Below are 53775 nucleotides of genomic sequence, written 5' to 3' on the forward strand. Positions count from 1 at the left end.
ACCTCCGCGTCTCCGGCCGTCTCCGCGCCGCCTACCGGCCCCGCCACCTCCACACCTCCGGCCGTCTCCGCTGCTACCGTCCTCGCCTCCTCTGCCGCACCCGCGGCTTCCGGCACATCACTCGCTCCTGACACACCTGTCACCCCCGGCACACCGTCCACACCCGCCGCCTCGGCCGCCCGGACGAGCATGTCCGGATCCGCGTTTCCGGGCGGCTCGGATCCCGGCCCGCTCTTGACCCCACCCACGCCGGAAAGTATACGAACCATTACTCTGAGCGTCCGAGACTGGCCACGGACTGTCCGAGAACGGCGCGCCGGTGGCCTGTTCCGGACGAGTTCGCACGAGTCCGTCCGCCTCCCTGTTGGACACCCCGGCGGCACCGGTCAACTGGCACTGCGCCGCCCCGGAAGCCTCCGGACCGCGGCCCGTTCACACACGGTCGTTCACACATAGGGAGCAGCAACCACCATGAGCGAGCACAGCGAGAAGGCCACCCGCATCACCCGGCTCGGCAAGGCCCTCCTCTCCGGCGGAGTCACGGCCCTGGCCGCCGTGGCCCTGATGTCCGGGCCGGCCGCCGCCGCGCCGGGGCACCTGAATGCCACGGAGCTGCAGCGGGCCAGAGCGGCATGCCCGTCCGGGTACGTGTGCATCTACCCCGACCAGGGCTCGGGCGGCAACCCGGCCACCTACTACCGGTACGGCTCGTACAACCTGAGCAACGTCTTCGGTAACCGGCTGGTCGTCAACAACCAGACCGGCGGCGCGGGTCTGCGCCTCTGCACGTCCTACGGCGGGCAGAACTGCGGCGCGCGTCTCGGCCCCGGCCAGTACGTGCGCAACCTCTCGCCGATCAACTCCATCCTCCTTGAGCCGTAACCACCGGCGCCGGTGAGCAGGCCGGGCCGGACCCACCCCTCGGGTCCGGCCCGGCCCTTCGCGCGTGCGGGTCCGGACAACGGCGCGGGGTTCACCGGCGGTCGTCCGCGTCCGGGATCGGCGGGCGGGCGTGCTCGATCCACCGGCGCAGCAGCCGGGCGAGCAGGGCGGCGTCCTGCCGGCGGGCCGTCGCGTGGACGGCGAAGTACGTGACGAGCGGCCCGGCGACCGGGTCATCGGCGTCGCAGCGGCCGCAGAGCAGCACCTCGCCGGCCCCGTGCACGACGCGGCCGGCGGCGTCCGGCCGGGTGTGCGGCAGGCGCAGGACGGCGAGGACCTCGCCGGTGCGGCAGCGCGGGCACGCGTCCTCCCGGGCGGCGCTCACCCGCCGCCGATCGCCGTGGCCCCGAGCAGGGCCTTGATGTCGCCGTAGAAGGACGGCCCCGGGGTGACCTGGAAGGGGACCAGGTCGAGCAGCACGTTCGCGGCCTGCGGGCGACGCAGGTGCACGTGTACGGGCGCGCGCCCGGGGTGGGCGGTGAGGATGTGCTTGAACTCCCGCACGACCCGCGCGTTCAGTTGGCCTTCCTGGATCGAGATCACCACGGGCTGCTCGGCCCCCGACATGGAGACGTCGAGGACGGCGATGTCCTCGCCGTAGACGCTCAGCGACTCGTCGCGCACGTTGATCCGGCCCCGCACGGCGATCACGCGGTCCTCGGCCAGGGCCTCGCCGTACAGGGCGTACGTCTTGGGGAAGATCAGGCACTCCACGGCGGCGTCGTGGTCCTCAAGGGTGACGATCGCCCAGGGGCTGCCCTGCTTGGTGACCTTGCGTTGCAGGCCGGAGACGATGCCGCTCACCCGGGCCGCGCCGTCCTGGCGTCCGGAGGCGAGCAGGTCGGCGATCGTGGTGTCGCGGTTGGCGTCCAGGACGCGTTCGGCGCCGTCGAGGGGGTGGCTGGAGACGTACAGGCCGAGCATCTCCCGTTCGAAGGCGAGCAGGGTGGCCGGGTCCCACTCCCCCTCCGGGACGGCGACCGAGAACGCGCCGCTGTGGCCCGGCTCGCCGAACAGGGTGTCCTGGCCGTGGGCCTCGTTGCGTTTGACGTCGATGACGGTGTCGATGGCCTGCTCGTGCACCGCGACCAGGGCCTTGCGGTGGTGGCCGAGGCCGTCGAACGCCCCGGCCTTGGCCAGCGACTCGATGACGCGCTTGTTGCAGACGACCGGCGGCACCTTGGTGAGGAAGTCGTCGAAGTCGGCGTAGGGGCCCTTGGCCTCGCGGGTGGCGACGACGGCGTCCACGACGTTGGCGCCCACGTTGCGGACGGCGCCGAGGCCGAAGCGAATGTCGGAGCCGACGGCGGCGAAGTCGAGCCTGCTCGCGTTGACGTCGGGCGGCAGCACCTTGATGCCGAGGCGGCGGCAGTCGGACAGGTAGACGGCCATCTTGTCCTTGTCGTCGCCGACGGAGGTGAGCAGCGCGGCGAGGTACTCGCAGGGGTGGTTGGCCTTGAGGTAGGCGGTCCAGTAGGAGACCAGGCCGTATCCGGCGGTGTGCGACTTGTTGAAGCCGTACCCGCTGAAGGGCACCAGCACGTCCCAGACCGCCTTGACGGCCTGGCCGGAGAAGCCCTGCTCGCGCATGCCGGCCGAGAACCTGTCCCACTCGGCGTCCAGGACCTCTTTCTTCTTCTTGCCCATGGCCCGGCGCAGCAGGTCGGCGGCGCCGAGCGAGTAGCCGGCGAGCTGCTGGGCGATGGCCATCACCTGCTCCTGGAAGACGACCAGGTGGTAGGTGTCGCCGAGGATGGGTTCGAGAGCCTGTTCCAGTTCGGGGTGGATGGGTTCGACCTGCTGCTTGCCGGTCTTGCGCAGCGCGTAGTTGGTGTGGGCGTTCATCTCCATCGGTCCGGGCCGGTAGAGGGCGTTCACGGCCGCGATGTCGGTGAACGTGGTGGGCTGCATGAGCCGGAGCAGCACCCGCATGCCGCCGCTGTCGAGCTGGAAGACGCCGAGCGTGTCGCCGCGGGCGAGCAGCTCGTACGTGGTGGCGTCGTCCGTCGGGACCTCGAAGATGTCGATGTCGAGGCCCTTGTTGGCGCGGACGTTGGCGATGGCGTCGCCGATCACGGTCAGGTTGCGCAGGCCGAGGAAGTCCATCTTCAGCAGGCCCATGTCCTCGGCCTGCGTGAACGGGAAGCCGGTGATGACGGGGCCGCCCGCCTTGGGCTTGACCAGCGGCAGCACGTCGAGCAGCGGCTCGCTGGACAGGATCACGCCGGCGGCGTGCACGCCGGTGCCGCGGGTCAGGCCCTCGATGCCGGTCGCGGTGTCGATGACGCGTTTGACGTCGGGGTCCTGCTCGTACATGGTGCGCAGTTCGGCGGCCTCGCCGTGGCGGGGGTGGCCCTGGTCGTGGATGGCCGCCAGCGGGATCTCCTTGCCGCCGACGGCGGCGGGGAACGCCTTGGTGATGCGGTCGCCGACGGCGTACGGCAGGCCCAGCACCCGGCAGGAGTCCTTGACGGCGGCCTTGGCCTTGATGGTGCTGAACGTGACGATCTGGCAGACGCGGTCGTCGCCGTACTTGCGGGTGACGTAGTCGATCATCTCGTCCCGCCGCCGGTCGTCGAAGTCGAGGTCGACGTCCGGCATGGTGATGCGCTCGGGGTTGAGGAAGCGCTCGAAGATGAGCTTGTGCTCGATGGGGTCGAGCTGGGTGATGCCGGTGCAGTACGCCACCATCGACCCGGTGGCCGAGCCGCGGCCGGGGCCCAGGCCGATGCCCTGCTCGCGGGCGTGGCGGCAGATGTCGGCCACCACGAGGAAGTAACCGGGGAAGCCCATGGCGTCGATGACGCCCAGCTCGTAGTCGATGCGGTCGAGCACCTCGCGTGGCGGGTCGCCGCCGTAGCGGCGGCGGGCGCCGTCGAGGGTCTGCGTGCGCAGCCAGCTCGCCTCGCTCTCGCCGTCCGGGACGGGGAAGCGCGGTGTCAGGTCCCGGTGGGCGAACACCTCGGCGTAGTCGCCGACCCGTTCGGCGATGAGCAGGGTGTTGTCGCACGCGCCGGGCACCTCGGCGTCCCACCGGGCGCGCATCTCGGCGGCGGGTTTGATGAAGTAGCCGCTGCCGCTGAACCGGAAGCGGTCGGCGTCGGCGAGCCGTTTGCCGGTGCCGACGCACAGCAGCGCGTCGTGCGCCTGGGCCTGGCCCTCGGTGACGTAGTGGGAGTCGTTGGTGGCCAGGGGCGGCAGGCCGAGTCTCCTGCCGAGGGACAGCAGGTCGTCGCGGACCCGGCGCTCGATGGCCAGACCGTGGTCCATCAGCTCCAGGTAGTAGTCGCCGGGGCCGAAGATGTCGCGGTAGCGGGCGGCGGCCTCGACGGCCTGCTCGTACTGGCCGAGGCGGAGCCGGGTCTGCACCTCGCCGGAGGGGCAGCCGGTGGTGGCGATGACGCCGGCGCCGTGCTCGGCGAGCAGTTCGTCATCCATGCGCGGATATTTCTGGACGTGCCCTTCGAGCCAGGCACGGGACTGGAGGCGGAACAGGTTGCGCAGGCCCCGGGCGTCGGCCGCCCACATCGTCATGTGCGTGTACAGGCCGCGCCCGGAGACGTCGCCGCCCTCGCCGGTGTCGTCGTTCGAGCGGCGCAGGGTCAGGTTGTCGCTGTAGTACACCGGCCCGCGGTGGTGCCGGGAGACGGGGGCGACGTACGCCTCGATGCCGATGACAGGCTTGACGCCCGCCCGGCGTGCGGCCTGGTGGAACTCGTACGCCCCGTGCACGTTGCCGTGGTCGCTCATCGCGACGGCGGGCATGCCCTGCCGGGCCACCTCGTCCATGAGCAGCCCGACCTTGGCGGCGCCGTCGAGCATGCTGTACTCGGTGTGCACGTGCAGATGGACGAAGGATTCCACCGGCTGATCACTCCTGCTGGTTGTAGTCTCCGGGGGTGGCCCGCGACATTCGACCCGAGAGCAGGTGGGGTTGTCCAACAATCGACACACCGATTCATCACAACCAATGGTTGTCGCCGATGATGAGGCTGAGCTGGATCTCGGCGCGGTGCGCGCCTTCGTCGCCGTCACCGAGGAGCGTTACTTCAGCGAGGCCGCGGCCCGTCTGGGGGTCACCCAACAGGCCGTCTCGAAGCGGATCGCGAAGCTGGAGTCCGACCTGGGGCTGAGGCTGCTCTCCCGCACCCGCACGGGTGCCGAACCGACCGAGGACGGCCGGACGTTCCTGCCGCACGCCCGCGCCCTGATCGGGATCGCCGACCAGGCGCGGGAGGTGCTGCGCGGCCGGCGGCGCGCGCTGCGGGTGGACGTCCTGGACACGAGGCTGGCCCCGGTCGACCTGATCAGGGCCTTCCACCGGCGCAACGAGGGCGTGGACGTCGAGATCGTCACCTCCGACGGACTCAGGAGCGTGCGCGGCGCGCTCGATCGCGGGTCCGTGGACGCCGCCTTCTGCCGGGTGAGCGGCCCGCTGGAGGAACTCGACGCCGTGCCGGCGTTCCTGGAGCCGGCGCGGCTGCTCGTCAGCCGGCGCCATCCGCTGGCCGGACGCGCGGCGGTGCGGATGGCGGAGCTGTCGGGGTCGGTGGTGTGGATGCCCGGCAACGTCCCCGGCAGCGAGTGGACCGAGTTCTACCACCTGCTCGGGGCCGCGTTCGGCGTCGAGATCGACACATCGGGGCCCGACTTCGGCTGGGATCACTTCGTGACCGACGTCGGCGCGGGGCGCGGGGTCAGCCTCGTCGGCGAGACGATGCGGCTGCCCTGGCATCCCGACACAGTGCAGGTCCCGCTCGTCGAGCCGGTGCCCACCTACCCGTCGTCGCTGCTGTTCCACCGGCGTAACCGGCATCCGGCGCTGGCGGCCCTGGTCGCCTTCGTGGCCGGCAACCGCCCGGTCTTCGATCCGCGGCGTCAGTGGCTGCCCGAAGCCGATCGGGCCGCCTTCAGCCGCCGCTGAAAGATCACAAACGTCGCCCTTGCCCACCGCGGCCCCGGCCCGGCTCCCTGTCGGCCCTTCAGCCGATCGCCACTGACATGCACGCGCCGTCCCGCTCCGGTGACCTCTGGTGAGAAGGGGGACGCGCGTCTACGCTTGGCACAAGATCCCCTGTAGCTGGGAGGCTCCGCCATGCCGACCGAGATCAGCGGCTCGACGCCCACCGGGCCGGAAGACCGGGACGCCACGCGGTTCGTCATCGACGAGGCGCTCGGGTACGTCTACGCGGGCGCGCTACGGGCGGTCGCCGCCCTCGGCGTCGCCGACCTGCTGGCCGGCGGGCCGCTCACGGTGGCGGAGCTGGCCGGGCGCGCGGAGGTGCACGAGGTGCCCCTGCGCCGGGTCCTGCGGGTGCTGGCCACGCGCGGCATCTTCGAGGAACTGGCCGACGGGCGCTTCGGCCTCACCGCGGCCGGGCAGGCGCTGCGCTCGGACGCGCCCCTGTCGGCACGGCCGGCCGTCCTCATGCTCACCGACACCACCCTGTGGCGGCCCGTCGGCGAGGTGGAGCTGTCGCTGCGGCGGGGCGGCTCGGTGTTCGAGGACATCTTCGGCATGTCGTTCTTCGACTACGTCGCCAGGAACCAGCAGACCGCGACCGCCTTCCACAGCGGCATGGCCGCCTTCTCCGACCAGGAGAACGAGCCGCTCGCCGCCGCGTACGACTTCCCGGCGTCCGGGGTCGTGGTCGACGTCGGCGGCGGTCACGGCGGGTTCCTGCTGGAGGTGCTGCGCCGGCACCCCGGCCTCGACGGCGTGCTGATGGACGAGCCGCACGTGGTGGCCGAGCACCGGCTCGACGTCGAGGAGGTCAAGGGCCGCTGGCGGCCGGCCCCCGGCGACTTCTTCGCCGAGGTGCCCGCCGGTGCGGACGTCTACATGATCAAGCGCATCCTGCACGACTGGGACGACGAGAGCTGCGTGCGCATCCTGCGCAACTGCCGCCGGGCGATGAACGACGGCGGGCGCATCCTGGTCCTCGACGCGGTCATCCCGCCCGGCAACGAGCCCCACCAGGCCAAGGCCGTGGACATGATGCTGATGACCGCCTTCCCCGGGCGCGAGCGCACCGAGGCCGAGTTCGCGGAGCTGTTCACCGCCGCCGGGCTGCGGCCGGCGCGGATCATCCCCACGGGGACGGTGGTCTCGATCGTCGAGGGCGTCGAACCGTAGCGATCGCGGGCGGCCCGTTGCGGCCTCACAGGCAGGAGAGCCGGACGGGGCCGGCCGCCATCGCCTGGTCGCCCGTCGTGTTCCCCTTGCCGGTGTCACGTATCTCCACCATGACCAGGCCGCCGGCGACCGTGACCGGCGACGGCGCCGCCACCCACGTGCCCTGCCGCATGCGCTGGTCGAGGGTGAACTCCGCGACCGTGCGGGCGCCCTCGTCGAAGCCGTCGCTGACCGTGTACCAGACGCGCTGGGCGGCCAGGCCGGACTTGGGCACGTACACGCCCACCGCGCACCGGTGCCGGCCGCGCAGGCCGGTGGTGAACCGCCACTGGAACGCGTTGCCCCGCACGCCGACCGCCTTGGGGTCGTACGTCCGCTCCGAGAACAGGAACCCGTTCCCGCAGCCGGCGCCGGTCCAGCCGGGCGCCTTGGCGTCCTTCCAGCCGTTCCGGCCCGGGGCGCCGATGATGCGCACGCTGCGGCTGCCGTCGCGTGGGCAACTGGGACCGGCGACCGCCGTGAACGCGATCCCGGCCCCGCCCTGGCGCGCCGCCGCACCCGGCGCGGCGCTCTGCTGCCCGGTCGCCCGGGTCGTGGCGGACGCGGGCGGCCGGGACGGCGCGGCGGAGGCGGCGGTGGGCTCCCGGCCCTGGTTGACCAGGATCGCCGCGACCAGCCCGGCCTGCACGAGCACCCCGGCGATCACCCACACCGAGCCGCGCGGCCATCGCCTCGGCGGCTTTTCCGCCGGTCGTGCCGGCTCGGTGGGAGCCTGCGCCTCGGACGTGGCCGGCTGTGGTGGACACGCCAAGGTCGCGGCTGCCCGCGGTGGGCTCATCGGGGTCGCGGCTGCCTGCGGCGGGTGCGCCGGGGTCGCGGAGAACGGTCGGACCTGGCGGAACCGCACGGTGTCCGATGCCTCATCGCCTGTCGCACCGGCCTGTCCGACCGGTCCCTGCCCCTGCGCCTGTTCGCTCGCTGGTGCCTGCTCGTGCCCCGGCACCCGTTCGCTTCCCCGTGCCCGTTCACTCCCCTGCCCCTGTTCGCCGCCCTGCGTCCGGCCCTGCCGGTGCCGCCCGGCCGGAGTTTTCCTGCTCGACATCGCGCCCCCTGGAAGTCGGCTGCCGCTCTCCCTCGGAGCGGCTCTCCGCTTCTGGATACGCCGGGGCATGATGACCAGCCTGGCCACGGTGATGACCAGTGTTGACCACCTGACCGGCCACGCGGGCGAGCGGCGTCAGGACGGGGTGAGGCAGACCCCGGGCAGCGGGAACCAGCGCAGCCGCTCGAGCTCCTCCGGCAGGCCGGGCGGCCCGGCGTCCGCCGCGCCGGTGCGGGACTCCAGCAGGGCGCGAGCCTGGTCGAGATAGCCGGGCAGGGCGTCGTCGCCCGCCCGCTCGCGGGCCGCCGACCCCGCGTACGGGTCGTCGAACCGCAGGTCGGACAGCCGCACCGGCGGCTCGGCGGGGCCGTGACGGTGCCGCCACAGGCCGGTGCGCGGGTCGAAGCGGTAGTCGGCCAGCAACCGGCGTCCGTGCCGGGCGAGCAGGTCGACGGCGTCGATCAGGTAGTCGCAGACGGCGTCGGAGATGAAGTAGTTGAAGTTGACCCGCACCCAGCCGGGCTTGATGCCCTCGCAGCCGTTCCCGATCTCCGCCTCGAACTCCCGGGAGCGGGCCGCGTCGATGGCCAGCAGGCGGTGCCCGTACGGACCGGCGCAGGAGCAGCCGCCACGCGCCTGGATGCCGAACAGGTCGTTCAGCACCGCCACCGCGTAGTTGTGGTGCAGGAACAGCCCGCCGCCCGCGCGGATCCTGATCGAGACGATGGACAGCCGGCCGGCGTCCCGGTCGCCGAGGATCTCGATGTCCGGGTTGCGCTCCCAGCGGCGCAGGGCCCGCTGCCAGAAACGTTCCTCGCGGGCGTGGATGAGGTCGGGGCCGATGGCCTGCTTGAGCCGGAACACCAGCCCGGCGCGGATCGACTCCACGATGGCCGGCGTGCCGCCCTCCTCCCTGGCGATCGGGTCGTCGAGGTAGCGGTGCCCGGTCGGGTCCACGAACAGCACGGTGCCGCCGCCGGGCGCGGTGGGCACCCGGTTGCGCACCAGTTCCCGCCGCACCGCCAGCACGCCCGGTGTCTGCGGCCCGCCGATGAACTTGTGCGGGGACAGGAAGATCGCGTCCTTGTGGTCGCCCGCGCCGGGCGCGCTCGCGGCCATCCGGATCGGCACGTACGGAGCGGCGGCGGCGTAGTCCCAGAACGACAGCGCGCCGTGCTCGTGCAGCAGCCGGGCGACGCGGTCGGTGTCGGTCAGGATGCCGGTGACGTTGGAGGCGGCCGAGAAGCTGCCGATGAGCAGCGGCCGGCCGGCGTGCCGGGCGAGCTGGGCGCGCAGGTCGTCGCAGTCGATGTGGCCGCCCGCGTCCTCGCCGACGGCGACGGTGTCGGCGATCGACTCGCGCCAGGGCAGCTCGTTGGAGTGGTGCTCGTACGGGCCGACGAACACGACCGGCCGCTCCCGCTCGGGGACGTCCCGGCCGGTGGCGCGCAGCTCCAGGATGCCGACGAGCTTGTTGACCGCGGCCGTCGCCCCCGAGCCGCAGAAGACGACGACGTCGTCCGGGCCCGCGCCGACGCCCTCGTGCACGGCCCGGCGGGCCTCCTCGCGCAACCGGCTGGTCTGCAGCCCGGTGCCGGAGCTCTCGGTGTGGGTGTTGGCGTAGCGGGGCAGGACGTGCTCGCGGATGAAGTCCTCGATGAAGGTCAGGGACCGGCCGGAGGCCGTGTAGTCGGCGTAGACGATGCGGCGGGGGCCGTAGGGGCCGTCCAGCACCTCGTGGTCGCCGATGATGGCGCCGCGGATGCGTTCCAGCAGCGGCGAGGTCGGCAATGCCTCCCTACGATTCGGACGCGTCGTCATGGCCTTTTCGGTCGCAATTTCTGACGAAAGACGAGAATCACGCGATCACATTCCTCGGACGACCCGCGTTTCAACCTACCAGCCCTTTACATTCTGTCCCCCTTTCACGGATCCGCGGCCACCTGGAAATGCTTGTCCGGTATCGGACGGCCGGCCGGGCGGGCCCGCCCGGCCGGAAACGCTGCGGAAACAGCGCACCGTCTGAATCTGGAGCCGCGCACATTTCAGCCGTCCAGGAGAAGCACGCCACGATTTCGCGTCGATCGACAACCGCACACGTCATCCCGGGGGCGGCTCGTCAGCAGCAGCCGGCCCGCGTCCCGGCGGCGGGGACGTCCTGCCCATCAGGCTGCTCCGGGCCCTGACCGCAGGCGCAGGCGTCCTGGGCCGCGGGGCCGGTGGCCGACCTGCCGAGCGTGCCGGCGTCGGCCTTGACCACGTAGACCTCCCACGGCTCGTGGCCGGGGCCGTGGACCCACACCTTGTCCTGCAGCGCGTAGCAGCAGGAGGTGTCGTTCTCCTCGAAGGTGGCCAGGCCGGCGTTCTTGAGCCGCTCGGTCGCGGCATCGACCTGCGCGGTGTCCTCCACCTCGACGCCCAGGTGGTCGATGCGGGTGTCCTCGCCGGCCTCGCCCTCGATGAGCACCAGCTTCAGCGGGGGCTCGGCGATGGCGAAGTTGGCGTAACCGGGCCGCAGCTTGGCCGGTTCGACGCCGAACAGCTTGGAGTAGAAGGCGATCGAACCCTCCAGGTCGGCGACGCGGAGGGCGAGCTGGACACGTGACATGACGATCTCCGATCGTTGTTTCGACGAACGTCTAAACAGCTCCGAGTTTGCGCTCCTGCTTAGGACTCTGTCAAATTAGAGATATGTCGAATCAGGTCCTCGCCTCCGGATGCTGCGCACCGCTGGTCGCCGAACCGATCGAGCAGGACGAAGCGGCCGGGCTGGCGCGCGTGTTCAAGGCGCTCGGCGACCCGATCCGGGTGCGGCTGCTGTCGCTGATCGGCGCGCACACCGGCGGGCGCGTCACCGGCGAGGGCGTCTGCGTGTGTGAGCTGACCGGCGCGTTCACGGTGACCGCGCCGACCATCTCGCACCATCTGAAAGTGCTGCGCGAGGCCGGGCTGATCGACAGCCGGCGGCGCGGCACCTGGGTCTACTACTGGATCGTCCCGGCCACGCTCGAACGCCTGACCGGCGCGCTCGCCCTGCCCGACCGGCAGGCATGAGCGGCCCTTGAGACGTCGTACGGCCCTACGGGAGATCGAAGGGGGCGGGGAAGTGGCCTTCCCAGATCTGGCGGGACGCCTGTTCGGGGTAGGGCAGAGTCTTCGACTCGGTGTCCAGGACGCGGGTGAGGTGCCCGCCGGGCCGGTGGGCGGGCCAGCCCGCGTCGCCGGTGGTGACGAAGCGGACCCATGCCTCCTGGAGTTCGCGGGAGAGCGCGACGGCCTCGGGAGCGGGCTCCTCGCCGATGAGCTGGGTGCCGACGGGGCTGTCCAGCGTGCCGAACGCCAGGGGCACGTCGAGGCTGTGGCAGGCGCCCAGGATGCCGCCGAGGGCCGGGGCGACCCAGCACAGTTCGAACAGGTACGAGGTGCCGCCGGCTGCGGTGTTCGCCTCGGCCAGCTTCTGTGACGGCATGCGGAAGAGGGCGTCGGAGTACACCGTCTCCACCAGTTCCTCCGGGCCTGCCTGCGGGAACGCGGCACGGTAGGCCCGCGCGCCGTCCGGCTGCGGGGCGTGCAGTTCCAGGGCCGCGCGGGCGTCCTCCTCGGTGAAGGTGCCGTACCGTCCGCTCACGACGCTGAAGTACCGGAATTCGTCCCGGGTGTGGCCGACGAGCAGTTCGGTCCCGCTCGCGCGCGCGCCGGTCAGCGCGGGCCAGGGCGTTTCCGGGAGAACCTCCCCGTCGACGACGGGACACAGCGCGGTGCCGGTCTCCGTGAGGCGTCCCCAGCTCTCCCGGTGCGCGTGAAGGCCGGCGTTGAAGGAGGTGAGCTCGGCGGCCAGGTGCCAGGGGTCGATGTCGCGCAGGGCCTCGGCGGTGGGGGCCGCAGCGCCGAGCCGGTCCGCGAACGCGGCGGTGACCTGCCGGGCCAGCGCGGGGGTGCTGTGCAGCCCCGGCACCGAATGGGCGATGGCCCGCCGGAACAGGCCGCGTGCCGGCTGCATCGTCAGCAGGGCGGCGACCGACCCTGCCCCGGCAGACACCCCGGCCACGGTGACCCGGCCGGGGTCGCCGCCGAAGGCGGCGATGTTGCGCTGCACCCACTCCAGCGCCGCGATCTGGTCGAGGAATCCGCGGTTGGGCGGCGCGTCGTCGAGGAACGCGAAACCCTCCGCGCCCACGCGGCAGTTGATGGTCACCACGACGAGTCCCGCCTCGGCCAGCGCTGCCGGGTCGAACATCGGGTCGCTCGACGCCGCCGAGAGGTAGCCGCCCACGGGGATCCACACCAGCACCGGCAGTCCCGCCGCGCCGGGATCCGGAGTGCCGACGTTGAGCGTCAGCCAGTCGGTGCCCTGCGGGGGCACGTCGATCGGCAGGGACAGCGGCACCACGGGGCCGAACTCGACCGCCTGCCTCGTCCCCTCCCAGCGGTGCGGCGGCGCGGGCGCGGCGAAGCGGAGCGCTCCGACCGGGGGCCGGGCGTAGGGGATGCCGCGGAACACCGCGTGCCCCTGCCGCCGGAGCCCCTGCACCACGCCTTCCGTGGTCCGTGCCGTTGGCTGTTCGGACATGACGCCGTCCTTCCTCGAAGGGGTTGTCGGTCAAGTGTATTATGTCAACTGTATGGGAAACGCTCCAGGGTGCGAGAGAGAGGCCGGCGATGCCGAAACAGGTGGATCACCGCGGACGCCGCGAAGCGATCGCCCGCGCGCTGTGGCGGGTGGTGGAGCAGCGCGGCGCCACGCACCTGACGATGCGGGTGGTGGCGCAGGAAGCGGGCATGTCCCTCGGGCAACTGCAGCACTACTTCGCCTCCCGGACGGCCATGCTCTCCTTCGCCATGGACTTCGCCTCCGAGCAGACCGCGCGGCGCGTCGGCCAGGGCCTGGAGCGGTTCGGCGTCCGTCCGCATCCCCGTGACGTGCTGCGCGTGACGCTCGTGGAAATGCTCCCCCTGCACGCCGACGCCCGCGCGACCAGCCGGATGAGCGCCGCCTACGTCCTGGAGGCGCTGCACGACGAGGCCGTCCACGAGCAGGCGCGCCGCGGCCTCGCCCAGGGACGCGCCCGCGTCGAGCAGTTGCTCCGCCAGGCGATCGCCGACGGGCAGATCGACGCCGGCCGCGACCCGGCGACCGAGACCAACCTGCTCCTCGCCCTCACCGGCCTCACCCCCCTGCTCGAACTGAACGTGATCGAGCCCCACGACGCGCTCACCGCGATCGACGTCCACCTGGACAGGCTGTTCAGCGTGGACGATCGCAGCCCGGTCGCGGTGGCCGGACCGCAGGGCACGGCCGGGCCGGTAGCCGGGGACCGCACGCCGCCGTCGCCGCCCTCATCCGCCTGACAGGCACGCGAGCCGTCAGGGAAGTCCTGATAGCCTGCCAGGCATGATCCAGAAGTTCATCCGTCTTCGCCAGAGCTGAAGCGGCCCGCTCGCCGGTCGTCCCGCGACCGGCGGCAGTCGAGGCGAACCCGCACACAGATGATCGGGTTGCGCCCGCAGCCGGCCGTCTGCTTCAGGTCGCGGCCTGCCCTGCCGCGTTCGCATCCGGCAACCCAGGCGTGTTCGTCATACCTGCCATCGAAACGGACTGTTCTTCATGCGATCCACTTCCAACCGCTCGTCATCGCCCACGTTCGTGCTGGTCCACGGCTCCGGGTCCAGCTCTTTCATGTGGGCCTCCGTCCAGCGTGAGCTGGCGCTGCTCGGTCACCGCAGCTTCGCCGTCGATCTGCCGGGCCACGGCCTCGACGCGCAGTACCCGCTCACCTACCAGGCTCCCCAGGACCTCGACGCGTGGGCGGTCGAGCCGTCCACGCTGGCGGGGGTCACCCTGCGGCACAACGTCGACGCGGTCGCCGACGTGGTCCGGCGCCTGGCGGAGCACGGGCCCGTGGTGCTGGTGGCGGCCAGCCTCGGCGGCCTCACCATCAGCGGCGTGGGCAACGCGATCCCCGACCTGGTCAGCCGGCTCGTCTACATCTCCGCCTGGTCGTGCGTGCGGCGCGCCAACCCGATCGAGTACATGCAGGAGCCCGAGTTCGCCGGCAACCTGATGGGCCCGCTGGCCGCGTTCAACGTCGGCGACCCCGCCCAGCTCGGTGTCGGCCGGGCCAACTACCGGACCGCGGACGCCGAACTGCTCGCCGCGCTCAAGGCCGCGACCATGGCGGACGTCAGCGACGAGCGGTTCCGCGCCTTCCTCAACATCCTGCAGCCGGACGAGTCGATCGCGGTGATGACGGCCGACGCCCGCGTCGACGCCGGCACCTGGGGCACGATCGCCCGCACCTACATCCGCCTCACCGGCGACCGCTCCCTGCCCGTGGCCATGCAGGACCGGCTGATCGCCGAAGCGGACGCCCTGACACCCGGCAACCCGTACGACGTGCACACCCTGGACACGTCACACGCGGGGTTCGTGTTCAGGGCCGGCGAGGTGGCCGCCATCCTGGACAAGGTCGCGCTCCAGCAGGGCCGGAAGGGGATCGCCGGACGGGTCAGCCCGGCTCCTGACCGTGCCGGGAGAGCTGCTGGGCGAGGTCGTGGTGATTGAGGGAGGTGCGACAGCGCGGCGTGCACGCGGCCGACCCCGGCGGCCGGGGCCTCGGGGGCGCCGAAGTCGTCGCAGCCGGCCAGGAACGCGGTCCAGCCGGCCGAACGGGCGGATCAGCCAGTGTGGCGGCGTCGGGGGTGCGGTCACACCCGCGGAACGTATCACGCGTTACATCGGCGCTCCGGTGCTTCCGGGTGACGATCTCCGTCACCCGGCGAATGACGTCGGATGGGCACGCGTGTTCGGGTCGCGGTAGAAGAGAGCACCACCGCCGGTAGGGATTTCCCTCTCCCCGAGTACGCATCCCACCCCCGGCGGGCGCGCGGAGGTGTTGAGGAGAAGGCGTCGCGCGACCTAACGTGGGGCGGGCGAAGGGCCTCCTACCTGCGGGGCGTGCGCATCCTTCAGCCGGCAGGAGGCCCTTCCCGCCTCAGATGAGGCGGCGCGGGTCGAATAACATCCAGATGATCCAGAGGATCACCCGGGCGACCGCCGCCGCGGTGCGGATCCGCTCACGACGCTCGTCCCGCGGGTGGCTGCCGTCCATCGGGTACTCCCTTCCTCGCCGGGCCGTCCGGCGAGCAGCCCGCACGGTCCGCGCGGAAGGCCGGGGCAGCCGAGCCCATGATGGCGGAGGCCCCTGCCCGGCACAGCGGTCCGGGGCGTAGCCGTTCCCACCCGGGAGGGAAGAATCAGTCCCGTGGAGGACGATCCTCAGCCGAAGGCGGCCCGGGACCCTGGACGCGGCGGCACGTGAGCGGCTCGGGCACGTCCGGCGGGGCGGCTCCTGAGGCGGCCCGTACCTGAGCGGGTTCGCGGCCATGGACGAGCGGTGGGCGGCCAGGTCCTCGGGTCGTGAGACACGCGGCCCCGTCCCCGGCCGGCTTGACCTGGAGCGGACTCCAGGGGCCAGGCTTGGTCCCATGCACACTGCCATGACGACGCGCACCATCGGCCACCGTCGGGTCGGGGTCATCGGGCTCGGGGCCATGCCGATGTCCGTGGCCGGCCACATGCCGGACGAGGCCCAGTCGATCCGGACGATCCACGCCGCCCTCGACGCCGGAATCACCCTGATCGACACCGCCGACGCCTACACCCCGTCGCACGAGGACGTCGGACACAACGAGCGGCTGGTGGCCCGCGCCCTGTCCCTGTGGGGCGGGGACTCCGGGGACGTGCTGATCGCGACCAAGGGCGGGCACACCCGCACGCCCGACGGCTGGGACGTGGACGGCAGCCCCACGTACCTCAGGCAGGCTTGCGACCGCTCGCTGAAGACGCTCGGCGTGGACAGCATCGGCCTGTACCAGCACCACCGTCCCGACCCGAAGGTGCCGTACGAGGAGACCATCGGGGCGCTGAAGGAACTGCACGACGCCGGCAAGATCGAGCTGGCCGGCATCTCGAACGCCGACCCGGAGCAGATCAGGATCGCCCACGGCATCCTGGGCGAGCGCCTGGTGAGCGTGCAGAACGAGTACTCGCCGCGCTTCCGCTCCAGCGAGCCGGAGATCGACGTGTGCGCCGAGCTCGGGCTGGCCTTCCTGCCGTGGTCCCCGCTCGGCGGCATCGGCCGCACCGGCGAGCTGAGCGAGCGCAACGCCGCCTTCACCGAGATCGCGGTCGCGCGCGGGGTCTCGCCTCAGCAGGTCTGCCTGGCCTGGGAGCTGGCCCGCAGCCCGGTCGTCATCCCGATCCCCGGCGCCAGCCGGCCGGAGACCATCGCCGACTCGGCCGCCGCCGCCACCCTGGAGCTGACTCCTGAGGAGCTGGCGCTGCTGGGCTGAGCCGTCCGCCGCCGTGGCGGCCCTCGCGGGACGGACGTCCGCCCGCGAGGGCCGGGAAACAGTCCTCAGCTCGCCTGCTCGCGCATCAGCTCGGTGACGGTGGTGGCTCGCATCATGTGCACGTCGAGCAGTTCGGCCCGCTCGCGCGGCATGCCGCCGGCCCGGGCGGCGGCGGCCAGGGCGGCGCTCAGCCAGCGCGCGTCCACCGGCCGGCCGTCGGCCTGGCGGAACAGCGGCTCCCCCTCGGTACGGGCGGCGGCCAGCACCCGCAGCAGCGGCCGGGCCGGCGGCGGCACCGGGAAGGCGACGAGGTCGCCCCGGCCGTCGTGCACGGTCACGATGGCGGGCTCGCCGGCGATGACCGCCCGCAGGTCCTGAAGGGTCAGGCCGGCCAGCGCGGACGCGGGTGCGCCGGTGCCGTCCAGCAGCGCGACGGCGGCGGCCTCGGCCTGCCTGCCCTCGTCCGCCAGCCGGGCGACGCCCGCGCGCAGCAGCCTGCGGTCCTCCCGGCTCACCGCGTCGGCGTCGCGGGCCCCGGCCGCCGGGCGCGGCGCGGGCGGGGCGGTGGCCTCGGTGGCGGTGGCGTCGTGCCGTACGACGCCGTTGCGCCAGGCGAAGGTGTAGAGCGACGACAGCACGGCGCGTTTCCTGGACACGGTCGCCCTGGACAGGGGCTTGCCCGGGTTGCGCACCCCGATGGTGAGGGTGCCGGCGCGGGCGGCCTCGCAGTAGGCGTCCAGGTGCGCGCCGGTGACGGCGAGCAGGTCGGGAGCCGGGTCCGTGCTGCGCAGCCAGCGCAGGAACGCGGCCAGCACCTGCAGACGGTTCTGCCGGGTGGCCGCGGACTCCTTGTCCAGCAGCCAGGCGACGACCGTGCGGCGGGTGTCCGGGGGCAGGTCGTCCACGAGATCGACGTCGGCGGCCGGTGCCGCGCCGCCGTCGCCGGGACGCCGGCGCGGGCTCAGCCCGTCGATCCGCCCGACGCTGGGCGCCGTCTCCCCCGCCGTCACCTCCGCGGCGTCCTCATCCTGGACGGCCCGCGGTTCGGCTTGCGTCGCGGCCTCGTGGGAGCCGCGGCGGGAGGCTGCCTCGCGACGCGCCACGGGCGGGATCGAGGCGGAGGCGTCGCCGATCCTGGACATGCTCAGCAACTGACCGCACCCGCCCTCGCCGCGGCGCCTGGAAGGCCCGCTCGGCCGAGCAGCCCCGACCGCGCCATGGACGTCACGGAGATGTCGGTGGCCGACACGCGGGCGGGGGCGCCCCGGCGGCCCGATCCAGGCAGTGCAATCATGATCTCGATCTTCTCACGGAGCGACCCTCCATCGCCCCCGATGTCGCGCTATAACCGCAGATGTCACACTCTGCCGACTCCGCTGGTCAGCGCGCTCCGCTCCCTTCCGCGTGCGATCTCGCCGTTCTCACATGTCCGCGGCACCCGCCCTGACGGCCTCCCGGATGCGGAAGTAGGTGCCGCAGCGGCAGATGTTGCGCAGGCCGTCGAGGTCGTCGTCGGTGATCGCCCGGCCCTCGGCGGCGGCGCGGCGGACCAGCGCCACGGCGGCCATGATCTGCCCGGGCTGGCAGTAGCCGCACTGGGCGACGTCGTGTTCGAGCCAGGCCCGCTGCATGGGGTGCAGCTCCTGCCCCGACGTGGCGGCCAGCCCCTCGATCGTGGTGACCTCGTCGGACGCCTGGAGCGCCTCGACGGGGATCGCGCAGGGGTTGACCGCCTTGCCGTTGAGGTGGCTGGTGCACGCCTTGCAGACGTTGATGCCGCAGCCGTACTTCGGCCCGGTGATGCCCAGGATGTCGCGCAGTACCCACAACAGGCGCACGTCGCCGGGAACGTCCACGGTGACCTGCTCACCGTTGACGCGGAAGGTGTACTCGGGCAACTCGGCTCCTCATCTCATCGGGCGTGGTCGAGGCCGTCGGCCGGGGACGGCGGGACGGGCGGGACGGTCGGCTTGGGAGTGAAGGAGAGGGTGCCGTGGTTGATCGGGAAGCTGGTCGGCATCGTCCCGGTCGCCCGGCCGTAGGCGCAGGCGACGGCGGCCATCGACGCCGCCACGCCGAGTTCCCCCGCTCCCCCGGGCTCGTCGGAGGTGCTGGGCAGGACGATGATCCGGAGCTCGGGCGGGGTGTTCCACTGCCGGGTGTAGAAGTAGTTGTCCCAGCTCGCCTCCAGGAAGTACCCGTCGCGAAGGTGCAGGCTGGAGGTCAGGGCGAGCGCGATGCCGTCCATGATGCCGCCCATCATCTGCGCCTCCAGGCCGCGCGGGTTGACGGCGAGGCCGACGTCCACGGCGAAGACGGCCTTGGTGACGCGCGGCCCGGCGACGCCGTCGCGGATCGGCCGGTTGACGGTCTCGGGCCGGCAGTCGATCTCCACCAGCGCGGCGCTGACCGACTTGTACTCGGAGTGGAAGGCGATGCCCTGGGCGGTGCCCGCCGGCATCGACCGGCCCCAGCCGCCCGCCTCGGCCACCGCCGCCAGCGCCGCGCGCGAGCGGGCGTCGCGCAGGAAGTCGTGCCGGAACCGGTACGGGTCCTTGCCCATCCGGGCGGCGAGCTGGTCGGTGATGAGTTCGCGGGCGCAGGCGACGTCGGGTGAGTAGACGTTGCGCATGCTGCCGGTGTTGAAGTCCTTGTCGGTCTCGCTGAGCAGGTGGCTGCTGGCGCCGAACTCGTACGGCATCGACTGGCTGAGGTGGAAGAACGTCTGGGAGAAGCCGATGTCCCCGACGGGGAGCCGGGCGGCCAGGGCGGTGATGATCTCGCCGAGCCCGTGGCCGAGGTCGGTGGCGACGCTGGTGTGGCGCTGCTTGTAGCTCAGCACGGTGCCGCCCAGGTAGGCGGCCCGCACCCGTGAGGTGGCCATCGGATGGGTGCGGCCCTGGCGGGAGTCGTCGGCGCGGTGCCACATGAGCTTGACCGGCTTGCCGATCTTCTGCGACACCTCGGCGGCCTCCAGCGCGGCGTCGAAGAACAGCTTGCGCCCGAAGGAGCCGCCGCCCTCGGTGACGTGCACCGTGACCTTGCCGGGCGGCAGCCCGAGCCGGACGGCGACGGCCTGCTGGGCGACGATCGGCGACTTCAGCGCCGACCAGATCTCGGCGCGGTCGGGCCGCACGTCGGCGATCGCGCAGTTCGGCTCCAGCGCGCTGTTGCTGCGGAAGTAGAAGGTGAACGCGCCCTCGACGACCGGGGTCGGCGGCCTGAGCCCGAGGGGCAGTTCGGCGGCGCGCAGCTCACCGAGCACGCTCTCGTCGGACTTGCCGGCCGCCGTGCCGGGTTTCCAGGTCACCCGCAGCGCGCGGACGGCGTCGATGCACTGGCCGAAGGTCGCGGCCCGCACCGCCACGCCGGTGGAGACGACCACGGCGTCGGTGACGCCCGGCATGGCGCGGACCTCGGCCAGGTTGGCGACCGAGCCGACCTTGCCGTTGATCGTCGGCGGACGGCACAACATCGTCGGCTGGGCGCCGGGGACGTCGAGGTCCATCGTGAACTTCTTGCGCCCGGTCACCGCGTCGAGCGCGTCGATGCGGTTGTGCGGCCGGCCGATGACGGTGAAGCTCTGGCGCGGCGCGAGCTCCACCGACACCTGCCGGGTGCGGGCGACGGCGGCCTTGTCCGCGAGCGCGCCGATGCCGACGGAGCCGCCGGACCGGTCGCTGATCACGCCGTCCTTCAGCGTCAGGCCGGCGACGGGCGAGCCGAGTTCGGCGGCGGCGGTCTCCAGCAGCCGCTGACGGGCGATGGCGGCGGCCACCCGGATGGGGGTGTAGGTGGCGATGGTGGTGTTCGACCCGCCGGTGAGCTGGTTGAAGATCAGCTCAGGACGGGCGTCGGCCAGCGTGATCCGCACCCGATCCAGCGGCACGGCCAGCTCCTCCGCGATCAGCATGGCCGTCGAGGTGGTGATGCCCTGCCCGACCTCGGCCCGCGGCAGCGCGAACGACACCGTGCCGTCCGGCCGGACCTCGACCGAGATGAGGCCCGAGGTCGGCAGCGCCGCCGCGGTCATCAGGTCGTTGAGGTCGATCAGCTCCGTCAGGTCCTGCGCCGGCAGTCGCGCGGGCGGTTCGGCGGCGGACGGCGACGCCGCCGGGCCCGCGGGAACGAGCCCGGCGGCGGTCACCAGGGTGGGGGCGGCCAGCACGTACCCGAAGAAGCGCCGCCGCCCGATGCCCTCGTCCAGCTCGTCGTGGGGTGCGGTCATGTGCCGGGGCGGTTGATCGTCGGAATCTCGATCTTGGTCTGCTGGCCCTTGGTGAGGAAGAACAGGATGTACTTGCGTACGGCCTCGTCGAGGATCCAGGCGGTCTCGGGCACCAGCGGCAGCGGGATGAGCCCCTCGCGGAACTTGACCAGCTTCGGCCAGAGCGAGCTGATCAACGGGTCCCAGATCGGCTCGCGCCTGATGCCGTCCCAGTCGGCCACCTGGTTGCCGACCAGGTAGCGGGCCAGCGCGTTGCACAGGGGCCGGCTGATGCTCAGCGGGCTGGTCTGCTCGGCGAGCTGGCCCAGCAGGATGTCGGTCAGCTCCACGCCCTCGGTCGTCGGGCCCATGTTGCGGGGCAGGACCTGGTCCGACTGCGCGTTGGCGGCGGCCCAGGTGGCGGGGATGTACTCGTCCTTGATGCCGAGCAGGTGCGCGGTCACCTGCCACACGTGCAGGTACGCCTCCGACTCCGCCGGCTTGATCGGCACCTTCCACTCGAGCATCTTGCGCATGGCGTAGGTCGGCAGGGTGTGCCAGGTGACGAGCATGTCCTCCTGGCTGATCGGGATCTCGCCGCCCCAGTGGGGGGACTGCTGCAGCAGGTGCCGCACCGCGGCGTGCACCAGCCGGGTCTTGACGCACTCGACGACGCAGGTGCCGTCGGGGCGGTAGGCGTCCAGGGCGCCGACCGAGAAGCCGAAGATGCTCGTCTTGGCGACGCGGTCCTCCATGTCCGCCCCGCCCTTGGAGTAGTAGACGGCGCGGGCCTCGTTGGGGATGGCGGTGGCCAGCATGCCGCCGCCCACCCCGTTGCACAGGTTGAGGTAGATCCCTCTGGCCTTGTTGAACTCGGCCGCGGTCGCCAGTTTGCCCTGGTCGGCCCAGGACGGGACCTGCCGGGCGTGCTCCATGAAGTCGCGCAGGTCGGCGGGCAGCCCGTCCGGTAAGGGCTGGTCGTTGCGGGTCCAGTTCCACAGCAGCCGGTTGACCTCGGGGATGGCTCCGCGATCGAGCAGCGAGGCGAGGAGCGGGTCGGCCTCCTCGTCCCACACCCAGCGCGGATCGGCGCCCGCGCCGGCGCCGGCGACCGAGCCGCTCGGCTGCCAGGTCCACTCCAGCAGCGAACCCGCGTGCGCCGGGGCGGCCATCCCCAGCGCTCCCAGCGCCCCCAGGGCGCCGCCCGAGATCAGCATCTTGCGCCTGCTCAGCTCCGTCATGGCCGGAACTCCTTTCTGAATGGTCGATACGCCGGCGGATGCGGGCGCCTCGATGCGCCGGCGGATGCGCCGATATCGTCGGGAATGGTGGGCGGGTGTTCGCCCGCCGCGCCCTGGCCCGTGCGTCCGGGCCAGGGCCGGAGGGTTTCTCCCGGAGTTCCGGAACCGCTCAGGACGGGCGGTTGCTCTGCGGGATCTCGATGCTGATCGGCCCCGCCTCCGACAGGAAGAGCAGCGCCGCCTTGCGCAGGAACTCGTCGAACAGCCAGTACGCCTCCGGCGCCAGCGGGAAGGGCAGCAGCCCCTCGCGCACGGCGACGAACGGCTTCCAGGAGAGCCGGAGCAGCGGGTCCCAGACCGGCTCCCTGGGGATCTTCAGCCAGCCGGCGATCTCGTCACCGAGCATGAAGCGGGTGAACGAGCCGAGGATCGGCTTGCTGAGGATGCCGGCGTCGACGGTGGAGCCGAGGTTGAGCAGGATGTCGGCCAGCTTGATGCCCTCGGTCGTCGGGGCCAGCACCGGGTTCAGGACCTGCTCGGCCTGGCTGTTGGCCTCGGCCCAGGACGCCGGGATGTACTCGTCCTTGATGCCGAGCAGGTGCGCGCCGACCTGCCAGGAGTGCAGGAACGCCACCGACTCGGCGCTGGGGATGGGCACCTTCCAGGCGACCATCTTCTGCATGACGGTCGTGGGCAGGCTGTGCCAGGTGACCATCATGTCCCGCTGGCTGATCGGGATCTCCTCGTCGGCGACGTCCGACCAGTGCGGGGACTGCGGCAGCAGGTGCCGGACCGCCGCGTGCACCAGCCGGGTCTTGACGCAGGTCACGATCATCCCGCCGCCGGGCTGGTAGGCGTCGAGCGAGCCGATGTCGTAGCCGAGCTTGGCGGTCTTGGAGATGCGGTCCTTCATGTCCGCGCCGCCCTGGGAGTAGTAGACGGCGCGCGCTTCCTTGGGGATGACCGTGCTCATCATCCCGCTGGCCAGGCCGTACAGGACGCCGAGGTAGAGCCCGCGCTTCTTGTTGAACTCGACGGCGAGGGCCAGCTTGGACTGGTCGGCCCAGGCGGGGAGCTGGCGGGCGCGCTCCATGAAGTCGCGCAGGTCGGCCGGCAGGCCGGCGGGTAACGGCTGGCCGTTCTTGGTCCAGGTGCGCAGCAGTTCGTTGACCCTGGGGACGTCGCCCCGGTCGAGCAGCGAGGCCACCAGCGGGTCGGCCTCCTCGTCCCACACCCATCGGGGGTCGAGGCCGGCCCCGGCGCCCGCCACCGAGCCCGCCGGCGACCACGTCCATGCGTGGGCGGGGGTCGCGATGCTCAGCGCACCGAGCGCGCCCAGCGCCCCACCCGCCTTCAACATGTTGCGTCTGCTGAGTTCGCCCATACCTTCGCTCCTCCTCCTAGTCGAGGCCGAGAACAGGCGTTGATACGATGAAACGCTGAACGCTTCCGCGTATCATGACAGCACAAGGTGTCGGCCATCACAAGACACGAAATCGGCCGTTAGCCGATTCAGGCACAATGGAGTCACCGGGGGTGATCGTGGAATCTGCATGGTCCGGGCTCATGACGCCGTCCGACTCGGAGTCGTTGCTGGAGCGCGCGTACCTCGACGCCGTCGAACAGGTCGACGACGCCGACGAGTCGCGCGCCCGCATCCTCGACGCGGCGTACGAGCAGTTCTGCCGGATGGGCATCCGGCGCTCGACCATGGAGGACGTGGCCCGGCGGGCGAAGGTCTCGCGGATCACCGTCTACCGGCGCTTCGCCACCAAGGACGTCCTGGTCGAGCACGTGGTGCGCCGGGAGTTCCGCCGCTACTTCGATCAGTTCCTCATCGACATCGAGCAGGCCGGCACCGCCGCCGACCGGGTGGTGCTTGGCTTCGTCAGCTCGCTGCGCGCGATCCGGTCCAACCCGCTGATCGGCGGCCTGATCGCGGCCGAACCCGACCTGCTCGTGCCCTCCATGTTCAGCGACGGCGGCCGGACGCTCGCCACCGTCCGGCAGTTCGTCGCCGGGCAGCTCCGCCGCGAGCAGCGTGCCGGCCACGTGCCCGGCGACCTGGACGCCGACCTCGTGGCGGAGATGATGGTCCGCGTCTCGGCCTCCTTCCTGGCGATCCCGAGCCAGGTGGTCGATCTCGACGACGACGAGCGGCTGGCCGAGGTGGCGCGGCGCTTCCTCGTACCCATGCTGCGAACCCCCAGGTGACGGCGCCCGACCGGCCGGGTGTCACCGGCCACGAGCAGAGGTTTCCCGCGCGGCACCAGTGGGAGCTGCTGGTCGAGCACGGAGAAGGGTCTGAGCTGGGCTTTCACGCCCTGTGGGTGGAGGACGAGGACGAGGAGGAGCTGGCGCGGCTACTCGGGGCCGATCCGGGCTCGCGGGTGGAGTGCGACCTGAAGGCGCTGGCCGGAATGGACGACGACCCGAACGCGCTGGGCGTCTGGATGGGCCCGCACGCGCCCGGCTGGACGCACGCCTTCGTCTTCGGCATGTGGTCGTTCCATCCCGCGATCCAGAATCTGGGAAAGCGGCGGGTGTTCGAGATCCAGTTCACCGGAGAAGCGGGCGAAGGGCTGGAGCCGCTGTATCTCAACTACGACGGCGAACAACTCGGCGATGTCACGCCGCCTTTCGAGGCGGGCGGGGAGATGATGTTGCCCGACTACCGTCCCTATACGGTCGGGCTGGAACTCGGCGGGAAGAGCACGCACGAGAACGTGCACCTGTTCTTCAGCGTGATGGGCCGCGTCACGGGGCGTTTCGCCGACCGCGAATGGTGGACGGCGCCCCGCGCCTTCTACCGCATCCCGGCGGGCTGAGCGGGGGGTGCGTGATGCGCGCGCGCCGTTGCAGGGTACCCCCGGGATATGGCACGTTCTGCGGTGCCCACGGTGGCGGCCTACCTGGCTGGGGCCGTCGGGGCACTGAACATCCTGCGCGCGGTGCATCCCGCGTTCCGGCGGACACATCTCGCCGAGACGCTGGGGGTGCTGCCGGGCGTGGCGGGCTCGCTCGCGGGCGCCACCTCGCTGGTGGCCGGGATCGTCCTGGTCATGCTCGCGCACGCGCTGCGGCGGCGCAAGCGGCGGGCCTGGCGGATGGTCGTCGTGCTGCTGTCGGTCAGCGCCGTGGTCGAGCTGCTGCGCTGGGGGCACGTGCTCAGCGGCGTCGTCACGATCGCGGTCGTGGTGATGCTGCTGTCGGCGCGCGAGGAGTTCTACGCGCTGTCCGACCCGCGCACCCGCTGGCGCGCGTTGTGGGTGCTGCTCGGCCTGGGGGTGACCGACGTCGTCGTGGGGTGGGCGCTGGTCACCTCCCACTCCCGGGCCGCGATCGGCACGCCCGACGCCGGCGACCGGTTGCAGGAGGTGCTGCTCGGCCTGGTCGGGGTGGACGGGCCGATCCTGTTCGCCGACCCCCGTACGGCGGATCTCGTCTACTTCTCGCTGCTCGGCCTCGGCGCGCTCACCGCCGTGACGACGATCTACCTGGCGCTGCGCCCCGAGCGGCCGGCCGCCAGGATGAACGGCGAGCAGGAACGCGAGGTGCGCAGGCTGCTCACCGAGCACGGCGCGCGTGACTCGCTCGGGTACTTCGCCTCGCGGCGCGACAAGAGCGTGATCTTCTCCCCGTCGGGCAAGGCCGCCGTCTCCTACCGGGTCACCGCCGGCGTGATGCTGGCCAGCGGCGACCCGATCGGCGACGTGGAGGCGTGGCCGGGCGCGATCGCGCTGTTCATGGACGAGGCGCGCCGGCACGCCTGGGTGCCCGCGGTGATCGGCTGCAGCCGGACCGGCGGCACGGTCTGGTGCCGGCAGGCGGGCCTGTCGGCGTGGGAGATCGGCGACGAGGCGATCGTCGACGTGGCGGGCTTCGGCCTGGAGGGGCACCGCATGCGCAACGTCCGGCAGATGGTGCACCGCGTCGAACGCGCGGGTTACGCCTGCGAGGTGCGCCGGGTCGCCGAGCTCGGCCCGGACGAGCGGCAGGCGATCCGGCACGCCGTCGCCGCCTGGCGCGGCCCCGGGAGCGAGCGGGGGTTCTCGATGGCCCTGGGCCGCCTGGCCGATCCGGCCGACCCCGGCTGCGTGGTGGTGACCGCGCGCCAGGCGGGCGACCCGGGCACGGTGCCGGCGCCGTGGGGTGACCTGAAGGCGGTCCTGCAGTTCGTCCCGTGGGGTTCGCGCGACCTGTCGCTGGACGTGATGTGCCGCGACCCCGCCGCGGACCCGGGGCTCAACGAGCTGATGATCGTCGAGCTGCTGCGGGCCGCCCCCGGTCTCGGCGTCACCCGGGTCTCGCTGAACTTCGCGTTGTTCCGTGAGGCGCTGGCGGGCGGCGAGCGGCTGGGCGCGGGGCCGGTGCTGCGGGCCTGGCGGGCGTTGCTGATCTTCCTGTCACGCTGGTTCCAGATCGAGACGCTCTACCGGTTCAACGCGAAGTTCCGGCCCGGCTGGGAGCCGCGTTTTGTCATCTTCCCGACCACGCGGGAGCTGCCCCGGATCGGTTTCGCGGCCTTGCAGGCCGAGGGCTTCATCCCCTCCGCGCTGCTGCGCGGGCGCTTCGCCAAGCGGGTCGGCTGAGGGCCGGGCGGTCCGTCGCCGCCGGGCTCACCAGCCCAGCTCGTCGCAGCCCCGGTGGTCGGCGGGCTCGACCTGGAGGGTGGCGTGTGCCACGCCGTGCCGGCGCAGCAGGTCGCGGGCCTGGTCCAGGACGGCGTGGTGGTCCTGCTGGTCGGTGGTGACGAGGTGGGCGGTGGCCACGTTCATGCCGGAGGTGAGGGTCCACAGGTGCAGGTCGTGCACGTCGCGCACGCCCTCGACGGCGGCCAGGTCGGCGGCGACCGCGGCGGCGTCGACGCCCTCGGGGACGTGCTGGCCGAGCACCGCGAACACCTGGCGGCCCAGCGAGATCGCCCGCACGGCGACGAAGACGCCGATGGCCAGGGCGACGACGGTGTCCCAGAACGCCTGCCCGGTGGCGGCGACCAGCCAGCCGGCCGCGATCACCCCGACGGAGCCGGCGGTGTCGGCGACGACCTCCAGGTAGGCGCCCTTGACGTTGAGGCTCTCCCCCGCGCCCGCGCGCAGCAGGAGCAGCGCGATCACGTTGACGATCAGGCCGAGCGCGCCGACGACCAGCATCGGCCCGGTGGAGACCTCGGCGGCGACGCCGATGCGGCCGATCGACTCGGCGACGACGTAGCAGGCGACGCCGAGCATGAGCACCACGGCCAGCAGCGAGGCGAACACCTCGGCGCGGTAGGAGCCGTAGCTGCGCCGGCCGGTGGTGTCGGGGCGGGTGGCGATCCTGGTGGCGATCAGCGCCGCGCCGAGGGTGACGACGTCGGCGGCCATGTGCCCGGCGTCCGACAGCAGCGCGAGCGAGCCCGACAGCAGGCCGAAGATCAGCTCGACCACGAAGAAGGAGCCGATCAGCGCGAAGGAGACGGCCAGCCGCCAGCGGTGCCGGCCGGCCGCGTGCCCGTGCCCGTGGCCCGCGCCCATCAGGACCCGCCCTCGCGTTCGGGGTGCACGGCCTCGGTGTGCTCGGTGTGGGCGAGCGCGAGGTCGAGCAGCATCCGCACGTGCGGGTCCTCCAGCCGGTAGTACGCCATCCGGCCCGAGCGGCGGGCGGCCACGATGCGGTGGGCGCGCAGCAGCCGCAGGGCGTGGGAGACGGCCGACTCGCTCTGCCCGGTCACGGCGGCCAGGTCGCACACGCACAGCTCGCCGTCGAGCAGCGCGACCAGCAGGCGCAGCCGGTTGGGGTCGGACAGCAGGCCGAAGACGTCTGCGGTGTCCGTCAGGTCGCCGGCGGACGGCATGCGCTCGGCGACGGCGGTGACCCGGTCGGCGTCCACCACCCGGACGGTACAGCCGTCCAACGTCAACACCTTGTCATCTGAAGAACTCTTCATATGTCCACGGTAGCGGGTCGTGGGCCCGGCCTGTCAAGCGCGTCACCGCCGGACGATCTCCCGCAGGGCGGCCACCAGCCGGTCGACGTCGGCGGCGGAGGTGAACAGGGCCGGGGTGACGCGGACGGCGTCGCCGCCGGTCATGCCCGAGCGGGCGACGGTGAAGATCCGGTGGCGGGACATCAGCTCGTCGGCGAGGGCGACGTTGGCCGCCTCGGTCGTCCGGCCGCGCACGCGGAAGGCGGTGAGGGCGCCGTACATGCCCGGCTCGTCCGGGGTGAGGACGTCGAAGCCGCCGAGGTCCCGCAGCCCGTGCACCCAGCGATCGCGCAGGAACCGCAGGCGCGCCTGCTTGGCCCCCGCCCCCAGCGTGTCGTGGAAGTCGAGGGCGGCGTCCACGGTGAGGAAGGGGGCGACGTTCATGGTGCCGGAGTGCACGCGGGAGCGGATGTCGGAGGCCGGGTAGGTCTCGTCGGCGTACAGGAGATCGATGTCGGCCAGGCGGGACTCGCGGATGTACAGGAACCCGGCCCCCAGCGGCACGCCCATCCACTTGTGCAGGGAGAACGCGGCGAAGTCGGCGTCGAGGCCGGCGAGGGTGAAGTCGAGCTGGCCCCAGGAGTGCGCGGCGTCCACGATCACGTCCACGCCGCGCCGCCGGGCCATGGCCACGATCTCGCGCACGGGGGTGACCAGGCCGGTGCGGTTGTTGAGGTGGCTGAGCAGGAGCAGCCGCACCCTGGGGTGCTCGCGCAGGGCGCGCTCGTAGGTGTCGAGGACGGCCTGGCGGGTGGCGGGTTCGGGGATGACGACGCGGGCGACGTGCGCGCCGTGCCGGGAGCCGAGCCAGTTCATGGCGTACTGGGCGCTGTGGTAGTCGAGGTCGGCGTACATGATCGCGTCTCCGGGGCGCAGGCGGCGGTAGCCGGAGATCAGGTTCTGCAGGGCCTCGGTGCCGCCCCGGGTGAGCGCGATCTCGTTCCTGGAGACGCCGAGCAGCGCCGCGATGCGGTCGCGGACCTGGTCGGCGCGCGGCTTGTACGAGGTGCGCAGCAGGTGGGAGCTCTGCTCGTTGAGGTGGTCCACGTTGCGGCGGTAGGCCAGGCGCACGGGCTCGGGCATGATCCCGTAGTAACCGTTCTCCAGGTTCACGAAGTCACCGCTGACCCGGAACTGCGCCGCGACCGTGGCCCAGAAGCGCTCGTCGCGGGCCAGGTCCCCGGCGCTGACGCCGCCGGGGACGCTCAGCGCCGCGGCGGCGGCGGGCCGGGCGGCGGCCCCGGCCGCCAGCGCCCCGGCGATGACCGAGCGTCTGGACACCTTCATGCGCACTCCCCCAAGTCGCCGGAATCGGCAGGCGCGGATTTCACCAGTGTGCCGGAAAGCGACGCCGGACGTGCTTTTCTCCGGCAGCGGCGCGCGGCGATAATCGGCATGCGGCGAAATAGCGGCATACGCCGTGCTCGGCTGCGCCACGGCACGAGAAACCCCCTTCGAACCGCGCCGCAGGTCCATTTTTTACCGGAACCTTTGCCGTTACCGGGCGCGGCCCGCGAGCTGCCGGGCATCATCACCGGTGATGTCCGCGACACGAACGACCCGATCCCGCCGCCCGGCCGAGTCCGGCGCCGGCCGGTGGCTGGCCCATGTCGTGTTCGTGATCGCTCTGGTCGTCGGCGCGGTGTTCGCCCATGGGGGCGCGTGCGCGGCCGTGGAGCTGACCGAGTCCGCCGGCCACGCCTCCGGGGTACGCGCGGCAGCCCCGCACGGGGGCCCGCACGGGGACCTGCACAGTGCCTTCTGCCTGCACCGGAACCTGCCGCCACGGCATCATCACGGCACCGAGCAGGACTGTTCGGCGGTCGCCCCCGCCGGCGCGCCCGCTCCCCTGGCCGTCCAGGCGGCCACGCTCTCGTACCCGGCCCCGGTCCGCGCCGGGCTGCCGCCGGTCGCGGACGGCCGCCGTCCGTCCGGGTCTCCTCCGGACCTGCTCCGCGTGATGCGCATATAGGCCGACGGCCGTCGCCCGCCGTCCATCGCCTGAATTCGATTCGCCGCCGCCGTCCCGGCCGGCCGTGAATCGCGTACTCATTCGGAGATTCATCACCATGTCAGCACAAGCTGCTTTCGCGCGCCCGGACGAGGCGCCGCCCGCCGGATATTCTGCGCTCTCCCTCACCGTCGGCAATACGCCGCTGGTCCACATTTCAACGCCTTCTGCGTCCGGGAACGCCGGATTCTGGGCGAAACTCGAAGGATTCAATCCCGGCGGCATCAAGGACCGGCCGGCCCTGCACATGGTGCGCCGGGCCAGGGCCAGGGGCGAGCTGCGTCCCGGGGCCACCATCGTCGAATCGACCAGCGGGACCCTCGGGCTCGGCCTGGCCCTGGCCGGCATCGTCTTCGGCCATCCGGTCGTGCTGGTGGGCGATCCCGGCATGGAGCCGCTGATGTGCCGGCTGCTCGCCTCCTACGGCGTGCGCCTGGAGACCGTGCGCGACCCGCATCCGATCGGCGGCTGGCAGCAGGCCCGACGGGACCGCGTCCGGAACCTGCTGGCCGAACTGCCCGGCTCCTACTGCCCCGACCAGTACCACAATCCGGACAACGCCGACGCATACGCCGGGCTCGCGCACGAACTGCTGGGCCGGCTGCCGCACATCGACACGCTGGTGTGCTCCGTCGGCACCGGCGGGCACAGCGCGGGCATCCACGCCGTGCTGCGCCGGCACTTCCCCGCCCTGCGGCTGGTGGGCGTCGACACGGTGGGCTCGGCCATCTTCGGCCAGCCCGCGCGGGCCCGGCTGATGCGCGGCCTCGGCTCCAGCATCCACCCGCGCAACGTCGCCTACGACGCCTTCGGCGAGGTGCACTGGGTCAGCCCCGCCGAGGCGGTCTGGGCCTGCCGGACGCTGGCCGAGCGGCACTACGTCTCGGGCGGCTGGAGCACCGGCGCGGTCGCGCTGGTGGCCCGCTGGCTGGCCCGCCGGGCGCCCGGCGAGACCGTCGTCGCGATCTTCCCCGACGGGCCGTGGCGGTACTGGGACAGCATCTTCGACGACGGCTACTGCCGCGCCCACGGCCTGCTCGGCACCGTGCCGGCGGACGAGCCCGACGAACTGGCCGCGCCGGACGAGCGGGAGGTCCGCCGCTGGACCCGCTGCGCCACCGTGACGGACCCGCTGGCGGGCACCCGATGAGGGGCACGCTGCGCGAGTTCCGCTCCTTCGACCGGCCCGTCCGGCTCCTGCAGATCAACCAGGCGGGCATCAACCTCGGCTTCTACATGCTCATGCCCTACCTCGCCCAGCACCTCTCGGCGGGCGCGGGCCTGGCGGGCTGGGCGATCGGGCTGGTGCTGGGCCTGCGGAACCTGAGCCAGCAGGGCATGTTCCTGATCGGCGGGACGCTGGCCGACCGGCTCGGCCACAAGCCGATGATCATGGCGGGGTGCGTGCTGCGGTCGGCCGGGTTCGCCCTGTTCGGGGTGAGCACGTCGCTGCCGCTGCTGGTCGTGGCCGCCGCCGTGACGGGCTTGGCCGGGGCGCTGTTCAACCCGGCCGCCCGCGCCTACCTGGCGGTCGCGGCGGGCGAGCGGAAGGTGGCGGCGTTCGCCGTCTTCAACGTCTTCTACCAGGGCGGCATCCTGCTCGGGCCGATCGTCGGCCTCGTCCTGCTCGGCACCGGGTTCGCCGCCGTGTGCCTGTCGGCCGCGGCCGTCTTCGGGGTGCTGGCGGTGCTGCAGGGATTGTGCCTGCCATCCCGGCCGGCGAGCGCGGCGAGCCCGGCGAGCGCGGCGAGCGCGGCGAGCCCGGCCGGTGCGGCACGGCCGGTGTCGCGGGACTGGCGGCAGGCGTTCGGGGATCGGGCGTTCGTCTCCTTCGCCGCGGCGATGATCGCCTCGTACGCGCTGTCGTACCAGATGTATCTGACCCTGCCGCTGGAGGTGCAGCGGCTCGGCGGCGGCCAGACGGGGGTGATGGCGCTGTACGTGATCTCGGGCCTGCTCGGCGTCGCCGGGCAGGTGCGGCTGGCCGCCTGGTGCGCGCGGCGGTGGAGCCGGGGCCAGGCGATCGGCCGCGGGCTGGCGCTGACGGGGCTCGCGTTCGTGCCGCTGGCCGTGGTGACCTGGCTGCGGCTGCCGGCCTGGTGGGCGGTGCCGGCCGTGCTGCTGTGCACCGTGCTGCTCACCACCGGGACGCTGGCCGCCTTCCCGTTCGAGATGGCCACCATCGCCGACATGGCGGGCGACCGGCTGATCGGCACCTACTACGGCCTCTACAACCTGCTGTCCGGGGCCGGCATCCTGCTCGGCAACCTGCTGACGGGAGCCCTGGCCGATGTCGGCCGCGCCTGCGGCTGGACCGCGCTGCCGTGGCTGGCGCTGGCCGCCGCGGGGCTGCTGTCCGCGGGCGCGGTCGTGCGCCTGGACCGGCGCGGGCGGCTGTCGCCGGTCACGGCGGTCGCCACCTGACCGATCCGACGGGTCAGATCCGGCTCAGCGCCCGCATGGCCGCCTCCTCGATGCGCGCGAGATCCCGCAGGAGAGCGGCGGCCCGGCCGAGATGGTCCGGGTCACCGCTCTCCCCGGCCTTCGCGATCAGGGCGGCCACCTCCGGCCACCGGGCGGCGGCCTCGGTGTAGAGCCGGTGGCCGGTGCGCAGGTCGCCGCCGTCGATCAGTTCGGCGCACTCGCCGAGGAAGTCGCGGTAGAGGGCGCGGAACAGCGCTCCGCCGGTGCCGGCCCGCTCCAGCCAGGCCGGCACCCGCTCGGCCGCCGTGGCGATGCCGCGGTGGCCGAGGTTCGCGATCGGCGCGGCGAGGAAGGTCTCGGCGCAGGCCCTGATGGCGGGGGCGAGCCGGTCCTGCCAGCGGAGCGGGCTGCGTGGCAGGGCGATGGTGAACGACCGGTTCCTGGCGGTCATCGGGCCGCGTTCGGCCCGCGCCCTGGCCAGGCTGTCCCTGCTGGTACGCACCGCGCCGCCCTGCTGACCGGTGTCCACCAGGTGGACGTCGTGCTCGTCGTAGCCGTACATGGCGACGACGTGCCCGCCGAAGTGCGTCCGCGACCGGAAGTACTCCAGGTGGTAGCAGTCGAGCTGCAGGCCGACCGGGCGGCCGGCGTCGATGGGGGCGGTCACGTTCTGCCACGCCTTGCGCGCCGAGACGGTCTCCGCCACCGTCAGGGTCAGCCCCAGCCGGGCGGCCAGGTTCCTGGTGAGCTCGAAGGGCTTGACGCGGCCCCCGAGGAAGGGGAACGGCATGCCCTTGCCGTCCCAGTAGACGAAGCCCAGGCCCGAGCCCAGCCCGAACAGCATGGGCTCGGACAGGTCGAGCCCCTCGTGCCGCAGCAGCACCCCCAGCGCGGTCGTCTCGCAGTGGTGCGTGCCGCGCGGCTCGACGTCCTGCACGATGGTCATACGTCGTTCTCCTCGGTGACTGGGCGATCAGCGGGTACTCGGCCAGGACCAGCCTGGAGTCTCCCACGGGGGGAGAGTCCAGCCGCGGCTAGGGTGGGCGGATGATTCGCGCTGTGGTGATCGATGTGGACGACACGCTCTGCCTGACCGAGGCGGTCTGTTTCGAGCTGGAGAACGAGGTCCTGGCCCGGCTCGGGCGCGGGCCGATGTCGCGGGCGGCGCACCGGTCCACATGGGGGCTGCCGTTGCTGGAGGCGATGCCGCGGCGTTCGCCGGGGGTCGATCTCGGGGCGTTCGCGGCGGCGTACGCGGAGGTGCTCGGCGCGTACGTGGCCGACGGCCGGCTGGACGCGATCACGCCGGAGAACCTCCGGACGCTCGACGCGCTGGCCGCCGCCGGGCGCGACGTCATGTTGCTGACCTCGCGGACCGAGGCGGAGGTGGCGCACCTGCTGGACCCCGGCCATGTGCTGGCGGGCCGGCTGGACGGCGTCTACCACGCCGGCAACGTGCGCTTCGGCAAGCCGGACGGCCGCGCCTTCGACGAGTTGCTGGCCGCGACGGGGCTGACGCCCGCCCAGTGTGTGTACGTGGGCGACTCCCCCGGTGACGCGCAGGCCGCCAACGGGGCGGGGCTGGGGTTCGTCGCCTGCATGCAGAGCGGGGTCCGGCAGCGCGCGGACTTCGCCGGGCATCGCGTGGACGCGTTCATCGACGCGTTCCCCGACGTGGTCGGGGCCGTCGCCCGCCTGGAGGCCGGCTGACCCGCTCGCTACACTGGAGCCGCAATCCAATGTGAGCGCATCGAGAAGGTGACCGGGTGGCGGGCAGACGCGTTCGAGGGCCGGGGGCGCACCACGAGGAGCGGCGCGACGAGATCGCCGACGCCGTGCTCGCCATCGTCGCCGAACGCGGCCTGGCCGCGGTGTCGCTGGCCACCGTGGCCGAGCGCGCCGGCATCTCCCCCGGCCGCGTGCAGCACTACTTCCCCGCCAAGCGCGGGCTCATCGAGGCCGCCTTCGAGCGCGGCAACGCGCTGTCCGCCGCCCGCATCCGGCGCACGGCGGGCGCGGACCTCGACACCGCCGAACCGCGCCTGGTGCTCACCACCGTGCTCACCGAACTGATCCCGTACGACGCCACCACCGAGGCCCACATGCGCGTGCGCCAGTCCTTCCACGCCCTGGGCTTCGCCGAGGACGCCATCGCGGCCCGCCTCCGCACCCTGTACGCCGCCTTCCACCGCCAGTTGGCCGACCTCGTCCGCAGGGACCAGCGGGCCGGCCGCATCCGGGCCGGGGCGGACCCGCACGGCACGGCCCTGGCCCTCGTCGCCCTGGCCGAGGGGCTGGCCGCCTACGTCCTCATCGGCGTCGTCGGCGCCGATGTCGCCCGCGACCGGCTCCTCGCCGAGATCGCCGCGCTCTACGACGGGGTAGCACCCCCTAAAAGGACAGACCGGCTCTCTTGGCCGAGTGCATACCCGCGCCCGCGTTGAGCGGCGGGCCGCCGAGGAAGGCTGATCGCATGTGTCCTTCCCGGGCCGCCCTGCCGGCATGGTCGCGGACCGCGCTCGCCGCGGTCCTGATCATCGGCGTGTACTTCCTGGCGCCGCTGCCGGTGACGGAGGCCGAGCCCGGCCCTCCCGGGCTGCGCGCGGGCGGCTGCCTGGCCGGGCTGGCCGTGGTGACCTGGCTGCTCGCGAGCCAGGTCAGGCGGGCGCTGCGGCCGGACCGGCGGCTCGCGCAGCAGGTGGCCGCGCTGCTGACCATCGTCAACATCGTGGTGGTCTTCTTCGCGGCGGCCTACTTCTCGATGGCCGGCCAGTTCACCGGGATCCGCACCCGGCTGGACGCGCTGTACTTCTCGGTGACGACGCTGGGCACGCTCGGCTTCGGCGACGTCGTCCCGGTCGGGCAGGCGGCGAAGGTGACGGTCATCGTGCAGGTGGTCTTCGACCTGATCATCGTGACGACGGCGCTCACGATCGTGGCCGGCGCGCTGCGTCCGCGCGACCGGCCGTGAACGTGCCCGTGAGGGAGCACGGGGTTCGTACGCGGGGAAAACAGGTATGCGAGACGTGACGGCGTATCGGCCGGTCGGGGGATCAGGGACGGGGGGAAGAGCGTGGTGAGTCCCGCGTGCTCCGGGCTGTCGTCCGCGCAGGCGGCGGCCCGCCTGGAGCGGGACGGGCCCAACCTCCTGCCCGGCAAGCCGCCCGTCCCGCTGTGGCGGCGGGTGGCCGCGCAGTTGCGCGATCCGCTGATCGTCGTCCTGCTCGTGGCGGCGGCGCTGACGGTCGCCACGGGCGACTGGACCGACACCGCCGTGATCGTGCTGGTGATCGTCGTCAACACCTCCGTCGGGGTGGCGCAGGAGGTCCGGGCCGACCGGGCCATCACGGCGTTGTCCCGGCTCACGGCGCCGCTCGCACGGGTGGTCCGCGACGGCTCGCAGACCGAGACGCCGGCGGCCGAGATCGTCGTGGGCGACCTGCTGGTGCTGGCGGAGGGCGACGTCGTCGTGGCCGACGCCAGGGTGGTGGAGTCGGCGGCGCTGCTCGTGGACGAGTCGTCCCTCACCGGGGAGTCGGTGCCGGTGGACAAGGCCGGCGACGATCCGGTCTCCGCGGGCACCGTCGTCGTGCGCGGGCGCGGCCGGGCGGTCGTCACCGCCGTCGGGGCGGCGAGCGCGACCGGCCAGATCGCGTCCATGCTGGCCGAGGGGGCCGGGCTGACGCCGTTGCAGCGGCGGCTGGCGGACGTCGGCCGGCTGCTGGCCGGGGTCGCCGTGGCGCTGTCGGCGCTGGTGCTGGCGCTGGGGCTGGTCCGCGGGCAGCCCGTCGAGCTGATGGTGGTGACCGCGATCAGCCTGGTGGTCGCCGCCGTGCCCGAGTCGCTGCCCGCGGTCGTGACGCTGAGCCTGGCCCTGGGGGCGCGCCGGATGGCCGCACGCCAGGCGCTGGTCCGCAGGCTGCCCGCCGTCGAGACGCTCGGCGCGGTGACCGTGCTCGCCACGGACAAGACCGGCACCCTCACCGAGGGCAGGATGGTCGCCCGGCGCGTCTGGACCCCCGAGGGCGAGGCCACCGTCACCGGCTCCGGCTACGCGCCCGACGGCGAGATCGTCCGCGACGGCTCCCTCGGCGAGGCGCGCCTGGCCGGCCTGCTGACGGCGGCCGTGCTGTGCAACGACGCCCGCCTGTCGCCGCCCCAGGAGCCCGGCCCGGAGTGGACGGCGCTGGGCGATCCCACCGAGGCGGCCCTGCTCGCCGCCGCCGCCAAGCTCGGCCTGGACCGCGAGCAACTCCAGGAACGGTTCCCGAGGGTGGCCGAACATCCCTTCGACAGCGTGCGCAAGCGGATGAGCACCGTGCACCGCCTGCCCGGCGGGCGGGCCAGGGTGATCTGCAAGGGCGCGCCCGACGTGCTGCTGCGCGCGCCCGTCCTGGCCGACGACCCGGCGCTGGTCGCCCGCGCGGCCGAGCGGGCCGAACAGCTCGCCGGGGACGGGTACCGGGTCCTGGCCGTGGCGGGCCTCGATCTGGACACCGTTCCCGAGGCGGTGCCGGAGAGCGGGTTGTCCCTGCTCGGGCTGGTGGCGATCCTCGACCCGCCACGGCCGGCCGCCTCCGCCGCGATCGCCGACTGCGTACGGGCCGGCATCAGGCCGCTGCTCATCACCGGCGACCATCCGGGGACCGCGCGGGCCGTCGCCACCGACCTGGGCATCATCTCCCCTGGAGACCCGGTCGCGGACCTGCGGCGTCCCGGGCCCCGGCCGGCCGGGGCGAGCGTGTACGCGCGGGCCACGCCCGGCCAGAAGCTGGAGATCATCGAGGAGCTGCGCGCCCGCGGCGAGACCCTCGCGATGACCGGCGACGGCGTCAACGACGGCCCGGCGCTGCGCCGCGCCGACATCGGCGTGGCCATGGGCGGGCGCGGCACCGAGGTCGCCCGGCAGGCGTCCGACCTCGTCCTCGCCGACGACAACCTGGACACCGTCGTCGCGGCCGTCGAGGAGGGCCGCCGGGTGTACGCCAACATCCGCCGGTTCCTGGTCTACGGCCTGTCCGGCGGGGCCGCCGAGATCGCGGTGATGCTGCTGGGGCCGTTCGCCGGCCTCGCGCTCCCGCTGCTGCCGGCCCAGATCCTGTGGATCAACCTGCTCACGCACGGGCTGCCGGGCGTGGCGCTGGGCGGCGAGCCGTCCGTCCCCGGGGCCATGGACGCCCCGCCCCGGCCGCCGAACGAGAGCATCCTCGGCGCGGGGTTGTGGCAGCGGCTGGTCCGCATCGCGGTCGTGCTGACGGCCGTCACCCTCGGCGTCGCCGTCTGGGCCCACCAGACCGGACGCCCGTGGCAGAGCATGGCCTTCTTCGCCCTCGGAGCCGCCCAGCTCGGGGTGGCGCTCGGGTCGCGCACCCGGCCGGGCACGTCGGCCAACCCGATGTTGCTGGTGGCCGTCGCCGGAGCGTTCGTGCTGCAACTGGCCGGGCTGTACCTGCCGCCGCTGCGGGACCTGCTCGGCACCGAGCCGCTGTCGCCGGGCGACCTGCTGATCGTGGTCGCGCTGTCGGTGCTCGGCTACGCCGCCGTCCGTCTCGACCGGGTGCTGCACCCGTCCCGGCGGGACGCGGGTTCGCCGGTCCGTCCTCGTGACGGCTCGCGCTGAACCGGCGCGGCCACGACACAGCATTGCGCGCCTTTCCCGTGGCTTTGCCCTCTTCGGGGCAGAGATCCGCCCAGGAGGACTCTCGACGGGGCAGCGAAAGGCTCGATCATGAACGACCTCATCGTGGTGGGAACCGACGGGTCGCCGGGCGCCGACACGGCTCTCGCGTGGGCGGGCGACGACGCGGCGCGCAAGGGGCTGCGGCTCGAACTCGTCCACGTGATCGAGCGCGGCTCGTACGACATGCCCCGCTCCCCGGTCCCCGGCCTGCTGGAGAACCTGGGCGAGGTGGCCGAGGCGATGCTGGAGGAGAAGGCCGAGACGGTCCGCACCCGCCACCCGGAGGTCGAGGTGACCACCGAGGTCAAGGCCGGGTCCGCGGTGGCGGAACTGCGCGCGCAGGCCGAGTCGGCGGCCGAGCTGGTGGTGGGCTCGCGCGGCCGGGGCGGGTTCGTCAGCGCGCTGCTCGGCTCGGTGAGCCTGGGGGTGGCGGGCCATGCCCACGGCACGGTCGTCGTGGTACGCCCGTCCACGCCCGATGGCGGCCAGGTCGTGGTGGGCCTGGACGAGAAGGGCACCTCCGAACCGGCCCTGGCGCACGCCTTCGCCGAGGCGTCCCTGCGCCGGGTGCCGCTGCGCGTCGTCCACGCGTACACGATCCCGCTGCACGCGTTCTCGCTCGACTTCGAGCAGTTGCAGCGCACCCAGTACGAGTACATGCGCGGCCGGCTCACCGTGTGGCAGGCCGACTACCCCGAGGTCGAGGTGGTCGAGGACATCACCTCCGTGCACCCGGTCTCGGCGCTCACCGAGGCGTCCAAGAACGCGGACCTGCTCGTGGTCGGCAACCGGGGGCACGGCGGCATGACGTCGGCGATGCTCGGCTCCGTCACCCACGGCGTGCTGCACCACGCGCACTGCCCGGTCGCCGTGGTCCGCGACGACGGGTGTTCTGCACGGCGTCCTCGTTGCACGAGTAGGTCTTGTAGAGCGTGGCCTTGTACGGCGTCTTGTTCTGCGCGATGTTCGCGTTCACGTCGAGGTCGTAGCAGCGTTCGGTCGGGTCGTCGATCTCGGTCCAGGCCGTGGCGTCGCCGCTGCGGTAGTAGAAGACGCTCGCGTCGGCGTGCGCCGAGAGTGTCGTCGTCAGGCCGGTGGCGAGCACGATCGCCGCCAGCGCGGAAAGAGAATGCTTGCTGTCCACCCCACGCACCTCCTCGCTGTTCAGGTGCCGATGCGGCCGACGCTAGCACGCGGCGCGGCCTCGGCATTTCCATGGCGGCGGCATGGAACGTTTACCCGGCGGGTTTCTCCGAGGCCGCGCGGAATGGCGAAGTCGACGGTGGTTTACCGACGATTTCCTTGCCATCGGCGGAGATACGCCCAGGTCAGGCCCGGATAGGAACCACGAGGTGTCCGCGACGCGGCCGCCCGCCGGGGATCGGAGGAAAGATGGCCGGCACGATTACCGAGCTCGACGTCGAATTCGGAATGCCTTTCATCGAACGCGCCCTGGAGAACTCCGGCGACGCCGGGCTGCTGCGCGCCGAACTCGAACGCCTCGGCCTGCGGGCGATGCCGCACCGCGCGCGGGCGGTGAACATCTACAGCGAGCGCGACCAGGCGGGCTTCGCCGTGGGGATCCTGCCGTTCGTCACCGACGACCTGACGCAGCACGGCGGCCTCAGCGTCTCGCAGGGCGGGTTCGCCGTGGCCGTGCGGGTGGTCATGGAGGCGCGCACGGACATCCGGGCCTTCGCCACGATGTTCGTCGTGGACGGCCAGGTGGTGTCGGCGCAGTACGACGCGTCGGAGCTGCTGGAGCTGGGGGCCGAGGCGCTGGCCGGCCAGGCGCCCGACGTCGGCACCGACCTGCCCCTCGCGGACGTGTCGGTGCGCCAGGTGCTGTCGATCTCGGACTTCGCGCACGCCGCGTTCCTGCACGACGAGTCGTCCATGAACATCTACGACCCCGAGGAGATGGCGGCGCTGCGCGGGCAGGGCGGCCTGGCCGCCGAGATCGCCGGCTTCGCCCGCCTCCAGGCCACCGCCTCGCACAGCGGCGGCGGCAGTTGCAGTTGCAGCACCTCCTGCCACGGGTGCAGCAGCACCAGCACGAGCGCGATCTGAGCGCGACCCGACGGAGGCCACGCCCTTGCCCAGGAACACCACGCTGCCGGCGCGCCCGTGGGTGCCCGGCTGGTACCGGATGTCCACGACGCCGTCGGGCACCGTCCGGCTCGACTCGCTGACCCGCTCGTTCGCCGTCGAGCACGTGCCGCCCGACCTGCTGCGGCGGCTGCTGGAGCTGCTGGACGGCACGCGCGCGATCGAGGACATCCGCGCGCAGCTCGACGCGCCCGACGCGCCCGGCTCCGACCCGGCGACGGTGGACGGCGTGCTGGCCGCCCTGCACGCCGGCGGCCTGCTCCGGGACGGCCCTCCCGGAGCCGCCGCGCTGAGCGGCGAGGAACAGTCGTGGTGGCGGCAGCAGGCCGACTTCTTCGCCCACTTCTCCGCGGCGTCCGACGCGACGCTGCCGCCCCGGCCGGACCTGCTCGACTCCGGGTTCCACTACCAGGCGCGCCTGCGGGAGTCGGTCGTGGCCGTCCTGGGGTGCGGCCGGCTCGGCTCGCAGCTCGCCAGGGACCTGGCCATCTCGGGGATCGGCGCCCTGCTGTGCGTGGACGACGGCGTGGTCACCGACGAGGCGGCCCGCACCGACGCCTGGTTCGACCTGCGTCACCGGGGACGGCCCAGCGCCGAGGTCGTGTGCGAGCTGGTCGGGCAGGCCGCCCCGCACTGCCGGGCGGTGCCCGTCGCCCCCGGCTCCTGGGAGGAGCTGCTGGCGCGGTGTGACGCGGCCGTCGTCGCCGGGGACGTCTTCCGGCCGGCCGACTACGAGTCCGTCAACGCGGCGGCCCTGTCGTGCGGGACGCCGTGGACCAGTTGCCGCCTGGTCGGCCTGGAGGTGCTCGTCGGGCCGACGGTGCTGCCGGAGCGCAGCTCGTGCTGGACCTGCTTCGACGACCGCCGCCGCAGCCACCTGACCCGGTTCGAGGAGGCGGCGCTGGTCGAGCGGATCTGGGCCGAGGGGGCCATGCCGCCGTCCCTCGCCGTCGTCCCCGGCCTGTCGCTGGCCGCCCTGGAGGTGGTCAAGCTCCTCACCGGGTTCACCCCGCCCACCACGGTGGACGGGCTGCTCGCCATCGACACGCTGACCAGCATCACGACGCTGCATCCGGTGCTCCGCGTGCCGCGCTGCCGCTCCTGCGGGCGGGCGGCCGGGGACCGTCCCGCCCTTCAGGTGTGGGACATGGAGCACGACGCGGAGGGCGTCCTGTGACGGCGGCCCCAGCGGCGCGGCGGGGCGGGCGCGCCCCCTGGGCGGTCCCGGCGGCGCGGCCCAGCCCGGTGGATCCGCGTACCGGGCTCATCACCCACGTCCTCGACCTGCCGGTCGGGGCGGGCGAGCCGGAGATCTTCAACAGCTCGGTGCGCCTGGCCGACACCGCCGCGCTGGGCACGGCCTCCTGCTACGACAACAACGGCGGGGCCGGGCTCACCCGGGCCGCGGCGCGGGGCGCCGCCATCGGGGAGGGGCTGGAACGCTACTGCGCGGCGTTCACCCGGCCCGAGCGGCTCACCGTGACGACCTGGCGCGCGCTCTCGGACGGCGACCACCCGCCGCCCAGGCCCGCGGACTTCGCCCTCTTCCACCCCGGCCAGCCGGAGCGCACGCCGCGCTTCGACGACGACACACCCGTGGCGTGGACGCCGGCGTACTCCCTGACCAGGGCCGCCTGGACGCACGTCCCGGCGTGCCTGGTCCACCTGCCCTACACCCGGCAGGGCGGGGAGGTGGCGGAGCACGTCGCCGGGCCCGCCATCTCGACGGGGCTCGCCTGCGCCACCTCGCGCGCCGAGGCGGTGCTGAGCGGCCTGCACGAGGCGATCGAGCGGGACGCCTTCATGATCAGTTGGCTGCGCGAGCTGCCGCTCGACCGGGTCGATCTCCTGTCGGACCCGTCGGTCGCCGACGTCTACACCGCCCGGCTGCGGCGGCCGGGGCTCGACTACCACGTGCTGGACATGACGCGCGATCTCGGCGTCCCCGCGTTCCTGTGCCTGCTGCTCGACCACCGGCAGGACCCACCCATCGCGTGCGCCGGCGGGGCGGCGCACCACGATCCGGCCAGGGCCGTGCTGAAGGCGCTCCTCGAGGCGGCGCAGACGCGGGAGTGGGCGCGCCACCTGTGCCGGACCCGCCGCGGGGCCGTCCCGCCCGCGCCGGGCGAGCTGCGGACCTTCGAGGACCACGTCTTCCACTACGCGTCGGGGTGTTCCCGGCAGGCGCTCGAACCGTTCCTCGACCGGCCGGAGGCGCCGATCCCGGCCGGCGGCCCGCCGCCCGCCGGGCACCGCGCGGCCGTCGAGTCCCTGGTCGCCCGGCTGGCCGCGGCCGGGCTGGAGGTCCTGGTCACCGACCTCACCACGCCGGACGTCGCCGCGTGCGGCTACCACGTGGTGAAGGTCGTGGTCCCCGGCCTGCAACCGCTCTACGCGGACGAGAGCCAGCCGATGCTCGGCGGCCACCGGGTCTACGCCGAGCACCCGGACGCGCCCTGTCCCCGGCCCCGCGGGCCCGAGGACCTCAATCGCGAACCGCACCCGTACCCGTGAGGTGATCATGGACCCGAGCAGCTCGACCCTGGCCGAGCTCTACCACGAGAACAGCAAGCAGCGCAGGTACGACCGCGGCTTCGGCTGGCGCGTGGCGGCGGTCGGCAACAGCCCGGCCTTCCAGCGGCTGACCAGGCGTCCCGGCAAGCGGTACGGCGGGGCGCGGGAGATCGCGCTGCCCCGGCCCGAGCCGCTCGACGCCCGGCTGCACGAGGCGATCGCCGCGCGCCGCTCGGCCCGCCGGTTCTCCGAGGAGTCCCTCACCCTGCCGGAGGTCGCGTCCCTGCTCCTGATGTCGGCCGGGCTGCCGGACGAGCCGGGCGGCTCCGGCCGCACGACGTTCCGCGCCGCGCCCTCGGCGGGCGGCCTGCACCCCACCGAGATCTACCTGGTCGTCCGGGCGGTGGACGGCCTGGCCCCGGGCGTCTACCACTACCGTGCCAACGATCACGTGCTGGAGACGCTGCTGCTGGACCCCGCGGCCTCCCGGCGGCTGGCCGACGCCTCCTCCTACCCCGAGAAGCTGGAGAGCGCCGCCGTGACGCTGGTGCTCACGGCGGTCTTCGGGCGGACGGTGCTGAAGTACGGCGAGCGGGCCTACCGGTTCGTGGTGCTGGAGATCGGCCACGTGGCGCAGAACGTGCTGCTCGTCGCCGCCGCGCTCGGCTGCGGCGCGATCCCGATCGGCGGCTTCGTGGACGACGAGGTCCACGCGATCCTGGACGTCGACGGGGTGGACGAGGCGTCGTTCTACCTGCTGCCCGTGGGCCGGGTCGGGCCCGGAGACCCACCGGAGTGGCGGGAGGGGCAGGACGCGGTCGCCGCCGTCATGGCCCGGCTGTGGGCCGCCGGGCCCGGCCCGTCCGGCGAGGACGCCGCGACGCCGGGCTGAGCCCCTGTGGGGTTCCCGTGTCGCGTCCGGCGCACGACGTTGTCTGGGACCGGCGCGGGGTGGGTAGCGTCACGCCATGGGCGCCCTTGACCTGCGCAGACTACGGGCCGTGATCTTCGACACCGACGGTGTCGTCACCGACACGGCCCGGGTGCACGCCGCCGCGTGGAAGACCGTGTTCGACGGTTTCCTGCGCGGCCGGTCCGCCCCGTTCGACGTCCGCGACGACTACCTGCGCCACGTGGACGGCCGCCCGCGCCTCGACGGGGTGCGCGGGTTCCTCGCCTCGCGGGACATCACGCTGCCCGAGGGCGGTCCCGGCGACGAGCCGGGCGCGCCGACCGTGCACGGTCTCGGCCGGGCCAAGGACGCGCTGTTCGTCCGACAGGTCACCCGTGACGGGGTGGCGGCCTTCCCCTCGACCGTGGCCCTGCTGCACGAGTTGCGGCGGCGCGGCTGCCGGACCGCGGTGGTGTCGGCCAGCAGGCACTGCCGTCTGGTCGTCTCCTCCGCCGGGCTGATCCACCTGTTCGACGTCCTGGTGGACGGTGCGGACGCGGCCCGGCTCGGCCTGCCGGGCAAGCCCGACCCGGCGCTCTTCCTGGAGGCCGCCCGGCTCCTGGAGGTGGCCCCGGCCGGGGCGGCGGTCGTGGAGGACGCGCTGCCCGGCGTGCAGGCCGCGCGCAGCGGCGGGTTCGGCCTGGTCGTCGGGGTGGACCGGAGCGGGTCGCAGGCGGAGCGGCTGCGCCGGGCGGGCGCGGACGTTGTCGTGCCGGACCTGGCCGACCTGGACGTGACCGGACGCGTCCCGATGAGGCCGCGATGAACCCCTGGACGCTCGCCTACGACGGCTACGACCCCGCCGCCGAAGGGCTGCGCGAGGCGCTGTGCACGCTGGGCAACGGCCGCTGGGCCACGCGGGGCGCCACGCCCGACGGCCTGGCCCGCACGCCGGGCACGTACCAGGCGGGCTGCTACGACCGGCTGGCCTCGCGGGTGGCCGGACGGACGGTCGTCAACGAGGACCTGGTCAACCTGCCCGACTGGCTGCCGCTGAGCGTCGCCACGCCGGGCTGCGGCTGGTTCCGTCCCGAAGAGGCGGACCTGCTCGACTACCGGCAGGAGCTCGACCTGCGGCGCGGCGTGCTGCTGCGGACGCTGCGCTGGCGCGACGGGTCCGGCCGCGTCACCCGGCTGCGGCAGCGCCGCCTGGTGTCCATGGCCGATCCGGCGCTGGCCGCGCTGGAGACCACGCTGACCGCCGAGAACTGGTCCGGCCCACTCCGCGTCCGCGCGTGCCTGGACGGGCGGGTCTCCAACGGCGGCGTCGAACGCTACCGCGACCTGCGCGGCGACCACCTGACCGGGCACGCCACCGGCGCGGGCGACGAGCTGACCTGGCTGACGGCGCTCACCCGCGCCTCCCGGATCACGGTGGCGCTGGCCGCCCGCGTCGACGCCCCCGGATCCGGCTCGGTGTCGGCCGAACCGGGCCGGATCCGTACCGACCACGTGCTGGAGGCCGTCGAGGGCGCGCCGGTGACGATCACGAAGGTCGTCGCGCTGGTCACCTCGCGCGACCCCGCCGTCCACGACCCGCTCTCGACCGCCCGGCGGCGCGCCCGGACGGCTCCCGGCTTCGGCGACCTGCTGGCCGCGCACGAGGCGGCGTGGGAACGGCTGTGGGAGCGGGCCCGGCTGGACGTGGGCGCTCCCGAGTTGTCGCAGATCGTCCACCTGCACGTCTTCCACCTGCTGCAGACGCTCAGCCCGCACACCGCCGACCTGGACGCCGGGGTGCCCGCCCGCGGCCTGCACGGCGAGGCGTACCGCGGCCACGTGTTCTGGGACGAGCTGTTCGTGCTGCCGTGGCTGAACCTGCGCTTCCCCGAGATCTCGCTCGGCCTGCTGCGCTACCGCTGGCGACGCCTGCCGGAGGCGCGGGCGGCGGCCAGGGAGGCCGGGTTCGCGGGCGCGATGTTCCCGTGGCAGAGCGGCAGCGACGGCCGGGAGGAGAGCCAGACCTTCCACCTCAACCCCGAATCGGGCCGCTGGCTCCCGGACGTCTCCCGCCTGCAGCGCCACGTCGGCCTGGCCATCGCCTACAACGTGTGGCAGCACCACCTGGCCACCGGCTCCATGACGTCGTGGTGCGCCGAGATGCTGACCGCCATCGCCCGCTTCTTCGCCTCGCTGGCCGAGCTCGACCCGGCCTCCGGCAGGTACGAGATCCGCGGCGTCATGGGCCCGGACGAATACCACACCGCCTACCCCGGCGCGCGGACCCCGGGCCTGGCCAACAACGCCTACACCAACATCATGACCGTGTGGCTGCTGTCGCGCGCCCTGGAGCTCGGCGTGGCCGCCCCCGGCGAGGCCGCCCGCTGGACGGACATCACCCGGCGGATGCGGATCGACTTCCACGACGGCGTCATCAGCCAGTTCACCGGGTACGCCGACCTCGAAGAGCTCGACTGGAGCCGCTACGCGGGCGTACGCCGGCTGGACCGGGCCCTGGAGGCGGCCGGCGACGACGTCAACCGCTACAAGGCGTCCAAGCAGGCCGACACGCTGATGCTGCTCTACCTGCTGACGGGCGAGGAGCTGACCGCCATCCTGGAGGGGCTCGGCTACCCGGCCGGCCCGGGGCTCATCCCCCGCACGATCAGCTACTACCTCGACCGGACCAGCCACGGCTCCACGCTCAGCGCCGTCGTGCACGCCTGGGTCCTGGCCCGCTCCGACCGGGCGCAGTCGTGGCAGTTCTTCGCCGAGGCGCTGCTCAGCGACGTGCACGACGTCCAAGGCGGCACCACGGCGGAGGGCATCCACCTGGGCGCCATGGCCGGCACCCTCGACATGCTGCAACGCTGCTACCTGGGCCTCGAACCGCGGCCCGCCGGGCTGCGCCTCAGCCCGCTGCTGCCCGAGCGGCTCGGGTCGCTGTCGCTGCCGATCCGCTTCCACGGGCTGTCGCTCACGATCGAGGCCGACCACGAGCGCACTCTCGTGGACGGCATCACGCTGGCCCGCGGCGCGGCCGTCACCCTGCCCTGCGAACCCCCGTCGCCCGCCGACCGGCGGGGCATCCGCGAGGTGTGAACCGGTCCAGGTCGTGGCTGCCGAGCATCTTCTCGATGCCGGCCACCTGCGCGACGACGTCGCTTGAGCGCCCCGTGCTCGCGCATGAGGTCCTCCGGCGGCGTGACCGGACCTGTCCGGCCAGGTCCGGGCTGGAATCGGGCCTGGGCGTCACCGCACCGCCGGCCGGCCGGTCGCGCGCCGCCGCCCGCGGTCAGCGCCGCCGAACCGCACGCCACGACGACGGGCAGGCCGAGCAGGTCGCGGCGGGAATGGGCCAGGGGCGTGCTAGCCGGGGCGCCGGGCCGGGCTGCGGCGGGCGCGGGCCAGGGCCACGCCGCCGAGGAGCAGGGCGACCGGCCCCGCCGCCAGGGCGATGTAGCCCCCGACGATCCCGTAGCCGGTGCCGGGTCCGCCTTCGGCGGCGGCCACCACCCAGCCGCCGATGACCACCCCCGCCAGAGCGCCCGCCAGGGCCACGATCGCGGGACGTCTGCCGCCGCCACCGCCGGAACGGGCCAGCGCCAGGCCGCCGGCGACCACCCCGGCCAGCGCCAGCAGCGCCGCCAGCAAGGCCCACAACCGCCCGCTGGTCAGGGCGAGCGCGCCGACGGGGTCCGGCTGGACCGCGACGTGCCAGGCCGCGGGCGGGGCGAGGGCTCCGGGCAGCGCGGCGAGCAGGTGACGCACGGGCATGGGGTGCTCCTTCTCCGAAGTCGCGTTCTCCTGGGATCAGGGGACGTCGCCTGATCGTGCCCTGCGGGCCCGCCTCCGGTCGTCCGCCCGGTGTGGGCCTTCCGGGTTGCCGCCGCGGCGGCAGCCGGGCACCGCACCTGCCGCAGGCGGGCGGGGAGACTACCGCGGGTGCGGTAGCCGGCGGTCATCCGCGCGCAGGAGTCGCCGCGGCGCGGATCCCGGCTAGGGTGCGCGCATGAACGCAGGACGGTTTCGGGTCCACGCGGACGTCGCGGACTGGGCGATCGCCGTCGGCGTGACGGCGGCGCTGCTGGTCACCGGGCTGTCCGGGCAGGGCTCGGGCACCTATCCCGGCCTGCTCGGCGTCGCGCTGCTGGCGGGCGGCGGCCTGGCGCTGGCCGCGCGCCGCCGGGCTCCGGTGCTCGTCCTGGCGGTGACCGGGGCGTGCGCGGTGGGCTACCAGGCGGCCGGGTTCGACGTGCCCGCGGTCGCGTACCTGTTCGCGGTGTACGCGGCGGTGCGGGCCGGCCACCGCGTCGCCACGCTGGCCGGGAGCGTGGCGGTGCTGGCCGCGCTGCCCCTCGCGGCCCTGGCCTCGGGCCTGCACGACACGGGCGAGGCGTTCGCGCAGGCCCGTGGCGCGCTGGAGCTGGCCTGGCTGGTCGCGGCCGGGGCCGCAGGAGAGGCGTTGCGGCAGGCCGAGCGGCGGGCGGAGGAGGCCGAACGCACCCGGGAGGAGACCGCGCGGCGGCGCGCCGACGAGGAGCGGGTGCGCATCGCGCGCGAGCTGCACGACTCGCTCACCCACCAGATCTCGATCATCAAGGTGCAGGCCGAGGTCGCGGTGCACACCGCTCGCCGGAGGGGCGAGGCGGTGCCGGAGTCGCTGCTGGCGATCCAGGAGGCCGGCCGCGAGGCGACCCGGGAGCTGCGCGCGACCCTGGAGGCGCTGCGCGACGACGACACGACGCCGCCGCGCGGGCTCGACCACGTCCCGGCGCTGGTGGAGCGGGCCCGCGCGACCGGCCTGGACGCGCGGCTGACGATCGAGGGGGAACGCCCCGAGGTGCCGGTCGCGGTGGACCGTACCGTCTACCGGATCGTTCAGGAGTCCCTCACGAACATCGCCCGGCACGCCGCCGCCGCGACGGCGTCGGTGCGCATCGACTACGGTCCCGGCGCGCTCACCGTGCGCATCGACGACGACGGCCGGGCCACGCCGGAGTCCGCGCCGGAGCCCGGCGTCGGCCTGCTGGGGATGCGTGAGCGGGTGCACGCGCTGGGCGGCCGGCTGCGGGCGGCCCCGCGGTGTGCGGGCGGCTTCAGCGTGCAGGCCGAGTTCCCCGTGGACCGGGCGTCGTGATCCGGGTCCTGCTGGTGGACGACCAGCCGCTGCTGCGCAGCGGGTTCCGGGCGCTGCTCGACCTGGAGGACGACATCGAGGTGGTGGCCGAGGCCGCCGACGGTCAGCAGGGCCTGGCCCTGGTCAGGGAGCACCGGCCGGACGTCGTGCTGGTCGACATCCGGATGCCGCTCCTCGACGGCATCGAGGCCACCCGCCGCATCGCCGCCGACCCGGCCCTGTCCGGGGTGCGCGTGGTGATCCTGACCAACTACGGGCTGGACGAGTACGTCCTCGACGCGCTACGCGCCGGCGCGGCCGGGTTCCTCGTCAAGGACATCGTCCCGGACGACTTCCTGCACGCCGTGCGGGTCGCCGCGCGCGGTGACGCGCTGCTGGCCCCGTCCATCACCCGCATGCTGATCGAGCGGTACGTCGCCCAGCCGCCCCGCGCGAGCGCCGGCCCGCTGCTGGGGAAGCTGACCAACCGGGAGCGCGAGGCGGTCGCGCTGGTCGCCCAGGGCCTGTCGAACGACGAGATCGCGGCCCGCATGGTGATCAGTTCGCTGACCGCGAAAACCCACGTGAACCGGGCCATGGCCAAGCTGGACGCCCGCGACCGGGCGCAGCTCGTCATCCTCGCCTACGAGTCCGGTCTGGTCGTGCCCCGGGCCCGCTGAGGCGGGGGCCGGGCCACCTGAGGCGGGGGCCGGGCCACCTGAGCCAGGCGTGCCGCCGGACGATCGGCAGCCCGAGGGTGGCGCCCGCTCCGGTGAGGGCGAGGCCGATGCCGAGCAGGCCGGTCTTCAACAACCGGTCCACCCACGGCTGCCCGGCCAGGGCCGAGAAGAGACCGCCGAACGCGGCCTCCCCGGCGTCTTTGACCTTCGTCCCATGGGCGCGTTCCCGTCAGTGGTGGTAGGCGTGGATCACGGCGTGCCCCTTGCCGCGCCCGATGATCCACTTGTTCACGGGCGTGGTGACGAGGAAGGCGACGAGCAGCGAGAACGCCAGCGCGCCCCAGAACAGGAAGGAGGCGAGACCGGCGTCCATGGCCCCGGGGATGATCAGCATGATCCCGTTGTCGACGATCTCCATGACCAGGATCGACAGGGTGTCGGCGGCCAGCGCGAGCCGCAGCGCCGTCCGCCATGTGAGGCCCGCGCGGAACAGTCCCCGCAGGGTGAACGCGTAGCCGAAGACGAACGCCAGGGCGACGGCCAGGAGGATGCTGGGCACGTCGTGCCAGCCCAGGGCGGTCGCGATCACCATGCCGAGGACCTCGCCGATGGCGCAGCCGGTGAGGCAGTGCAGGGTCGCGGACGCCGCCGTCCCCCAGGTCGCCTTCATCGGCCCGTGGTGAGCGTGGCCCGTCCCCTCAGCCTGATCGTGCGCGGGGGAGCCGTGGTCATGGTGCATAGATTCGGACATTGTTACCTTTCAGGCGAATCATTCGCATATCAGCGCGGCTCAACCTATACCCCCATCCCGTATCAAGGCAACGGCGTTCCCCGCCCCGCTCCTGACCACCGGGCCGTTGCCGGTACCGTCACCTGCGACAGGCGGACGACACGAGCGGGAGACGATCGGTGACGCAGCAGGCTCGGGCCGCGGGGCTGGTCGCGGGGATGGAGCGGCACCAGGTCGCCGTCTACGTGGGGGCGATCACGGCGGGCGCGCTGGCGGGGTGGTCCGCCCCCGGGCTGGGTCCGGTGCTGGAGCACGCGATCAACCCGGTGCTGGCGGCCCTGCTGTACGTGACGTTCCTCCAGGTGCCCGCCGCCGAGTTGGTCCGGTCCCTGCGCGCGGGCCGCTTCCTGGGGGCCGCGCTGGTGGTGAACTTCGCCGTGGCGCCGCTGGTCGTCGCCGCCATGTTCACGTTCCTGCCCGCCGACCAGGCGGTGCGGCTGGGCGTGCTGCTCGTCCTGCTGACCCCGTGCGTGGACTACGTGATCGTCTTCACCGGGCTGGCGGGCGGCGACAGCCGGCGACTGCTGGCCGCGACCCCGCTGCTGCTGCTCGCCCAGATGGCGCTGCTGCCGGTGCTGCTCGTGGCGTTCATGGGCGGCGAGCTGACCCGCGTCGTCGAACCGGGGCCGTTCGTCGAGGCGTTCGCCGTGCTGATCGTCGTCCCGCTGGCGCTGGCCTGGCTCACCCAGGCATGGGCGGCCCGCCGCCCGGCCGGACGCGCGGTCGCCGGGGCGGCGGGTGCGGCGATGGTGCCGCTGATGGCGGCCACCCTGGTCACGGTGGTCGCCTCCCAGGTGCCCAAGCTCGACGGCAACCTGGCCGCGGTGGCCGGGGCGGTGCCGTTCTACGTGCTGTTCCTGGCCGTGATGGCCGTGGCCGGGCTCGCCGTCGCCCGCCTGTTCCGCCTCGACGTCCCGGCGAGCCGGGCGATCGTGTTCACCGGCGCCACCCGCAACTCCCTGGTCGTGCTGCCGCTCGCGCTGGCGCTGCCCGACGGGCTGGCCGTCGCCGCGGTGGTCGTGGTCACCCAGACCCTGGTGGAGGTGGTGGGCATGGTCGTCTGTGTACGCGTGGTGCCCCGCCTCCTCCCCCTGCGCTGACCGCCCCGCGGGGCCGAAAGGGGAGGACATCCGGCGGGCGGATCCGTCATGATCGCGTAAGTGGGATACGACGAACTGGTGGCCGAGGCGCTCGCGGCCCCGCTCGAAGGCTGGGACTTCTCCGCCCTGCGCGGCCGGGTGGTCGAGGACCCGCTGCCGTGGAGCTACCCGCGCCTCCTGCGGGCGCGCCTGCCCGGGGCGTCCTCGCTGCTCGACCTGGGCACGGGCGGCGGCGAGTTCCTGTCCGGGCTGGCCCCGCTCCCGCCCCGCACCGCCGCCACCGAGGGCCATCCGCCCAACCTGTCACCCGCCCGCCGCCGCCTGGAGCCGCTGGGCGTCGAGGTCGCGGCGAGCGGCGCGGACGGCGTCCTGCCGTTCCCCGAGGGCTCGTTCGCGCTGGTGGCCGGCCGGCACGCCGCCTACGACCCGTACGAGGTGCGCCGGGTGCTGACCGGCGACGGCCTGTTCGTCACCCAGCAGGTGGGTGGCCGTGACCTGGAGGAGCTCAACCTGGCCCTGGGTGCTCCCCCGCCCGTCCACCGCGGCTGGGACCTGCCCCGCGCGAGCGCCGCCCTGGCCGGGGCCGGGCTCGCCGTGACGTGGAGCCAGGAGGCGCGGGTGCGGACGACCTTCCACGACGTCGGCGCGCTCGTGCTGTTCCTGCGGCTCGTGTCGTGGCAGGTGCCGGGTTTCGACGTGGGCCGCTTCGACCGCCCGCTGCGCGTCCTGCACGAGGGAATGGCGCGCGGCGAACCGCTGACGGCGCACGCCCACCGCTTCGCCCTCCTGGCCGTCCCGGTCCGGCCGGACGACCTGCGCGGCTAGCGCGGGGCCCAGAAGGCGACCAGGGTGGCCGCCCCGTGCTCCACGGCCTTCCACGGTCCGGTGCAGGTCAGCACCGCGATCGAGGCGGTGGGGAAGCCGGAGCGGTTCATCCGGGCCGGCAGGTCGCCCTCGGCCTCGCCGGTCAGGGCGTCGGCCAGGGCGTGCACGCCGGGGTTGCCGCCCAGCACCAGGAGGTCGCCGACGTCGTCGGAGGTCTCGTTGACCAGCGCGAGCAGCTCTCCGAGACCGGCCTCGTACAGGCGCTCCTCGAAGACGGTCCGGGGACGCGCCGCGAGTTCGGCCGCCATCAGCTTCCAGGTCTCCCGGCCGCGCGTGGCCGTGGTGACGAGCGCGAGACCGGGCGTGACGCCCGATCCGGCCAGCCACCGGCCGGCGGCGCGCGCCCCCGGTCCGCTCAGATGTTGACGGCGGCGTGCTCGCCGACGAACGCCTCCCGCAGGGCCGGCCGGGCCCCGGCCAGGCGGGCCTTGACGGTGCCGTCGGCGGTGACGAGCGCCGCGTCCGGGCCACTCATGGTCAGTTCGCTGCCGGTGGGCTCCAGGTCCTTGAGCTGCCCGGCGACGTGCACGGAGTCGGCCGCGCACAGGGGGCCGGCCGGGGTGAGGAGCTCGGGCGGATCGGCTTGGGCTCGAGGCTGAGCGACTCATAGTTCTCACGCAGCGAAGTCACGTGATAACTCCATGTCGTGACCTGCGAGATTTCGCGCACCGCCCGAACCGCCGGTCCGCATGTCGCCCGTCCCCCGAATCAGGCGTCAGAAGTCACGCGATGCCCTGCAGGTGTCCTCCCCCACCTCGCAGACGAAGCTCCCCGTATAGGCGGTGGGTGCGAAGATCCTCCCCGGGTTGCGGAACGGCTTCCCGGTGGACGTGCCGTCGGAGCGCACCACCACGTCCTCCGCCTTTCCGTCCACCGTCACCTTCACGACCACCTCCCAGTCGACGTCCCAGGTGCTGCTGACGGCGAGGATCTCGAAGACGATGGGCTCGTTGAGGGTGAGGTGGACGAACTTCCGGTCGAAGTACGCGCGCCCCGGACGGCCGTCCTCCCCGACGGTGCGCAGGCGTTCGGTCGCCGGGTCCTCCTCGAAGACCACCACCCCCGACTCGATCTCCTCCGAGCCGCCCGTCGGCCCTCGCATCAGGGCGCCCGTCGGCGGCTCCCTGCGCTTCAGGACCCGGCCGGCGATGTCGGTCACCCTGACCTCGCCCCTGCGGCGTCCCGTCAGCGAGAGCTTGAACCGGGTCCTGGCCGCGTCGCACGCGTCCGTGAGGCAGAACCGGGAGTGCCGCAGGCCGCCGTGCGCGGCGGCGAAGGCGGCGGCGGCCCGCTGGCTGGACGGCAGGTTCTCCAGTTCCCGGGCGGCCTGGTCGGACAGCGGCCGATCGAACACCCAGCCCATGTCCACGTCGTCTTCCCAGGATTCCTCGATGCCGGCCCTGATCGGCGGCTCGGCGACGGACACCCCTTCCTTGACGTCCTCCTGGAACGGTCCGACCAGTACCGTGGCCACGAGGACGACGACCGCCAGCACGACGGGCACCGTGATGCCGGTGAGGATGGCCATCCGGTGCTGCGACCGGCTCTCGCCCTGTTCCGGGCCGCCCGGCGGGATCCACCGGGTGGCCCGGAACAGGGCGAGAGCCGGTCGCAGCACCGGAT

At 73.3% G+C, this 53775-nt stretch carries 46 protein-coding genes and 2 pseudogenes; 27 read left to right on the forward strand and 21 right to left on the reverse strand.

The window, feature by feature from the left end:
• A pseudogene (locus tag FAF44_RS26945) lies at window positions 1-248 on the reverse strand (hypothetical protein); the annotation flags it as partial.
• Window positions 249-471: 223 nt separating this feature from the next.
• Between FAF44_RS26945 and FAF44_RS26950 the strand changes: the two are divergent.
• Window positions 472-882, forward strand: a complete 411-nt coding sequence (locus FAF44_RS26950) for a peptidase inhibitor family I36 protein (RefSeq protein ID WP_237106061.1) — start codon at window positions 472-474, stop codon at window positions 880-882.
• Between the two features lie 91 nt (window positions 883-973).
• Here FAF44_RS26950 and FAF44_RS26955 read toward each other — a convergent pair whose 3' ends face one another.
• Window positions 974-1267 (reverse strand): DUF6300 family protein, encoded by a 294-nt coding sequence (locus FAF44_RS26955; protein ID WP_237106062.1) that lies wholly within the window; start codon window positions 1265-1267, stop codon window positions 974-976.
• Window positions 1264-4806 (reverse strand): DNA polymerase III subunit alpha, encoded by a 3543-nt coding sequence (dnaE, locus tag FAF44_RS26960; RefSeq protein WP_308193382.1) that lies wholly within the window; start codon window positions 4804-4806, stop codon window positions 1264-1266. The genes FAF44_RS26955 and dnaE overlap by 4 nt, the downstream gene beginning before the upstream one ends.
• A gap of 106 nt (window positions 4807-4912) precedes the next feature.
• On the opposite strand from dnaE, the gene FAF44_RS26965 reads away from it, so the two are divergent.
• Both FAF44_RS26965 and FAF44_RS26970 read left to right on the forward strand, forming a co-directional pair.
• Window positions 4913-5866 (forward strand): LysR family transcriptional regulator, encoded by a 954-nt coding sequence (locus tag FAF44_RS26965; protein WP_237106063.1) that lies wholly within the window; start codon window positions 4913-4915, stop codon window positions 5864-5866.
• Window positions 5867-6037: 171 nt separating this feature from the next.
• Window positions 6038-7078: a methyltransferase gene (locus FAF44_RS26970; protein ID WP_237106064.1), complete on the forward strand. Its 1041-nt coding sequence runs from the start codon at window positions 6038-6040 to the stop codon at window positions 7076-7078.
• Window positions 7079-7103: 25 nt separating this feature from the next.
• Here the strand turns inward: FAF44_RS26970 and FAF44_RS26975 are convergent, their stop codons facing one another.
• The 3 genes from FAF44_RS26975 to FAF44_RS26985 all read right to left on the reverse strand — a co-directional run bounded on the left by FAF44_RS26975 (window position 7104) and on the right by FAF44_RS26985 (window position 10788).
• Complete coding sequence (locus FAF44_RS26975) at window positions 7104-7784, reverse strand: hypothetical protein (protein ID WP_237106065.1); 681 nt, start codon at window positions 7782-7784, stop codon at window positions 7104-7106.
• A 531-nt stretch (window positions 7785-8315) separates the two neighbouring features.
• Complete coding sequence (locus FAF44_RS26980; RefSeq protein ID WP_237106066.1) at window positions 8316-9971, reverse strand: aminotransferase class V-fold PLP-dependent enzyme; 1656 nt, start codon at window positions 9969-9971, stop codon at window positions 8316-8318.
• Window positions 9972-10299: 328 nt separating this feature from the next.
• Window positions 10300-10788 carry an ArsI/CadI family heavy metal resistance metalloenzyme gene (locus tag FAF44_RS26985; protein WP_237106067.1) on the reverse strand — a complete coding sequence of 163 codons (489 nt, stop codon included), beginning with the start codon at window positions 10786-10788 and terminating at the stop codon, window positions 10300-10302.
• 83 nt (window positions 10789-10871) lie between these two features.
• Between FAF44_RS26985 and FAF44_RS26990 the strand changes: the two genes are divergently transcribed.
• Window positions 10872-11234: a helix-turn-helix transcriptional regulator gene (locus FAF44_RS26990; RefSeq protein ID WP_237106068.1), complete on the forward strand. Its 363-nt coding sequence runs from the start codon at window positions 10872-10874 to the stop codon at window positions 11232-11234.
• 25 nt (window positions 11235-11259) lie between these two features.
• Here FAF44_RS26990 and FAF44_RS26995 read toward each other — a convergent pair whose 3' ends face one another.
• A complete protein-coding gene (locus FAF44_RS26995; RefSeq protein ID WP_237106069.1) occupies window positions 11260-12750 on the reverse strand; it encodes a carboxylesterase/lipase family protein in 1491 nt (496 codons plus the stop codon).
• Window positions 12751-12839: 89 nt separating this feature from the next.
• On the opposite strand from FAF44_RS26995, the gene FAF44_RS27000 reads away from it, so the two are divergent.
• From FAF44_RS27000 to FAF44_RS27010, 3 genes are all read left to right on the forward strand, one after another.
• Window positions 12840-13529 (forward strand): TetR/AcrR family transcriptional regulator, encoded by a 690-nt coding sequence (locus FAF44_RS27000; protein WP_237106070.1) that lies wholly within the window; start codon window positions 12840-12842, stop codon window positions 13527-13529.
• 256 nt (window positions 13530-13785) lie between these two features.
• Window positions 13786-14742 (forward strand): alpha/beta hydrolase, encoded by a 957-nt coding sequence (locus tag FAF44_RS27005; protein ID WP_237106071.1) that lies wholly within the window; start codon window positions 13786-13788, stop codon window positions 14740-14742.
• A 935-nt stretch (window positions 14743-15677) separates the two neighbouring features.
• Entirely contained in the window at window positions 15678-16532 is an 855-nt protein-coding gene (locus tag FAF44_RS27010; protein WP_237106072.1) for an aldo/keto reductase, read from the forward strand.
• 65 nt (window positions 16533-16597) lie between these two features.
• On the opposite strand, the gene FAF44_RS27015 is transcribed toward FAF44_RS27010, so the two are convergent.
• The 5 genes from FAF44_RS27015 to FAF44_RS27035 all read right to left on the reverse strand — a co-directional run bounded on the left by FAF44_RS27015 (window position 16598) and on the right by FAF44_RS27035 (window position 23364).
• Window positions 16598-17674: a hypothetical protein gene (locus FAF44_RS27015; RefSeq protein WP_237106073.1), complete on the reverse strand. Its 1077-nt coding sequence runs from the start codon at window positions 17672-17674 to the stop codon at window positions 16598-16600.
• Window positions 17675-17953: 279 nt separating this feature from the next.
• Window positions 17954-18430 carry a (2Fe-2S)-binding protein gene (locus FAF44_RS27020; RefSeq protein ID WP_237106074.1) on the reverse strand — a complete coding sequence of 159 codons (477 nt, stop codon included), beginning with the start codon at window positions 18428-18430 and terminating at the stop codon, window positions 17954-17956.
• Window positions 18431-18444: 14 nt separating this feature from the next.
• Window positions 18445-20760 carry a molybdopterin cofactor-binding domain-containing protein gene (locus FAF44_RS27025; RefSeq protein ID WP_237106075.1) on the reverse strand — a complete coding sequence of 772 codons (2316 nt, stop codon included), beginning with the start codon at window positions 20758-20760 and terminating at the stop codon, window positions 18445-18447.
• Window positions 20757-21980 carry an oxygenase MpaB family protein gene (locus FAF44_RS27030; protein ID WP_237106076.1) on the reverse strand — a complete coding sequence of 408 codons (1224 nt, stop codon included), beginning with the start codon at window positions 21978-21980 and terminating at the stop codon, window positions 20757-20759. Before FAF44_RS27030 ends, FAF44_RS27025 begins: the two co-directional genes overlap by 4 nt.
• 169 nt (window positions 21981-22149) lie before the next feature.
• On the reverse strand, window positions 22150-23364 hold the full coding sequence (locus FAF44_RS27035; protein WP_237106077.1) for an oxygenase MpaB family protein: 1215 nt from the start codon (window positions 23362-23364) through the stop codon (window positions 22150-22152).
• A 182-nt stretch (window positions 23365-23546) separates the two neighbouring features.
• Here FAF44_RS27035 and FAF44_RS27040 point away from each other — a divergent pair, with 182 nt between their 5' ends.
• Genes FAF44_RS27040 through FAF44_RS27050 form a run of 3 tightly spaced genes read left to right on the forward strand, consistent with a single transcriptional unit; the run spans window position 23547 to window position 26572 of the window.
• A complete protein-coding gene (locus FAF44_RS27040; protein WP_237106078.1) occupies window positions 23547-24194 on the forward strand; it encodes a TetR/AcrR family transcriptional regulator in 648 nt (215 codons plus the stop codon).
• The gene (locus tag FAF44_RS27045) at window positions 24191-24808 is read left to right on the forward strand and encodes a hypothetical protein (protein ID WP_237106079.1); all 618 of its coding nucleotides are present in this window, start codon (window positions 24191-24193) and stop codon (window positions 24806-24808) included. The genes FAF44_RS27040 and FAF44_RS27045 overlap by 4 nt, the downstream gene beginning before the upstream one ends.
• Window positions 24809-24856: 48 nt before the next feature.
• Window positions 24857-26572, forward strand: a complete 1716-nt coding sequence (locus FAF44_RS27050; RefSeq protein ID WP_237106080.1) for a phosphatidylglycerol lysyltransferase domain-containing protein — start codon at window positions 24857-24859, stop codon at window positions 26570-26572.
• A gap of 27 nt (window positions 26573-26599) precedes the next feature.
• Here the strand turns inward: FAF44_RS27050 and FAF44_RS27055 are convergent, their stop codons facing one another.
• The 3 genes from FAF44_RS27055 to FAF44_RS27065 form a co-directional block, all read right to left on the reverse strand.
• On the reverse strand, window positions 26600-27496 hold the full coding sequence (locus tag FAF44_RS27055) for a cation diffusion facilitator family transporter (RefSeq protein WP_237106081.1): 897 nt from the start codon (window positions 27494-27496) through the stop codon (window positions 26600-26602).
• Window positions 27496-27876, reverse strand: a complete 381-nt coding sequence (locus FAF44_RS27060) for a helix-turn-helix transcriptional regulator (RefSeq protein ID WP_272895076.1) — start codon at window positions 27874-27876, stop codon at window positions 27496-27498. Before FAF44_RS27060 ends, FAF44_RS27055 begins: the two co-directional genes overlap by 1 nt.
• 75 nt (window positions 27877-27951) lie before the next feature.
• On the reverse strand, window positions 27952-29235 hold the full coding sequence (locus FAF44_RS27065) for an aminotransferase class V-fold PLP-dependent enzyme (protein WP_237106082.1): 1284 nt from the start codon (window positions 29233-29235) through the stop codon (window positions 27952-27954).
• A gap of 253 nt (window positions 29236-29488) precedes the next feature.
• Here FAF44_RS27065 and FAF44_RS27070 point away from each other — a divergent pair, with 253 nt between their 5' ends.
• The 3 genes from FAF44_RS27070 to FAF44_RS27080 all read left to right on the forward strand — a co-directional run bounded on the left by FAF44_RS27070 (window position 29489) and on the right by FAF44_RS27080 (window position 32383).
• A complete protein-coding gene (locus FAF44_RS27070) occupies window positions 29489-29920 on the forward strand; it encodes a hypothetical protein (protein WP_237106083.1) in 432 nt (143 codons plus the stop codon).
• A gap of 97 nt (window positions 29921-30017) precedes the next feature.
• Window positions 30018-31109, forward strand: coding sequence for a PLP-dependent cysteine synthase family protein (locus FAF44_RS27075; protein ID WP_272895077.1), 1092 nt, complete (start codon window positions 30018-30020; stop codon window positions 31107-31109).
• Entirely contained in the window at window positions 31106-32383 is a 1278-nt protein-coding gene (locus tag FAF44_RS27080) for an MFS transporter (RefSeq protein ID WP_237106084.1), read from the forward strand. The genes FAF44_RS27075 and FAF44_RS27080 overlap by 4 nt, the downstream gene beginning before the upstream one ends.
• 13 nt (window positions 32384-32396) lie before the next feature.
• On the opposite strand, the gene FAF44_RS27085 is transcribed toward FAF44_RS27080, so the two are convergent.
• Window positions 32397-33329: a BtrH N-terminal domain-containing protein gene (locus FAF44_RS27085; RefSeq protein WP_237106085.1), complete on the reverse strand. Its 933-nt coding sequence runs from the start codon at window positions 33327-33329 to the stop codon at window positions 32397-32399.
• Between the two features lie 101 nt (window positions 33330-33430).
• Between FAF44_RS27085 and FAF44_RS27090 the strand changes: the two genes are divergently transcribed.
• The 10 genes from FAF44_RS27090 (at window position 33431) to FAF44_RS27135 (ending at window position 46680) form a co-directional block, all read left to right on the forward strand.
• Window positions 33431-34093 (forward strand): HAD family hydrolase, encoded by a 663-nt coding sequence (locus tag FAF44_RS27090; RefSeq protein WP_237106086.1) that lies wholly within the window; start codon window positions 33431-33433, stop codon window positions 34091-34093.
• 56 nt (window positions 34094-34149) lie between these two features.
• On the forward strand, window positions 34150-34827 hold the full coding sequence (locus tag FAF44_RS27095) for a TetR/AcrR family transcriptional regulator (RefSeq protein WP_237106087.1): 678 nt from the start codon (window positions 34150-34152) through the stop codon (window positions 34825-34827).
• A gap of 29 nt (window positions 34828-34856) precedes the next feature.
• The gene (locus FAF44_RS27100; RefSeq protein ID WP_237106088.1) at window positions 34857-35354 is read left to right on the forward strand and encodes a potassium channel family protein; all 498 of its coding nucleotides are present in this window, start codon (window positions 34857-34859) and stop codon (window positions 35352-35354) included.
• A gap of 105 nt (window positions 35355-35459) precedes the next feature.
• Window positions 35460-38003 (forward strand): cation-translocating P-type ATPase, encoded by a 2544-nt coding sequence (locus FAF44_RS27105; RefSeq protein WP_237106089.1) that lies wholly within the window; start codon window positions 35460-35462, stop codon window positions 38001-38003.
• Window positions 38004-38111: 108 nt separating this feature from the next.
• Window positions 38112-40133 (forward strand): universal stress protein, encoded by a 2022-nt coding sequence (locus FAF44_RS27110; RefSeq protein WP_237106090.1) that lies wholly within the window; start codon window positions 38112-38114, stop codon window positions 40131-40133.
• Between the two features lie 25 nt (window positions 40134-40158).
• Window positions 40159-41349, forward strand: a complete 1191-nt coding sequence (locus tag FAF44_RS27115) for a TOMM precursor leader peptide-binding protein (RefSeq protein ID WP_237106091.1) — start codon at window positions 40159-40161, stop codon at window positions 41347-41349.
• A complete protein-coding gene (locus FAF44_RS27120; protein WP_237106092.1) occupies window positions 41346-42686 on the forward strand; it encodes a YcaO-like family protein in 1341 nt (446 codons plus the stop codon). Before FAF44_RS27115 ends, FAF44_RS27120 begins: the two co-directional genes overlap by 4 nt.
• A 7-nt stretch (window positions 42687-42693) precedes the next feature.
• A complete protein-coding gene (locus FAF44_RS27125; protein ID WP_237106093.1) occupies window positions 42694-43578 on the forward strand; it encodes a SagB/ThcOx family dehydrogenase in 885 nt (294 codons plus the stop codon).
• A gap of 76 nt (window positions 43579-43654) precedes the next feature.
• Window positions 43655-44404, forward strand: a complete 750-nt coding sequence (locus tag FAF44_RS27130) for an HAD family phosphatase (RefSeq protein WP_237106094.1) — start codon at window positions 43655-43657, stop codon at window positions 44402-44404.
• A complete protein-coding gene (locus tag FAF44_RS27135; protein WP_237106095.1) occupies window positions 44401-46680 on the forward strand; it encodes a glycoside hydrolase family 65 protein in 2280 nt (759 codons plus the stop codon). The genes FAF44_RS27130 and FAF44_RS27135 overlap by 4 nt, the downstream gene beginning before the upstream one ends.
• A 267-nt stretch (window positions 46681-46947) precedes the next feature.
• Here the strand turns inward: FAF44_RS27135 and FAF44_RS27140 are convergent, their stop codons facing one another.
• Entirely contained in the window at window positions 46948-47355 is a 408-nt protein-coding gene (locus FAF44_RS27140; RefSeq protein ID WP_237106096.1) for a DUF6223 family protein, read from the reverse strand.
• Between the two features lie 235 nt (window positions 47356-47590).
• Here FAF44_RS27140 and FAF44_RS27145 point away from each other — a divergent pair, with 235 nt between their 5' ends.
• Window positions 47591-48718 carry a sensor histidine kinase gene (locus tag FAF44_RS27145; RefSeq protein WP_237106097.1) on the forward strand — a complete coding sequence of 376 codons (1128 nt, stop codon included), beginning with the start codon at window positions 47591-47593 and terminating at the stop codon, window positions 48716-48718.
• Window positions 48715-49377 carry a response regulator transcription factor gene (locus tag FAF44_RS27150; RefSeq protein WP_237106098.1) on the forward strand — a complete coding sequence of 221 codons (663 nt, stop codon included), beginning with the start codon at window positions 48715-48717 and terminating at the stop codon, window positions 49375-49377. Before FAF44_RS27145 ends, FAF44_RS27150 begins: the two co-directional genes overlap by 4 nt.
• A 229-nt stretch (window positions 49378-49606) precedes the next feature.
• On the opposite strand, the gene FAF44_RS27155 is transcribed toward FAF44_RS27150, so the two are convergent.
• Entirely contained in the window at window positions 49607-50047 is a 441-nt protein-coding gene (locus FAF44_RS27155; protein ID WP_237106099.1) for a DUF4396 domain-containing protein, read from the reverse strand.
• 239 nt (window positions 50048-50286) lie between these two features.
• On the opposite strand from FAF44_RS27155, the gene FAF44_RS27160 reads away from it, so the two are divergent.
• Together FAF44_RS27160 and FAF44_RS27165 are read left to right on the forward strand one after the other, a co-directional pair.
• On the forward strand, window positions 50287-51267 hold the full coding sequence (locus FAF44_RS27160; RefSeq protein ID WP_237106100.1) for an arsenic resistance protein: 981 nt from the start codon (window positions 50287-50289) through the stop codon (window positions 51265-51267).
• Window positions 51268-51327: 60 nt separating this feature from the next.
• The gene (locus FAF44_RS27165; RefSeq protein ID WP_237106101.1) at window positions 51328-52092 is read left to right on the forward strand and encodes a class I SAM-dependent methyltransferase; all 765 of its coding nucleotides are present in this window, start codon (window positions 51328-51330) and stop codon (window positions 52090-52092) included.
• On the opposite strand, the gene FAF44_RS27170 is transcribed toward FAF44_RS27165, so the two are convergent.
• The 3 genes and pseudogenes from FAF44_RS27170 to FAF44_RS27180 all read right to left on the reverse strand — a co-directional run.
• Window positions 52089-52400, reverse strand: coding sequence for a histidine phosphatase family protein (locus FAF44_RS27170; protein ID WP_237106102.1), 312 nt, complete (start codon window positions 52398-52400; stop codon window positions 52089-52091). The two genes, FAF44_RS27165 and FAF44_RS27170, sit on opposite strands and share 4 nt — an antisense overlap.
• Window positions 52401-52507: 107 nt before the next feature.
• Window positions 52508-52711, reverse strand: a pseudogene (locus tag FAF44_RS27175) (DUF6004 family protein); the annotation flags it as partial.
• Window positions 52712-52867: 156 nt separating this feature from the next.
• The coding region (locus tag FAF44_RS27180) for a hypothetical protein (protein ID WP_237106104.1) at window positions 52868-53775 on the reverse strand (908 nt) is incomplete at its 5' end.

Origin of the sequence: Nonomuraea sp. MG754425 (genome assembly GCF_021699195.1) — a bacterium.
Classification (GTDB): Bacteria; Actinomycetota; Actinomycetes; order Streptosporangiales; family Streptosporangiaceae; genus Nonomuraea.

Coding starts and splice junctions, on each gene's coding strand:
- FAF44_RS26950 (WP_237106061.1), top strand. CDS start 472: ATGAGCGAGCACAGCGAGAAGGCCACCCGCATCACCCGGCTCGGCAAG.
- FAF44_RS26965 (WP_237106063.1), top strand. CDS start 4,913: ATGGTTGTCGCCGATGATGAGGCTGAGCTGGATCTCGGCGCGGTGCGC.
- FAF44_RS26970 (WP_237106064.1), top strand. CDS start 6,038: ATGCCGACCGAGATCAGCGGCTCGACGCCCACCGGGCCGGAAGACCGG.
- FAF44_RS26985 (WP_237106067.1), bottom strand. CDS start 10,788: ATGTCACGTGTCCAGCTCGCCCTCCGCGTCGCCGACCTGGAGGGTTCG.
- FAF44_RS26990 (WP_237106068.1), top strand. CDS start 10,872: ATGTCGAATCAGGTCCTCGCCTCCGGATGCTGCGCACCGCTGGTCGCC.
- FAF44_RS26995 (WP_237106069.1), bottom strand. CDS start 12,750: ATGTCCGAACAGCCAACGGCACGGACCACGGAAGGCGTGGTGCAGGGG.
- FAF44_RS27000 (WP_237106070.1), top strand. CDS start 12,840: ATGCCGAAACAGGTGGATCACCGCGGACGCCGCGAAGCGATCGCCCGC.
- FAF44_RS27005 (WP_237106071.1), top strand. CDS start 13,786: ATGCGATCCACTTCCAACCGCTCGTCATCGCCCACGTTCGTGCTGGTC.
- FAF44_RS27010 (WP_237106072.1), top strand. CDS start 15,678: ATGACGACGCGCACCATCGGCCACCGTCGGGTCGGGGTCATCGGGCTC.
- FAF44_RS27015 (WP_237106073.1), bottom strand. CDS start 17,674: ATGTCCAGGATCGGCGACGCCTCCGCCTCGATCCCGCCCGTGGCGCGT.
- FAF44_RS27025 (WP_237106075.1), bottom strand. CDS start 20,760: ATGACCGCACCCCACGACGAGCTGGACGAGGGCATCGGGCGGCGGCGC.
- FAF44_RS27030 (WP_237106076.1), bottom strand. CDS start 21,980: ATGACGGAGCTGAGCAGGCGCAAGATGCTGATCTCGGGCGGCGCCCTG.
- FAF44_RS27035 (WP_237106077.1), bottom strand. CDS start 23,364: ATGGGCGAACTCAGCAGACGCAACATGTTGAAGGCGGGTGGGGCGCTG.
- FAF44_RS27040 (WP_237106078.1), top strand. CDS start 23,547: ATGACGCCGTCCGACTCGGAGTCGTTGCTGGAGCGCGCGTACCTCGAC.
- FAF44_RS27050 (WP_237106080.1), top strand. CDS start 24,857: ATGGCACGTTCTGCGGTGCCCACGGTGGCGGCCTACCTGGCTGGGGCC.
- FAF44_RS27055 (WP_237106081.1), bottom strand. CDS start 27,496: ATGGGCGCGGGCCACGGGCACGGGCACGCGGCCGGCCGGCACCGCTGG.
- FAF44_RS27065 (WP_237106082.1), bottom strand. CDS start 29,235: ATGAAGGTGTCCAGACGCTCGGTCATCGCCGGGGCGCTGGCGGCCGGG.
- FAF44_RS27070 (WP_237106083.1), top strand. CDS start 29,489: ATGTCCGCGACACGAACGACCCGATCCCGCCGCCCGGCCGAGTCCGGC.
- FAF44_RS27075 (WP_272895077.1), top strand. CDS start 30,018: ATGTCAGCACAAGCTGCTTTCGCGCGCCCGGACGAGGCGCCGCCCGCC.
- FAF44_RS27080 (WP_237106084.1), top strand. CDS start 31,106: ATGAGGGGCACGCTGCGCGAGTTCCGCTCCTTCGACCGGCCCGTCCGG.
- FAF44_RS27085 (WP_237106085.1), bottom strand. CDS start 33,329: ATGACCATCGTGCAGGACGTCGAGCCGCGCGGCACGCACCACTGCGAG.
- FAF44_RS27090 (WP_237106086.1), top strand. CDS start 33,431: ATGATTCGCGCTGTGGTGATCGATGTGGACGACACGCTCTGCCTGACC.
- FAF44_RS27100 (WP_237106088.1), top strand. CDS start 34,857: ATGTGTCCTTCCCGGGCCGCCCTGCCGGCATGGTCGCGGACCGCGCTC.
- FAF44_RS27110 (WP_237106090.1), top strand. CDS start 38,112: ATGAACGACCTCATCGTGGTGGGAACCGACGGGTCGCCGGGCGCCGAC.
- FAF44_RS27125 (WP_237106093.1), top strand. CDS start 42,694: ATGGACCCGAGCAGCTCGACCCTGGCCGAGCTCTACCACGAGAACAGC.
- FAF44_RS27130 (WP_237106094.1), top strand. CDS start 43,655: ATGGGCGCCCTTGACCTGCGCAGACTACGGGCCGTGATCTTCGACACC.
- FAF44_RS27135 (WP_237106095.1), top strand. CDS start 44,401: ATGAACCCCTGGACGCTCGCCTACGACGGCTACGACCCCGCCGCCGAA.
- FAF44_RS27140 (WP_237106096.1), bottom strand. CDS start 47,355: ATGCCCGTGCGTCACCTGCTCGCCGCGCTGCCCGGAGCCCTCGCCCCG.
- FAF44_RS27145 (WP_237106097.1), top strand. CDS start 47,591: ATGAACGCAGGACGGTTTCGGGTCCACGCGGACGTCGCGGACTGGGCG.
- FAF44_RS27155 (WP_237106099.1), bottom strand. CDS start 50,047: ATGAAGGCGACCTGGGGGACGGCGGCGTCCGCGACCCTGCACTGCCTC.
- FAF44_RS27170 (WP_237106102.1), bottom strand. CDS start 52,400: ATGGCGGCCGAACTCGCGGCGCGTCCCCGGACCGTCTTCGAGGAGCGC.